This is a genomic window from Actinokineospora sp. PR83, from assembly GCF_021056305.1.
GTDB classification, from domain to species: Bacteria; Actinomycetota; Actinomycetes; order Mycobacteriales; family Pseudonocardiaceae; genus Actinokineospora; species Actinokineospora spheciospongiae.
This window is the reverse complement of record NZ_JAJCXD010000102.1, coordinates 1-40,510: the sequence shown is the minus strand read 5'-3', so window position 1 is coordinate 40,510 and position 40,510 is coordinate 1. Positions and strand designations below refer to the sequence as shown.

Here is a 40,510-nt window from a genome sequence, read left to right as displayed (position 1 = left end):
GGCGCGGCGGCCGGGGGGGCGGCGGGGGCGGCGGTCGTCGTCGGCGCGGCGGCGGGCGGCGGGGCCGCGGTGGGGGTGGCCCTGCTCAGGTCGGCCAGGACGTCCTTGCTCTTGGCCGCGGCGGCCCGGACGTCCGACAGCGACCGCGGCGCCGCGGCCGCGCCCGCGAACGGGATGCCCTCGACCTGGGTGGGCCCGCTCACCGACAGCGCGCCGATCAGGACGATCAGCACGCCCGCCCCACCCGCGGCAGCGGGTGGGGCGAACCGTGGGTTCCGCCGTGCCATGACCGGTCAGTGCCCCCAGTCGCGGCGCATGCTCCGGCTGACGACCCGCTTGCCGCGGGCGGTCTTGAACAGGAAGCCGCCGCCCGCCGCGGCCAGCAGCACCAGGCCGCCGAGCGCGACCAGCAGACCGCTGGAGGGGCCGCTGCCGAGCGCCGCCGCGTTCGCGGGCCTGTCGCCCGCCGGGATCACGTGCGGGACGGTCGGGGTGTTGGGCGTGTTCGTCAGCGCCAGGGCGAGGGTCTTCCCCGGTTCGAGCTTCCCGCAGCTCGCGGGCGGGGCGGCCGGGTTGAACGTCTGCTCGTAGCCGGGTGCCGCCGCGACCTCCACCACGCAGACCTCCTGCGGGGTCTTGAGGTTCGGGACCTCCACCGTGCCGTCGGCGCCGGTCGTGACGACGACCGGCGCGCCGTCGGTGCCCACCAGCGGCTTGTCGTCCTGGCCCACCGCGGGGGCGGTCTTGTCCGGGCCGGTCACCCGCAGCTGCACGCCCGCGATGCCCTTGCCGGTCTTGTCGTCGACCTTGGCGACCTTCACCGCGCCGGGCGCGGTCACCGCAGTGACCTTCTCGGTCGCGGTCAGGGGCTTCTCGCCGCCGGTGCTGACCACCCGCTGGGTGTCGACCTGCACGGCCTGCTGCACCACCGGCCGGTCCGCCGGGCTCAGCAGTGAGATCGCCACCGCCGGGTTCGGGCCGGTCGGGGTGACCGCGAGGTCGATGCCCGAACCGTCCTCCTGGGTCGACAGCGCCACCTCGGCCTTGCCGTCGACGGTCGCGTCGGTGAGCTTGATCGTCACCGGGACCTCCGAGACGCCCTTGCCCGCGGCGTTGCGGACCTCCACGGTCCACTTGTCCGGGGTGCCGATGACCTGCGCCGCGCTCGGCTTGGTGATCTTCGTGGTCCACGGGCCGTGGTTGGCGGTGGCGTCGGCCTTGAGCCTGTCGACGGTGGTCTGCGCGCTCGCGGGCAGCTTCGACAGGTGGAACGCCGGGTCGTAGGCGACGGTGCGGAAGGTCGCCTTCGGGTCGAGCTGGTCCGGGCTCTGCGGGGCCGCCGTCCAGCTGTGCAGCAGGTGCGCCAGCGCGGCGGACTCGTCGGCGCTCGTGGTGTTGGCGTAGCGCAGCAGCAGGTAGGAGATGTCCGCCGCGACGTCGGGGGCCAGCTCCGTGCCCCACTTGGTCTTGAGCGCCTCACCGGGCTGGTACTGCTCGTCGGTGTCCGGCTCCAGGTACGCGTACTGCACGCACCAGACCTGCTTGCCGTTGACGATGTAGGAGCCGAGCCAGTCGGCGGCGTCGGGGTTGCCCGCGTACGGCTGCGCGGGTGCGGTCTCGTGGCCCAGGCCCTTCTGGATGGCGGCACCGGCGGTGGGGGCGCCCGCGACGAGGGCGGTCCCGACGAGCAGTGCCACGCCGGACACCCCCGCGGTCAACCGGGCGGCGAGTGTGGTTCGCGCCATGGGTGGATCGGCTCCTTGCCGCGCCTTCGGCAGCGCACGCCTCGGCGCTCGACGTCAGGGACGAGCAGGCGCGCGGAACAAGCCGGCGACGGGGAGTGGCCGGGTGGACACAGGGAGCGCACCACGGGTAACCCTGGTGCCTGCGGCCACCGCGCACAATCCACCGACCGTGCGAACTCCGTCACTGGCCCGGGTGGAACTTTCCGGAAAAGCACTCGTCGCGTGGCGGTGTCCGCCCCCGGATGGCGGATCGCCAGGCCGGGAAGCGCCAGGTCCGGTCACCCGGTGCGCCCGGATCGGGAATGCCGGGTTCGCGCTGGTCGTTGCGCCGGATGTGGGTAAAGTGGGTTTTACCCACGGGAACCGGTCGGCCGGGTCGATCGTTGACTCCCTGAAGGCGCCAGCAAGGCCCTATGGAGGATCAGGTGCGTTCTACCAGCAACCCCGCGTTCCGCAACCTGCCGGTCGGCAGCGGCGGCTACGCGGGATTCCAGCAGCAGGCCCAGGGCTACCCGCAGGCGGCGCCCGGCTACGGCGGCTACCAGCAGCCGGTGTCCGACGACCGCCCGATGACCGTGGACGACGTGGTCACCAAGACCGCGATGACCCTCGGCCTGGCCCTCGTCGTCGGCATCATCACCGCCGTCGCGGTGCTCGGCGAGGTGATCAGCCCCTACCCGCCGATGATCATCGGTCTGATCGTCGGCCTGGTGCTCTCACTCGTCATCATCTTCAAGAAGCTCCCGAGCCCCGCCCTGGTGCTGGGCTACTCCGCGGCCGAGGGCCTGTTCCTCGGCGCGATCACCGGGGTCTTCGAGTACCTCGTCCCGGGCGTGGCGCTGCAGGCCATCCTGGGCACGGCGCTGGTGTTCGGCGCCATGCTGGTCGTCTACAAGACCGGCGCGGTCAAGGTCACCCCCCGCCTCACCAAGTGGATCATCGGCGCCACCGCCGCGGCGGCGGGCCTGATCCTGATCAACCTGGTGCTCTCGCTCTTCGGTGTCGACATGGGCATCCGCGGCGACACGGCCACCCCGCTGACGGTCGGCATCAGCCTGCTGTTCATCGGCATCGCCGCGTTCAACTTCCTGCTCGACTTCGACATGGCGGACCAGATGATCCGCACGGGCACGCCGTCCAAGTTCGCGTGGTACGTGGCCTTCGGCCTGATGACCACCCTGGTCTGGCTGTACCTGGAAATGCTCCGACTGCTGTACATGCTGCAGAGCAGCGACTGACAGCGGTCGTTCCCAGGGGCAGGGCGTTCGGCATCGGCCGGGCGCCCTGTTTCGCTTTCCGAGCGGCCCCGGCACTTCCCGGGTGGTCCCGAGAACGCAGAACGGCCCCACCCGTCGAGGGTGGGGCCGTTCTGCGTGCCCGGACTAGCTGAGGCGCTCGAGGACCATGGCCATGCCTTGGCCGCCGCCGACGCACATCGTCTCCAGGCCGAACTGCTTGTCGTGCCACTGGAGGCTGTTGATCAGGGTGGTGGCGATGCGGGCGCCGGTCATGCCGAAGGGGTGGCCGACGGCGATGGCGCCGCCGTTGACGTTGAGCTTGTCCTCCGGGATGCCGAGGTCGCGGGCCGAGGGGAGGACCTGGGCGGCGAACGCCTCGTTGATCTCGAACAGGTCGATGTCGCCGACCGACAGGCCCGCCTTGGCGAGGGCCTTCTTCGACGCCTCGACCGGGCCGAGGCCCATGATCTCCGGGGACAGGCCGGAGACGCCGGTGGAGACGATGCGGGCGAGCGGGGTCAGGCCCAGCTCCTTCGCCTTGGTGTCGGACATGATCACCAGGGCCGCCGCGCCGTCGTTGAGCGGGCAGCAGTTGCCCGCGGTGACGCGGCCGTCGGGGCGGAAGACCGGCTTGAGGGTGGCGGTCTTCTCGTAGGTGATGCCAGGGCGGGGGCCGTCGTCGGTGTCGACCACGGTGCCGTCGGGGAGGGTGACCGGGACGATCTCGCGCGCCCAGAAGCCGGACTTGATGGCTTCCTCGGCGAGGTTCTGCGACCGCACGCCGAAGTGGTCCATGTCCTCGCGGGTGACGCCCTTGAGCAGCGCCAGGTTCTCCGCGGTCTGGCCCATGGCGATGTAGGCGTCGGGCAGCAGGCCGTCCTGGCGCGGGTCGTGCCACTCCGCCGCGCCCTTCTCAGCGACGGCGGCGGTGCGGTCGGTGGCCTCGGCGAACAGCGGGTTGTGCGTGTCCGGCCACGAGTCGGAGCTGCCCTTGGCGAAGCGGGACACCGTCTCCACGCCCGCGGAGATGAAGACGTCGCCCTCGCCCGCCTTGATCGCGTGCAGCGCCATCCGGGTGGTCTGCAGCGAGGACGCGCAGTAGCGGGTGACGGTGCACCCGGGCAGGTGGTCGTAGCCGGCGAGCACGGCGACGATCCGGCCCAGGTTGAAGCCCTGCTCGCCGCCGGGCAGGCCGCAGCCGAGCATCAGGTCGTCGATGTCGCGGGGGTCCAGGGCGGGCACCTTGTCCAGCGCGGCCTTGACCATCTGCGCGGCCAGGTCGTCGGGTCGGATGTCGACCAGCGAACCCTTCCCCGCCCGGCCGATCGGGGACCGGGCGGCGGAGACGATGACAGCCTCTGGCATGGGGGCACTCCTTCAGCGGGGCAGCACGACGACAGCGATGTTACTCGCAGGTAACCAATCGGCAAGTGCGGTGTTGTCCGGGCCGAACCGGTCAGCGGGCCCTCCGGACACCCGCCGCGGCGCACAGGGGAGCGAGCACGACCTCGGCCGCCAGGGCGTAGCCCGCGCCGTTGGGGTGGAAGCGGTCGCCGCTGAACAGGTCCTGCGGGCGGGCCAGGAAGTGCGGGGAGAGCAGGGCCGCCAGCGGGACCGAGGTGGCCCCGGTGCTCGACAGCTCCCGGGCCTGCGCCCTGGCCAGCGCCAGGCTCCACCGGCGGGCGACCGCGCGCAGCGGCTGCGGGATGGGGACGATCGCGCCCAGGTCGGGGCAGGTGCCGACGACGACCGCGGTGCCCGCCGCGATCAGGCGGCGCACCTCGGCGGCCAGCAGGGCCGCCGAGGCGTTCGGGCCGAGCCGGGCGGTGACGTCGTTGCCCCCGACGATGATGACCACCACGTCCGGGGGGTGCCGCAGGGCCTCGTCGACCTGCGGGGGGAGGCCGGTGGTGCGGGAGCCGCCGACGGCGTGGGTGGTGAGGCGGACCGGGCGGCCGGACTCCGCGGCCAGACCCCTGGCCAGCAGGACGCCGGGCAGCAGGTCCGGGCTCTCCGAACCCAGGCCCGCCGCGGTGGAGTCGCCCAGGACGGCGAAGGTGATCAGGTGCCGGGCGTCGGCCACGGGCAGGGGGCCGGTGCCGTCGGGCAGGTAGCAGCCGTCGGCGTCGAGGGGCAGGTCGACCGGGGGGCCGATCACCGAGCGCGCCTGGCGGGACTGGCTGGTGAGCAGCGAGTAGGCCGCGCCGGACAGCCCGCCCACCGAGCCCGCGGCCAGCGCCAGCACCCGGAGTCCCCGTGCTCCGACCATGGGTGGCCTCCATCCGCCGGGGGCGGTCGCTCCGGACGCGTCGCTCGAACCAGGGGTTCCTCGTCGTCGAAGACAGTAACTCGGGGCCCCGACCCTAGTGGGCGGTTAGGGTGAGCGGCAGGTCCGAACGGTGTGATCAACCCGCAGAAGGAGCGCCCGGTGGAGTACGTCGAGCACATCATCGATCTCGTCGGCGACACGCCGCTGGTGAAGCTGAACACCATGGCCGCGGGGCTCAAGCCCACCGTGCTGGCCAAGGTCGAGTACTTCAACCCCGGCGGCAGCGTCAAGGACCGGATCGCCGTGCGCATGGTGGAGGCGGCGGAGAAGTCCGGGGCGCTGCGGCCCGGCGGGACGATCGTGGAGCCCACCTCCGGCAACACCGGGGTGGGGCTGGCCCTGATCGCCCAGCGCAAGGGCTACAAGTGCGTCTTCGTCTGCCCGGACAAGGTCAGCGAGGACAAGCGCAACGTCCTCAAGGCCTACGGCGCCGAGGTCGTGGTCTGCCCGACCTCGGTGGCGCCCGAGCACCCCGACTCCTACTACAACGTCTCCGACCGGCTGGTCCGCGAGATCGAGGGCGCCTGGAAGCCCAACCAGTACGCCAACCAGGAGAACCCGGCCAGCCACTACCACTCCACCGGCCCCGAGCTGTGGAAGCAGACCGACGGGCGGATCACGCACTTCGTCGCGGGCGTCGGCACCGGCGGGACGATCTCCGGCACCGGCCGCTACCTCAAGGAGGTCTCCGACGGCCGGGTCCGGGTCATCGGCGCCGACCCGGAGGGCTCGGTGTACTCCGGCGGGTCCGGGCGGCCGTACCTGGTCGAGGGCGTCGGCGAGGACTTCTGGCCGACCACCTACGACCGCGACGTCGCCGACGAGATCATCGCGGTGAGCGACCGCGAGTCCTTCGAGGTGACCCGGCGCCTGGCCAGGGAGGAGGGCCTGCTGGTCGGCGGCTCCTGCGGGATGGCCGCCGCGGCGGCGCTGCGGCTGGCCGAGCGGCTCGGCCCGGACGACGTGGTGGTCGTGCTGCTGCCCGACGGCGGCCGCGGCTACCTGTCGAAGGTCTTCAACGACTCGTGGATGAGCCAGTACGGCTTCCTGCCGCCCGAGCACACCGGCGCCACCGTCGGCGACGTGCTGCGCCGCAAGGCCGGGACGAGCAGCGCGCTGCCCGACTTCATCCACGGCCACCCCACCGAGACCGTGGCCGACGCGGTGGCGATCCTGCGCGAGTACGGGGTCAGCCAGATGCCCGTGGTCAACGCCGAGCCCCCGGTCATGGCGGCCGAGATCGTCGGCGCGGTCAACGAGAAGGACCTGCTCGACGCGCTGTTCACCGGCAAGGCCGAACTGGCCGACACCCTCGACCGGCACATGGGGGCCCCGCTGCCCACGATCGGCGCCGGGGAGCAGGTCAAGTCCGCCATGGAGGCGCTGGCCGAGGCCGACGCGGCGCTGGTCCTGCTGGACGGCAAGCCCGCGGGCGTGGTGACCCGGCAGGACCTGCTGGGCTTCCTGGCCCGCCGGTGACGGCGCGCGCGGGCGCGGGACCCACCGCGCCCGCGCGCATTCCACACCGCACCCGCGCAAACTCCGTACCGCGCCCGCACGCACTCTGCGTTGCTGTCGAGGTACTACCGGCACTCGGATGGCGTATCCGATAGCGTTACCGCCCAGACAAGCTGACATTCCAGGTCAAAAGGGGTGGAGAACCCGATGAGCGCTCCCCAGCCGCCCAACCCGCCGTGGCAGGGCGGGCAGCCCCAGCAGGAGCCGGGGCAGTCCGGACCCGAGTACACCGCACCTCCGGGTGACACGGCAGGCGCCGACGGCGTGGAGCGCACCCAGGCGATCCGCCCCGGTCAGCCCGTTCCCGGCCAGGACGAGTCCGACCGCACCCAGGTGGTGCAGCCGGGCCAGACCGGTGCCCAGCCCGCGCAGGGCGGTGGCGACGCGACCCAGATGGTGCCCCCGGGCTCGGTCCCGCAGTCGCCGCCGTACGCCCCGCCGCCCAGCGCCGCGGACCCGTCCTCGCCCCCCGGCGGCTTCGGCCAGCCGCCGAACCCGTACGGGCAGCAGCAGGGCCAGTTCGGCCAGCAGCCGCCGCCGGGGCAGTACGGGCAGCCCCAGCAGCACAACCCGTACGGCCAGCCCGGTCCGTACGGCCAGCCGCAGGGCGGGTTCGCCCAGCAGGGCGGCCTCGGCTACCCGCCGCCGATGGGCGGGCAGGGCGCGAACACCGGCGTGATCGCCACGGTCATCCAGGGCGCGGTCGCGCTGCTGGGCCTGATCAGCCTGATCCTGTCGATCGTGTCGCTGTCGGCCGTGATCAAGTCGGCCTCCTACGACCCGGCCGACGGCTGCGACGCGCTCAGCGACCCCGACATGCGCGCCTCCTGCGTCTCCGCGGCGAACCGGTACGCCGGTGACGTCGGCGGTGCGAACGCGCTGAGCGTCATCATCGCCATCATCCTGCTGCTGGCCTCGGCCGCGGCGCTCGCGGGCGCGGTGCTGCTGTTCCTGAAGAAGACCAACTTCGCGCACCTGCTGGTGCTCGGCGGTGGCGCGGCCCTGCTGATCCTGTCGATCGTGCTGGGCGCGTCGTACATCTTCGCGGGCAACATCATCACGCTCCTGGTGTTCGGCCTGCTGATCACGGCCGCGGGTGCGTTGTGGTTCTTCCCGCAGACCAAGCCGTTCCTGGTGTCGAACCAGCCGCTCGGCGGCCTCGGCGGCGGCCCCAAGCCGCCCACCGGCCCCGGTGGTGGCTACGGCCAGCCCCAGCAGCAGCACAACCCGTACGGCCCGCCCCCCGGGCAGCAGCAGCACAACCCGTACGGGCAGCCGCAGCAGCAGCAGAACCCCTACGGCCCGCCCCCTGGGCAGCAGCAGCACAACCCGTACGGGCAGCCGCCCGGTGGCCAGCCGCAGCAGCCGCCGCAGCAGTGGTGATCCACTAGTCCTCCCGATGGGCCCCGACCGACCGGTCGGGGCCCATCGGCGTACTAGCCCCTTTTGGGCTTTCATTCCCCACAGTGGGAAACCTCCCGAATGGTGGGCGGTATCCGGTGAACCCGTAACCTGGTCACATGGCTGAAGACACGTCGCGTTGGGGCTTCGAGACCCGGGCTATCCACGCGGGTCAGGACCCGGATCCGCGCACCGGAGCGGTCATCGTCCCGATCTACGCCACCTCCACCTTCGCCCAGGACGGCGTGGGCGGCGTGCGCGACGGCGGCTACGAGTACTCCCGCACCGCGAACCCGACGCGCAGCGCGCTGGAGCAGGCGCTGGCCTCTTTGGAGGGTGGGCGGCACGGGCTGGCCTTCGCCTCCGGCATGGCCGCCGCCGACATCGCGCTGCGGTCGATGACCCGGCCCGGTGACCACGTGGTGCTCGGCAGCGACGCCTACGGCGGCACGTTCCGGCTGCTGGACAAGGTCCTGTCGCTGTGGGGCGTGGAGTACACGCCGGTCGAGCTGTCCGACATCGACGCCACCAGGGCCGCGATCCGGCCGAACACCAAGGTGGTCTGGTCGGAGACACCGACGAACCCGCTGCTGGGCATCGCCGACATCGCCGCGCTGGCCGCGGTGTCCGCCGAGGCGGGCGCCAAGCTGGTCATCGACAACACCTTCGCCACCCCGTACCTGCAGTCCCCGCTGGGCCTGGGCGCGGACGTGGTGCTGCACTCCACCACCAAGTACCTCGGCGGGCACTCCGACGTGGTCGGCGGCGCGCTGATCACCTCCGACGACGAACTGCACGAGAAGTTCGCGTTCCTGCGCAACGCCGCGGGCGCGGTGCCCAGCCCGTTCGACTCCTGGCTGGTGCTGCGCGGGGCGAAGACGCTGGCGCTGCGGATGGAGCGGCACAGCGACAACGCCGAGCGCGTGGTCGAGGCGCTGCTCAGCCACGACAAGGTCACCAAGGTCTACTACCCGGGCCTGGTCGACCACCCCGGGCACGAGATCGCCGCGAAGCAGATGCGCCGCTTCGGCGGCATGGTGTCCTTCGCGGTGCAGGGCGGCGAGCAGGCCGCGCTGGACATCGCGGCGCGGACGAAGCTGTTCATCCTGGGCGAGTCGCTCGGCGGCATCGAGTCGCTGATCGAGCACCCGGGCAAGATGACCCACGCCAGCACGGCCGGGTCGCCGTTGCAGGTGGCCGGGGACATCCTGCGCATCTCGGTCGGCATCGAGGACAGCACCGACCTGGTCGGCGACCTGCTCTACGCCCTCGACTGAGGTCCCCCGCACGTGAAGAGGCCCCCGTCCTGGTGGACGGGGGCCTCTTCTTCACGTGTCTAGGGGCTGACCTGGCGGAGCCGGTCGATGCCCGCGCCCGGGTCGGCGCCGGGCTCGTGGCCGGTCGGCTCCGGGGCCCGGGGCAGGTCGTCGGGGTCGAGGCAGCCGCCGACCAGCTCGACCTGGGAGCCGCGCTGGACGTACTCACCGGCGTTGGCGCAGCCCGCGCTGCTCACCGTGAACACCGCCACGCCCGCCAGGGTGAGCGCCGCCGCGGCGGCGGAGGCCAGGGCCACCGCTCCCGTCGATCGTGTGCCGCGCGCCATGCCACTCGCTCCCGGTTCCGGACTTCTTCACCGGGAGCCTACTCCCCGGTCGGTTCAGGCACCTGAGGAGTGGCTGAGACGGCCCCCGTCAGAGGTTGCCGCGCCGGTCCTGCTCGCGCTCGATGGCCTCGAACAGGGCCTTGAAGTTGCCCTTGCCGAAGCCAAGCGAACCGTGCCGCTCGATCATCTCGTAGAACACCGTGGGCCGGTCGCCGATCGGCTTGGTGAAGATCTGCAGCAGGTAGCCGTCCTCGTCGCGGTCGACCAGGATGGCGTTGGCCTTGAGCACCTCGATCGGCACCCGGACCTCGCCGATGCGGGCGCGCAGCTCGGGGTCCTCGTAGTAGGAGTCCGGCACGTCGAGGAACTCCACGCCCGCCGCGCGCATGGCGGCGACGGTGCCGATGATGTCGTTGGTGGCCAGCGCGATGTGCTGGCAGCCGGGGCCGCCGTAGAACTCCAGGTACTCGTCGATCTGCGACTTCTTCTGCGCGATCGCCGGCTCGTTCAGCGGGAACTTGACCCGGTGGTTGCCGTTGGAGACGACCTTGCTCATCAGCGCCGAGTACTCGGTGGCGATGTCGTCGCCGACGAACTCCGCCATGTTCACGAAGCCCATGACGCGGTTGTACCAGTCCACCCAGTAGTCCATCCTGCCCAGCTCCACGTTGCCGACGCAGTGGTCGATGGCCTGGAAGATGCGCTTGGGGGCGTCGGCGGGCCGGGTCAGCGTGCCCTGCTTGGCGACGTAGCCGGGCAGGTACGGGCCCTGGTAGCGGGACCGGTCGACCAGGGTGTGCCGGGTCTTGCCGTAGGTGGCGATGGCGGCGACGCGCACGGTGCCGTGCTCGTCGGACACGTCGTGCGGCTCCTGCAGCACGGTCGCCCCCTCGCGCCGGGCGTGCTCGACGCACTTGTCGACGTCGACGACCTCCAGGGCCAGGTCGGTGACCCCGTCGCCGTGCTCGCGCTGGTGGTCGAGCAGCGGGCTCTTCGGGTCCACCCCGCCCTTGATGACGAACCGCGCGGAACCGGACTTGAGCACGTAGGACTTGTGGTCCCGGTTGCCGGTCTCGGGTCCGGAGTAGGCGACCAGGGTCATCCCGAAGGCGGCCTGGTAGAACAGCGACGTCTGGGTCGCGTTGCCGACCACGAACACCACCGCGTCCATCGCCTTCACCGGGAACGGGTCGCGGCTCTCGTCGTAGTCGACCAAGCCGACGAGCTGGCGGAGCTGGTCGTAGCTCACCTCGTCCATCGCACGGGTCACGGCGGTGTCCTCCTTCTCGGGTCTGCGGTACCTCCGAGCATCCGGTGACCGGTCAGGGTGTGCAAGAGCCGTCGATTTCACTGGGCAGGTTGCCTGGTGTTCACCGGTCACCTTGCGGCAAAGTGGACAGCCTGACCAGGGAGGAACCGGCAATGGACGCTTTGGACGCACGCCTGCTGCTGCTGTTGACCGACGAACCCCGGCTGGGCGTGCTGGAGTGCTCCCGCAGGCTCGGGGTGGCGCGCGGCACGGTGCAGGCCCGGATGGACCGCCTGGAGGCGCGCGGGGTCCTCGGCGGCTTCCCGCCCGCCCTGGACCTGGCGGCGATGGGCTACGGCCTCACGGCGTTCGCGGTGCTGGAGATCGCCCAGGGCAAGCGCGCCTCGGTCGCGGGTCGCCTGCGCGACATCCCGGAGGTCTGCGAGGTCCACGCCACCACCGGCGAGGGCGACCTCCTGGTCCGCATGGTCGCCAAGGACAACGACGACCTGCAACGGGTGATCGACCAGGTCGTGGACGTCGAGTGGGTCCGCCGCACCTCCACCTCGATCGCCCTGTCGACCCCGGTCCCGCCCCGCGTGCGCCCGCTGCTGGAGCGGATGGTGCGGTAGGCCCAGACAAGCACCGAGGCCCCCGCCGGGTTCGGCGGGGGCCTCGGTCAAGCTCACGACTCAGCCCTCGTACGGCACGGCCTTGTTCAGGGCCACCTTCTGGATCTTGCCGTTGGGGAGCGCGTACTCGCGGGTCTCGCCCTCCTTGGCGCCCAGCAGCGCACGGCCGAGGGGCGACTCGGGGGAGTAGACCTCGATCGAGCCCTCGCCGCCCTCCTCGCGGGTGGCGAGGAGGAAGGTCTCGTCCTCGTCGTCGCCCTCGTAGCGCACGGTCAGCACCATGCCGGGGCCCGCGATGCCGTTGGCGGGGGGCGTCTCGCCGACCTTGGCCCCGCGCAGGAGCTCCTGGAGGTGGCGGATGCGGGCCTCCTGCTGGCCCTGCTCCTCGCGGGCGGCGTGGTACCCGCCGTTCTCCTTGAGGTCGCCTTCCTCGCGGCTGGTGTTGATCTTCTGCGCGATGACCGGGCGGTTCTCAATCAGCTCGTCGAGCTCCTGCTTGAGCCGGTTGTAGGCCTCCTGGGTAAGCCAGGTCACCTGGGTGTCGCTCACGGTCACCAACTCCTCGTCGTACCAGGCAGTCCCGGGTTTCGTGGTACACCCGGGATGTGAAAAACACGGCCCGCCTAGGGGCCGTGCAGATGAATCAGAATACCATGCCTGCGCGTGCTAAATAGCCCGAAATGTCCGTTTCGGGCCTGCTCGGCGCGGAGTTCACCCCGTTGGCGGCTGACCTGTGGACAGGTAGGCGGGCACCTGGTAGGAGCAGCCGAACACATCGGCCGTGACCGGCTCGGACGTGCTGCGGATGACCGTCGACACCCGCGACACCTCCGGCCCGGCGGGCACCAGCACCTCCTTGCGGCCGCCCTCGTTGCCGTCGATGCCCCGGGTGCGCACCACGCACACGGCGGGCTGCTCGGGGGTCGCGCGGGTCACCTCGAAGGTCAGCCGCATCCGGTTGTCCGGGAGGTTCTCGAACGCGGCCCGCTCGGTCTCGATCGGCGCGGACCCCAGGTTGGTGTAGGCCAGCCACGCCACGACCGCGCCGAGCGCCAGCCCGCACGCGGTGAGCACCACGACGGTCCGCCGCGACCGGGGCGCCTTCGCCTTGCCGTAGCGGCCCTCGGGGAGGCCACGGGTCGCCGTGCTCATCGTCCGGTCACCGACATACTGGGAGCCTCCTGCGGCCGCGGTCCCACCGGCGGGAACAATGGGGCCCGCGCGGAGCGTTGCGAATCGAGTATCCGCTGCGCGCGGGATCACAGAGCAACAGGGGGCTGGAGAGGTCATGGCGGAGAAGCTTCGGTTGATGGCGGTGCACGCCCACCCCGACGACGAGTCGAGCAAGGGCGCGGCGACCATGGCGCGGTACGTGTCCGAGGGGCACGAGGTGATGGTGGTGACCTGCACGGGGGGCGAGCGGGGCGACATCCTCAACCCGGCGATGGACCGCCCGGAGATCACCGCCGACATCCACGCGGTGCGGCAGCAGGAGATGGCCAAGGCCGCCGAGATCCTCGGCGTGCAGCACCGCTGGCTGGGCTTCGTCGACTCGGGCCTGCCCGAGGGCGACCCGCTGCCGCCGCTGCCGGAGGGCTGCTTCGCGCTGGTGCCGCTGGAGGAGTCCGTGCCGCCGCTGGTGCGCGAGATCCGCGAGTTCCGCCCGCACGTCGTGATCACCTACGACGAGAACGGCGGCTACCCGCACCCGGACCACATCCGCTGCCACGAGGTGTCCGTCGCCGCCTTCGACGCCGCGGGCGACCCGGAGCTGCACCCGGAGGCGGGCGAGCCGTGGCAGCCGCTGAAGCTGTACTACTCGCACGGGTTCTCCCGGGCCCGGATCGTGGCCATGCACGAGGCGCTGCTGGCCGCGGGCCTGGAGTCGCCGTACCAGGAGTGGCTGGACAACTGGACCACCGACCGCGGTGACATCGCCGACCGGGTCACCAGCCGGGTCGAGTGCGCCGACTTCTTCGAGGTCCGCGACGCCGCGCTGCTCGCGCACGCCACCCAGATCGACCCGAACAGCCGCTGGTTCGCCGTGCCGATGGAGATCCAGCGCCAGGTGTGGCCGTTCGAGGAGTACGAGCTGGTCCGGTCGCTGGTCGACAGCACGCTGCCCGAGGACGACCTGTTCTCGGGGCTGCGGGAGAAGGCCGCCTTGTGACGTTTACCGTGGACACCGTGATCGCCGCCCCGGACGCCTCGCTGTACGTCGCCCAGACCACGCCCGCCCCGCCCGCCGGTCCGGCCGACCCCGGCGGGCAGGGGGAGGACTTCGGCAAGTCCTCCCCGCTGGGCTTCCTCATCCTGGTGCTGTTCTTCGTGGCGGTCGCGTTCCTGATCCGCTCGATGACCAAGCACCTCAAGCGGCTCCCGGCCAGCTTCGACGAGCCCGCGGACAAGCCGGTCGCGGACGGGGCGGCGGGCACCGACGAGGCGGCGGGCTCGGGGACCGGCCCCAAGCCCGCCTGACCCTCACAGCCGCGGGTCCACCGGTTCGGACTCCATGGCCAGGACCGCGAACACGCACTCGTGCACCCGCCACAGCGGCTCACCCGCGGCGACGCGGTCCAGGGCCGCCAGGCCCAGGGCGTACTCGCGCAGCGCCAGCGACCGCTTGTGCGCGACGTTGCGCTTGCGCAGCCGGTCCAGGTGGTCGGGGTAGTCCGGCCCGTAGATGATCCGCAGGTACTCCGCCCCGCGGACCTTCACCCCCGGCTGCACCAGGTCGCGGCCCGCGCCGACGAGGTTCGCCGCGGGCTTGACCACCATGCCCTCACCGCCCGCCGCCGTCAGCGCTTCCCACCACGCGGTGCCCTCGGCCACCGACTCCGGCGAACCGGTGTCGACGGCGATCCGCCGGGTCTCGGCGAACAGCGGGTCGACCGCGCGCAGCCGGTCGGCGACGCCCAGGTGCCACAGGTGCGGGTGCCGGTGGTAGGTCGCCCCCTCCGACGCCAGCACCTGGAACGGCGCCAGCCGCACGCCGTCGAGACCGGTCGTGGGCGCGCAGTAGCGGCGGTAGGCGTCGCGGAAGCCGACCGCGTTGTCCGCGCGGCGGGAGGTGCGGGCGAGCAGGTCCGCCACGTCCACGCCCCGCCCGGCCGCGGCAGCCAGCGCCGACACCGCGGGCGGCAGCACCGCCGTGGCCGCCGCGCCGACGGCCGCGTACTGGTCGGTGATCAGCTCGCGGGCCTTGGCGTTCCACGGCATCAGCTCCGCGTCGAGCAGCAGCCAGTCCGTGCCCAGTTCCTCCCACAGCCCCGCCGCGGTCACCGCCGAGCGCACCCGCGCCAGCAGTTCGGCGGTCAGCGGCGCGTCGAAGAACGACCGGCCGGTCCGCGTGTGAACGGCGCCGTCGCCCTCGATGTCGAAGCGGCGCGGGGCCACCGACGCGTCCCGGGTGACCAGGACGACCGCGCGGGAGCCCATGTGCTTCTCCTCGCACAGCACCTCCCGCACCCCGCGGGCGTGGAAGCCCGCGAACGCCTCCGCCGGGTGCTCCAGCAGGTCCCCGTCCCCGTGCGCCTCCGTGGGCGCCATCGTCGGCGGCAGGTAGAGCAGCCAGCGCGGGTCGACGGCGAAGCGGCTCATCACCTCCAGCGCCGCCGCGGCCTGGTCGCCGCGCACGGTCACCTTGCCCTGCACCGCCGTTTCCACGACCCGCTTGCCCAGCACGTCGTCCAGGGCGAGCTGCCGCGGCGGGCGGGTCGGGGTCAGCGGGCGGGTCGGCTCGTACCAGGTCTCGTGCGCCTTGACCGACACGACCTCGCGCTCCGGGTAGCGCAGCGCGGTCAGCTCGCCGCCGAACACGCACCCGGTGTCCAGGCACATGGTCCCGTTGACCCACTCGACCTCCGGCGTCGGCGTGTGTCCGTAGAGGACCATCGCGGCGCCGCGGTAGTCCTCGGCCCACGGGTAGCGCACGGGCAGGCCGTACTCGTCGGTCTCGCCGGTGGTGTCGCCGTAGAGGGCGAAGCTGCGCACCTTGCCCGACGCGCGGCCGTGGTAGTGCTCGGGAAGCCCGGCGTGGGCGACGACCAACTTGCCGCCGTCGAGGACGTAGTGCGCGATCAGGGTGTCGCAGAACTTCCGCGCCGCCGCGACGAAGTCCGGGTCCTCGGCCTCCAACTGCGCGAGCGATTCGGCCAGGCCGTGCGTGACCTTGACGTTGCGGCCGTCCAGGGCGCGCACCAGCTTCTGCTCGTGGTTGCCGCACACCGCGAACGCGTCGCCGTCGCCGACCATGCCCATCGCCAGCCGCAGCACGCCCGGGGTGTCCGGGCCCCGGTCGACGAGGTCGCCGACGAACACCGCGCGCCTGCCGCCGGGGTGCGTGGCCCCGACCGGGCGGCCCCGGTCGTCGCGGCGCAGCCGGTAGCCCAGCTCGCCGAGCAGGTCCTCCAGCTCGGCGCGGCAGCCGTGCACGTCACCGATGACGTCGAACGGGCCGGTCTCGTGCCGCAGGTCGTTGCGCAGCCGCTCGGTGCTGAACACGGCCGCGTCGACCTGCTCCTGCCCGCGCAGGTGGTGCACGCGGCGGAACCCCTCGCGGTGCAGGCCGGGCAGCGAGCGCCGGAGCTGGGCGACGTGCCGCTTGACCACGTGCGGGCCGAAGTCGCGGTCCGGGCGGTCGGCGTTGCGCTCCTGGCAGACCCGCTCGGGCAGGTCCAGCACCACCGCGACCGGCATGACGTGGTTGTCGCGGGCGAGCTTCACCAGTTCCGCGCGCCCCTCGCGCTGCACGTTGGTCGCGTCCACCACGGTGACCAGCCCCCGCCGCAAGCGCTTGCCCGCCACGTGGTGCAGGGCGTCGAACGCGTCGGCCGAGGCGGCCTGGTCGTTCTCGTCGTCGCTGACCAGGCCGCGGAAGAAGTCGCTGGAGAGCACCTGCGTCGCGGCGAAGTGCTTGCGGGCGAAGGTCGACTTGCCGGACCCGGAGGCGCCGATGAGCACCACCAGCGCCATGTCGGGGATCAGCAGCTCCATCAGTCCACCTCCGGTCGGGAGAACACGGCCATCTGGGTCGGCGGGCCGTGCTCGGGGTCCTCCGGCCCGACGGGCAGGTACCGGACGGTGTAGCCGGTGCGCCCGGCGGTGGCGTCGCCCCACTCCCGGAACTGCGCCCTGGTCCACTCGAAACGGTGGTCGCGGTGGCGCGGCTGTCCCGCCGGGAGGGTCGGGAAGAGCACGTTGTACTCGACGTTCGGCGTGGTCACCACCACGTGCCCTGGCCGGGCGGTGCCGAACACCGACTGCTCCAGCGCCCGGTGCCTGCTCGGGTCGACGTGCTCGACGACCTCCATCAGCACCGCCGCGTCGTACCCCACCAGCGACGGGTCACCGTAGGTCAGCGACGACTGGCGCACCTCGACCCGCTCGCGCACCCGGTCCGGCAGCTTCTCCAGCCTGCGCTCGGCCACCCGCAGCGCACCGGCCGACACGTCCGTGCCCAGGATCTCGATGAACGACGGGTCCGCCAGCAGGTCGCGGATCAGCGCCCCGCCACCGCAGCCCAGGTCCAGCACCCGCCGCGCCCCCACCTCGCGCAACGCCGCCACCACGGCCCGGCGCCGGGTGACCGCCAGCGGCTCCGGCGCCTCGGGGGCGGCGTCGACCACCGGTTCGGCGAGCGCGTCGTCCAGGGTCTCCTCCGCCGCCCCGTCCAGTTCGGCGAGCTGCGCCAGCGCGGTCGTGACGTAACCGCGGCGGTGCGCCAGGTACCGGTTGCTGATCAGCTCGCGCTCCGGGTGCGTGGCGAGCCAACCCTCACCCGCACGCAGCAGCTTGTCCACCTCGGCCTCACCGACGTAGTAGTGCTTCGACCCGTCCATCACCGGCAGCAGCACGTATAGCTGCCGCAGCGCGTCGGCGAGCCGCAGGTCCCCGGTGAGCACCAGGTCCAGGTACGGCGAGTCACCCCACTCCGGGAACCGCGGGTCCAGCGGGACCGCGGTCGCCGCCACCGCCCACCCGAGCGGCTCGAACAGCCGCGCGGCCAGGTCGACACCACCGCGGCAGGCCACCGCGGGCAGGCCGACGCGCAGCGGGATCGGGTTGTCCGCCACCTCCTGGCGGGCGTCGCAGCGGCCGGTCATCGCGGTCCGGAACACGCTCGATAGCGCCACCGCCAGCATCGAACCGGCGGCGTAGGGGCGGTCGTTGACGTAGCTGCCCAGGGTCGCCACCCGCTTGCGGTCGCCCTTGCCGCGCACCAGGGCCACGGGGTCCACCTCGACCAGCAGCGCCGCCGTGCACTCCTCGGGGTCCGCGCGCGGGTAGAACACGTGCGCGGTCCCGGCGGCGGTCGGGAACGACTGCGCCTTGTCGGGATGTTTGAACAGCAGGAAACCGAGGTCGGTAGCCGGGTCTCTGGTCGTGGTCAGGGTCAGCAGCACCACCACATTCTGTCCCACCGCCGTGCCTGCGGACATCGGGTTTCGGCGAATCGCCCGCGGCCGCAGCTGGCTGTCCGCTGTGGACTCGGAGGGTGCCGCCAGCGGGTCGGTCAGCCGCGTCGCCGGTGCGCGGCAGTTCCAGGCCCGCGGCGAGGGCGGCGTGGAGGTCCTCGTGGATCACGGCCGAGGACACCGGCCGGGTGCGCCGTTCACCTACCAGTGAAATTCGCTCCCGCAAGCGCCGAGAGCGCGTAACTTCGGTAGAAACGTAATCATGTAATCAAGGAGCTGGACATGCGCAAGCACTGGAGTCCCGGACCCCGTGGCGGCTGGCAGCAGTCCGAGGTCCCACCCGCGGACGACGCGGCCGCCTGGTTCACCGGCAGGCTGCCCGAGGGCTGGTTCACCGACACGGACGTGGTCGTCGACCGCGAGGAGATCATCGTCGTCGGCACCCTCCCCGCCCTCGACGGCGACTTCGCCGACGACGCCGCCCGCGCCGCCGCCGAGTCCGGCCGCATCGCCCGCTACCGCGAGGAGACCCGCGAGGAGCGGATCGAGATCGCCCGGCAGGCCGAGCACCGCTACGGCCGCAAGGTCGCCTGGGGCGTGCGCCAGGGCGACACCGAGGAACTGTTCACCCACCTGTCCGTCCCGGTCATGACCCGGCTGCGCCAGCCGGAGCGCCAGGTCCTCGACACCCTGGTCGACGCCGGGGTGGCCCGGTCCCGCTCGGACGCCCTCGCCTGGGCGGTCCGCCTGGTCGGCAAGCACTCCGAGGAGTGGCTGGGCGAACTGCGCGCGGCCATGGCCAAGGTCGACGACCTGCGCGCCAAGGGCCCCGACAAGGCCGAGGACGTCGACCGGAACGGCTGAGCACCGGACGGCGCCCGCCCGTAAACGGGTTGCCGACCCCTCTCGTCCCCGGCCAGGGTGTCGGGGACGAGAGGGGTTCCGCCATGCTGGTGGGGGATCGGGTCCGGTTGCGCGCGGTGGAGCCGGAGGACGCCGAATCGCTGTGGCGCTGGGACAACGACCCCGAGGTCATGCGCTGGATGGCGGGCACCCACCCGACCACGCTGCACGAAACCCGCGCCCGCGTCGCCGAGTGGCCGCGCAACAGCCACACCCGCCTGGCCCTGGGCATCGAGACCCGCGCGGACGCCCGCCTGGTCGGTGGCGTTGTCCTCGCCGGCGCCGAACCCGAGTACGGCCGCGGCACCATCGACCTCTACCTCGGCGAACGCGACACCTGGGGCTGCGGCTACGCCACCGAGGCCCTGCGGCTGATCTGCGCCTACGGCTTCGACGAGATGCGCCTGCACTCGATCGACCTCAGCGTGGTGGACGAGAACGCGGCGGCCCGCCGGGTCTACGCCAAGGTCGGCTTCCAGGAGATCGGCCGCGCCCGCCACGCCTTCCGCCGCGCGGGCCACTGGCACGACCTGGTCCTCATGGACCTCCTCGAACCCGACCTCGTTCGCGCCTGACCGAAACCGATCAGGCGTACATGACCAGCCAGATCGCGATGTAGTGGCTCAGGGCGGCGAGGACGGTCGCGGCGTGGAAGAACTCGTGGTGGCCGAAGGCGGGCCAGGGGTTGGGCCACTTGGTCGCGTAGAAGACCGCGCCCACCGTGTAGAACAGGCCGCCGACCAGGAGCAGGACCAGGGCGGCGACGCCGCCGATGGCGAGCAGGTCGGGCAGGACGAAGACCGCGACCCAACCCAGGGCGATGTAGATCGGGGTGCCCAACCAGCGGGGCGCGTGCGGCCACAGCAACTTGAGGGCCACGCCGAGCACGGCGCCGCTCCAGACGATGGCCAGGACGACGTAGCCGGTGGGCTTGGCCATCGACAGCAGGCAGAACGGGGTGTAGGTGCCCGCGATGAACAGGAAGATCATCGAGTGGTCGAGGCGCTTCATCCAGACGCGCGCGCGCTCGGTCACCCACCAGCGGCGGTGGTAGAGGGCGCTGACGCCGAACAGGCCCAGGATGGTCACCGAGTACACCGAGGTGGCCAGCACCGCGACACCGGAGATGGTGGCGGCGAGGGAGACGAGGGCTGCGCCCGCTCCGATGGACACCATGAAGGACCAGAAGTGGATGACCCCGCGCATCTTGGGTTTCACGAACCCCGGCGGCGGGCCGGGCGTGGTCACTGACGTCACCTCCGCAAGATTACGGGACCGTAGGTTTGTCAACCATTTGCTGTGACCCCGGACACAGGTCCCGGTGGGTCAGGACCAGCCGACGACCTCGCGGTGCTCCACCGCCAGGCAGCGGTCGACCACCACGTCCAGGCCCGCTTCGGCGGCGAGGCGGGCGGCGGGCTCGTTGACGACCCCCAGTTGCAGCCACAGCGCGCCCGCGCCGACGGCCACCGCGTCCCGGGCGACCTCCTCGACGAACTCGGGCTGGCGGAACACGTCCACGACGTCGATGTGCTCCGGGACCTCCGCCAGCGACGCGTACGCGGGCAGCCCCTCCCACGTCCGCAGCGACGGGTTGACCGGGAACACCGTCAGCCCGCTGTCGACGAGGTAGCGCGCCACCCCGTGGCTCGGCCGGTCGGGGCGGGCGCTCAGGCCCACCACCGCCACCGTGCGCGATTCCCTGACCAGGCGTTCGATGACGCCGAGGTCCTGCCATACCGGATCGATGCCGTTGCGCTGCACCTGACCAGTGTGCCCCGGTCGGCCCAGCGGCGGCGTACGCTGATCGGCCGTGAGTCTGCGTAGGCGCGTTGCCGACATCGTTTATGGCCTCTACGAGAAGCGGCTCTACCAGCAGGCGGGTGGGCGCATCCCCCGGCACGTCGGGGTGATGCTCGACGGGAACCGGCGGTGGGCGCGCGAGGCCGGGTTCACCGACGTCAACGACGGGCACCGGGTGGGCGCGCAGCGCATCGCCGACTTCCTGGGCTGGTGCGCGGAGGCCGGGGTCGAGGTGGCGACCCTGTGGCTGCTCTCCACCGACAACCTGACCAGGGCGGAGTCGGAGCTGGCCCCGCTGCTGGAGATCATCGGTGACGTGGTCGACGAACTGGCCGAGCCCGCCCAGCCGTGGCGGCTGCGGATCATCGGCGCCCTGGACATCCTGCCCGCGGAGACCGCGCAGCGGCTGTCGGCGGCGGCGACCAGGACCGCGGGGCGCACCGGCATGGAGGTCAACATCGCCGTCGGCTACGGCGGCCGCCGGGAGATCGCCGACGCGGTGCGCAAGCTGTTGCAGCAGCACGCGGAGGCGGGGACCTCGATCGAGGAGCTGGCCGAGGTCCTCGACGTGGACCACATCGCCGAGCACCTCTACACCTCCGGGCAGCCCGACCCGGACCTGGTGATCCGCACGTCGGGGGAGCAGCGGCTGTCGGGGTTCCTGCTCTGGCAGTCGGCGCACTCGGAGTTCCACTTCTGCGAGGCCTACTGGCCCGACTTCCGCCGCACCGACTTCCTGCGCGCGCTGCGCGCCTACGGAATCCGGCACCGGCGATTCGGCAGTTGATGCGGGCTCGGTGAATTCCGGGTGCGTCGGCCGTCCGATTCCCGCGTCCGGAAAACCGCCGGTGGACGCCGAAGAATGTTCACCACCGGTGATCACTCAGGGTGATGGTCAGGTGTCGCTCCGGCATCGGCCGTGTTGTGCACGAACGGCGGAACCGCTGGTCACGTTGCGTGGTATGTGGACTGACCTCGACGAACGTCCGCTCACGTGGCGTGCGCGTGTCGAGGTGATGACAAAATCGAAAATCACCTGGGTGGCAGCCTGGCAGTGGGTCGGTCCGCGCCGGTAGCTTTCGAAGTGTCGGATCGTGTCCACAGCGGTCCGGCCCGGGAGGCCCTGGTCGTGAGCGAGTCGAGCGCGAGGGGGCCGGCACCCGGCCCTCGTGGGAGGTGGGTGACGGCGGCCCGGCCGCTGTCGCGCCACTGACCGACCAGGGTCTTGTGCCCGGCCCACCGAGGTGCGGATGCGGTGCCGCGTCCGCGGGGAGTTGCCGTGACCGCTATGCGTTCCAGCGTTTCCTCAGGTTCGAACACCGGCTCGTCAGACACCCGCTCCGGATCGGAGAGCGACCCAGCCAGGCGCACCTACGTCCTCGACACCTCCGTGCTGCTCTCGGACCCATGGGCCGCGACCCGCTTCGCCGAGCACTCGGTGGTCATCCCGCTGGTCGTGATCAGCGAGCTGGAGGCCAAGCGCCACCACCCCGAACTGGGCTGGTTCGCCCGCGAGACCCTGCGGATGCTCGACGACCTCCGCCTCAGCCACGGCAGGCTCGACGTGCCGCTCCCCATCGGCGACGCGGGCGGCAGCCTGCACGTCGAACTCAACCACTCCGACCCGTCGGTGCTGCCGCAGGGCTTCCGCACCGACGGCAACGACGCGCGCATCCTGGCCTGCGCGCTCAACCTCGCCGCCGAGCTGCCCGGCGTCACCCTGGTCACCAAGGACATCCCGCTGCGGGTCAAGGCGGGTGCGGTCGGCCTGGACGCCGAGGAGTACCGGGCGGGCGAGGTCGCCCCGTCCGGCTGGACCGGCATCGCCGACCTGGAGGTCCCCCAGGACGCCATCGACGCCCTGTTCAGCGACGACAACTCCATCGACCTCGCCGACTACGACGTGCCCACCGAGCACCCGTGCAACACCGGTCTGCGCCTGTTCGCGGGCACCAGCCACGCGCTGGGCCGGGTCACCCCGGACAAGCGCATCCGGCTGGTGCGCGGCGACCGGGAGGCCTTCGGCCTGCACGGCCGCTCCGCCGAGCAGCGCATCGCCCTGGAGCTGCTGCTCGACCCGGAGGTCGGGATCGTGTCGCTGGGCGGCCGGGCGGGCACCGGCAAGTCGGCGCTGGCGCTGTGCGCCGGGTTGGAGGCGGTGCTGGAGCGCGGCCTGCACAAGAAGGTCGTCGTCTTCCGCCCGATGTACGCCGTCGGCGGCCAGGACCTCGGGTACCTGCCGGGGTCCGAGAGCGAGAAGATGCAGCCGTGGGCGCAGGCGGTGTTCGACACCCTCGGCGCGCTGGCGGGCAAGACGGTCATCGACGAGGTGCTCAGCCGCGGGATGCTGGAGGTCCTGCCGCTGACCCACATCCGCGGCCGCTCGCTACACGACGCGTTCGTCATCGTCGACGAGGCGCAGTCGCTGGAGCGCAACGTCCTGCTGACCGTGCTGTCGCGGCTGGGCACCGGCTCGCGGGTCGTGCTGACCCACGACGTCGCCCAGCGCGACAACCTGCGCGTCGGCAGGCACGACGGCGTGGCCGCGGTCATCGAGAAGCTCAAGGGCCACCCGCTGTTCGCGCACGTGACCCTGACCCGCTCGGAGCGCTCGCCGATCGCCGCCCTGGTGACGGAGATGTTGGAGGAGCACACCCCCTGAGTCCCACTTCGCCCGGGCGCCCCCTGGTCGGGGGTGCCCGGGCGTTGACAGGCGGACGTGGGGTGGGACACGCTGCGACGGCGTTACCTACTTCCGAGTAGTTGCCGAAGCCGCCAACGCCCGAGGGAAGCCATGTCCCGACGCCTGCTCGTCACCGCCGCCGCCGCCATGATCGCCGCGGCGGGCACCTTCGCCGTCACCACGTCCGCGAACGCCGCCGACCCGATCAACTACGTCGCCCTCGGGGACTCCTACAGCGCGGCCTCCGGCGTGTCACCGTCCGCCCCGGGCGCCCCCGCCCAGTGCCTGCGCTCCGCGCTCAACTACCCCACCCTGATCGCCCGGGCGACCGGCGCGAACGTGGTCGACGTGACCTGCGGCGCCGCCCAGACCAGCCACTTCACCACCAGCCAGTACCCGGGCCTGGCCCCGCAGGTCGACGCGCTGAGCGCCGACACCGACGTGGTCACCATGACCATCGGCGGCAACGACAGCGGCATCTTCATCCGCGCCGCGGCCACCTGCGCCCTCGCGGGCTTCTTCACCGGCGGCAAGGGCAGCCCCTGCAAGGACGGCAACGGTTCCAGCTTCGAGGACACCGTCCGCAACACCACCTACCCGGACCTGGTCAAGGCCCTGACGGCGGTCCGCGAGAAGGCCCCGAACGCCAAGGTCGGCATCATCGGCTACCCGTGGATCGTCCCTGCCACCGGCGGCTGCTTCGACAAGATCCCGGTCGCCACCGGCGACATCCCCTACATGCGCTCCCTCCAGGCCACCCTCAACGACGCCATCGGCCGAGCCGCCGCCGCGACCGGCGTGACCTACGTCGACATCAACCAGCTCGCCGACGGCCACGACGTGTGCGCCGCCCCGGGCGTCCGCTGGATCGAACCGCCCATCAACGCCCAGAACTCCATCTTCGCCCACCCCAACGCCCTCGGCGAGCGCGAGATGGCCGCCGCGGCAATGGCGGCCCTGAACCTCAACTGACCCCAGGACAACGGAACGCCCGGCCGGGAGAACACTCCCGGCCGGGCGTTCCGCATTCCACAGGTCTGACCACCAACCACCCGAACCCTTTCGCCGCAGCCGTCACCCCCCAAACCGCCGGCCCGGCCGCCGCCCACCCGAGGAGGCGCAGCGACCGACCACCCCCAACCGCACGCCGGGCGGCCAGCCGCCCGAAACCCCACCGGGCGCAGCGAAAACCAGCCACCCCCGCAACCGCAGGCCCGGCTACGCAAAGGCCCGGGTGGGTGGATCTGCTTGGGTGGGGGTAGCGATCATGTGCAAGCCTGCTTGGGCTGTGGGGCATCTCTTCAGCCCCACTCGGTCACACTGGGCGCATGATCGCTGTAGGGGCCCCGCCCAAGCGGATCCACCCACCCGGGCACCACCAACAAAATCCCGGCGCTTGAGCCGAAGCACACGCAGCGACCCCGGCGAAGCCACCCGACCAAGCCACCCCCGCAACTCCGCAGGAAGACCTCAGTCGAGCGCCCGCTTGAGGAACCCCCTGATCCCGATGGCCCCGAACAGGGCACAAGCCCCGACCATCACCAGCAGGTTGATCCACATCGGAATGTGCGGCACCTGGGGAACCAGCTCCGCCCGCATCGCCTCGCTCACGTACGTCAGCGGGTTGAGCGCGCAGACGACCTGGAACCAGCGCAGCTGCTCCAGCCCCATCCACGGGAACTGCGTGCTGCCGGTGAACATCAGCGGCATCATGATCACCGCGAACATGATGTTGATCCGGCGCGGTGGGACGGAGGTGCCGATGACCATGCCGATGGCACCGCCCGCCAGCGAGCCCAGCACGATGATCAGGAAGATCGGCAGGTACGAGCTCGCGGGCCAGCTCACGTCGTCGAGGATCAGGAAGCCGATCGGCACCATCACCGCGGCGGCGACGATCCCGCGCAGCGCCCCGAACAGGATCTTCTCCACCGCCACCCAGGAGATGGGCATCGGGGCCAGCAACCGGTCCTCGATCTCCCGCGTCCAGGAGAAGTCCATGATCAGCGGCATGGTGGTGTTCTGGAGCGCGCCGAGGAACCCGTTGAGCGCCACGATCCCCGGCAGCAGGATCGCCGCGTAGTCCCCGCCGACGTACCCGAGGCTGGTGAGCACCTTGCCGAAGATGAACAGGGTGAAGAACGGCTGCACCACCACCTGGGCGAGGAACGGCAGCAGCTCGCGGCCGGTGACGACGACGTCGCGCCACAGCACCGACCAGAAGGTGCGCAGGGACGTGCCGAGGCCGACGGGCGAGGACGCCGTGGTCTCGGTGCCGGTGGTCTCGGTGGTGGTCATCGGAGCTCCCGCCCGGTCAGGTGGATGAACACGTCTTCCAGGCTCGGTGTCCCGATGGACAGGTCGGACACCTCGCACGACTCGTCGCCGAGCACCCGCAGGACGGCGGGCAGCACCACGGCCGCGTCGTGCCCGGTGTAGAGGCGGTACTGGGCGGTGCCCGCGGCGGCGGCCGGGGCGGCGGGTGCTCCGCCGGGCAGGCCCGGCATCCCCGCTGGCAGGCCGGGCGGCATCCCCGCCGGGGATGCCGCGCCTGCCCTGATCGACTCCACCCGCTCGACCCCGTCGATGCTCCCGAGCGCGGCTTCGACCCTGACCGCCTCGGTGTCGCCGAGCCGCACGGTGACGCTGACCGTGGTGCTGCCCGGCAGCCCCTTGGTCAGCCCGGCGGGCGTGTCGAGCGCGAGCAGCTTCCCGTGGTCGACGATCCCGATGCGGTCGCAGAGCTTCTCCGCCTCGTCCATGTCGTGCGTGGTCAGCACGACGGTGACCCCCTCACCGCGCAACTCGGCGACCCGGTCGTGCACGAACAACCGCGCCTGCGGGTCCAGCCCGGTCGACGGCTCGTCGAGGAACATGACCTTCGGCCGGTGCATCAGCGCCCGGGCGATCATGATCCGCTGCGCCTGCCCGCCGGAGACCAGGTCCACCTTGTCGCCCGCCCGGTCGGCGAGCCCCATCCGGTCGAGGATCTCGTCCGCCCGCTTGTTCCGCTCCGCCCGACCCACCCCGTGGTAGGCGGCGTGGAACAGCAGGTTCCCCCGGATGTCCAGCGACCGGTCCAGGTTGTTGCGCTGCGGCACGACGGCCAGCAACTGCCGCGCCCGGGTGGCCTCGGCGACGACGTCGACGCCGAGGATCCTCGCCTTGCCGCCGGTGGGCATGACCCGGGTGGTCAGCACCCCCACCGTGGTCGTCTTGCCCGCTCCGTTGGGCCCCAGGAGTCCGAAGACCTCACCGGGTTCGACGGTGAAGCTGAGACCGTCGACGGCGGGTTTGGGACTCTTCTTGTACTGCTTGACCAATTCGATGACCTCGACCGCGCTCACGCGGGTCAGGGTAGCGGGGTGGCGGTGGTCGGCCGCGTGGTTTTCGGCTGCTGTCCGGTTTGGGGGACCTCCTGAGGTTTTGTTGCTGTTGGGCCGATCCTGCGGTGCTGGGGCATTCGGGCGCCCGGTTCGTCGCGGCCTCTTCGGTTCCGCGTCCCGGGCGGGGTCACCAGCCGGTGGGGAGGGGGCGGCCTTCGGCGAAGCCCGCGGCGGACTGGACGCCCACCACCGCTTTCCGGTGGAACTCCGCGAGTGTGGTGGCGCCCGCGTAGGTGCAGGCGCTGCGGACGCCGGAGCAGATGGCGTCCAGGAGGTCTTCGACGCCGGGGGCGTTGGGGTCCAAGCGCATCCGGGAGGCGGAGATCCCCTCCTCGAAGAGGGCCTTGCGGGCCCGGTCGAAGCCGCTGTCGGTGCGCGTGCGGGCGGAGACTGCGCGCTTGGAGGCCATGCCGAAGGATTCCTTGTAGGCGCGGCCCTGCTCGTCGCGCAGGAGGTCGCCGGGGGACTCGTAGGTGCCCGCGAACCAGGAGCCGACCATGACCGAGGCCGCGCCCGCCGCCAGGGCGAGGGCCACGTCCCGGGGGTGGCGGACGCCGCCGTCGGCCCAGACGTGCTTGCCGAGGGCGTGGGCGGCCTCGGCGCACTCCTGGACCGCGGAGAACTGGGGGCGGCCCACGCCGGTCATCATCCGGGTGGTGCACATGGCGCCGGGGCCCACGCCGACCTTGACCACGTCGGCGCCCGCCTCGACGAGGTCGCGCACGCCGTCGGGGGTCACGACGTTGCCCGCGACCACGGGGACGGACGGGTCCACGGCGCGGACCGCGCGCAGGGCGGTGAGCATCTTCTCCTGGTGGCCGTGCGCGGTGTCCACCACGAGGGTGTCCACGCCCGCCTCCAGGAGGGCTCCCGCCTTGGCCGCCACGTCGCCGTTGACGCCCACGGCCGCCGCCACCCTGAGCCGGGACTCGCTGTCGAGGGCCGGGGTGTAGATGTCGGCGCGCAGCGCCCCCTTGACGGTGAGGACGCCCGCGAGGCGGCCGGAGGGGTCGACGGCCACGGCGATCCTGGTGGTGCGGCCGTCCAGGGCGTGGAAGACCTCGCGGGGGGCGGTGGAGACGGGGAGCGTGAGCACCGCCGGGTCGGCCACCTCGCGCAGGCGGGTGAAGCGGTCGACGCCCAGGCACGCGGCCTCGTCCACGGTGCCGATGGGCCTGCCGTCGTCGTCGACCACCACCACGGCGCCGTGGGCCCGCTTGGGCAGCAGGTTGAGGGCGTCGGCGACCGCGTCACCCGGGCCCAGGACCAGCGGGGTGTCCCAGACCGGGTGCCGGGCCTTGACCCAGGCGGTGATGTCGGCCACCGCGCCGGGGTCGACGTCCTGCGGGAGCACGACCAGGCCGCCGCGCCTGGCGACCGTCTCGGCCATCCGCCTGCCCGCGACGGCGGTCATGTTGGCCACCACGATGGGGATGGTGGCGCCCGTCCCGTCCGAAGTGGACATGTCGACGTCGAAGCGGCTCTCCACCGGGGACCGGGCGGGCACCAGGAAGACGTCGTCGTAGGTGAGGTCGTGCTGCGGTGTGGCGTGGTAGAAGCGCATGGGGGGAACGTTACGGCGTTCGGGCCCGGCGCGCGAAAAGTTGTCCACAGGGTGCGTTTCGGCTGTTGGGACGCCTGTTCAGGGGTGTCCACTAAGGATTGACCGGTGCGCCCGGCAGGAGGGCGCGCACCGCGTCGATCGTGTCGGCCTCGGCGGCGGACTTGTCCGGGCGGTAGCGGACGACCCGGGCGAAGCGCAGCGCCACACCGCCCGGGTAGCGGGTGCTGACCTGCACGCCGTCGAGGGCGATCTCCACGACGACCGACGGCCGCAGGTACACCGCCCAGTCGTCGCGGTGGGACTCGTGGGCGGGGAACTCGTCGGTCTGCCGGCGCAGGAGTTCGTCGGTGAGGCCCTTGAAGGTCTTGCCGACCATGACCGGAGGACCGCCGTCGGGGTCGCGGGCACCGAGGTGGAGGTTGGACAGGAGGCCGGTGCGGCGGCCGTGGCCCCACTCGGCGCCGAGGACGACCAGGTCGAGGGTGTGCACCGGCTTGACCTTCTGCCACGCCTTGCCGCGCCTGCCCGCCGCGTAGACCGAGTCCAGGGACTTGACCACGACGCCCTCGTGGCCCGCGGCGAGGGCGGCCTCGGTCAGGTCGTCGGCCTGCTCCGGGGTGGGTTCGAGGACGCCGGGGATGACGTGCTCGCCGACGGCCCGCTTGAGCGCCCGGTTGCGCTCGCGCAGCGGGGCGTCGAGCAGGTCGGTGCCGTCGAGGTGCAGGCAGTCGAAGAACCACGGGCGCAGGAGGAGGGCCTTGACCTGCTCGTCGACGGTGCTGCCGAAGCGGGACATGGTCTCCTGGAAGGGGCGGGGGCGGCCGTCGTCGTGGAGCGCGAGCGTCTCACCGTCCAGGACGGCGCTGTGGCAGGGGAGGCCGCGGACGAGGTCCACGAGTTCGGGGACGCTCGCGGTGATGTCGCGCAGCGTGCGGGTGTGGACGGAGACGGTGTCGCCGTCCTTGTGGACCTGGATGCGGGCGCCGTCGAGCTTGAACTCGACCAGGCAGGGGGAGAGTTCGGCGAGCGCGTCGTGCAGGGTGGCGCCGGGGGAGGCGAGCATCGGGCGGACCGGGCGGCCGAGTTCGAGCGCAAACGCCTGCAGCGCCGCCGAGCCGCCATCGAGCGCGGCGCGGGCGGTGGCGGGGAGGTGCCCGGAGAGCATGAAGGCGCGGCGGACGTCGGCGCCGGGCACGTCGGCGGCGCGGGCCACGGCGTCGAGCATCACACCTTCGAGGGCGCCCTGGCGCAGCTCGCCGGTGAGCAGGGCGCGGAGGAAGTCCTGCTCGGCCCGGGTGGCCCGGTCGAGCAGGCCCTTGAGCAGTTCGGCGCGGGCGGCGGTGGAACCCTTGCCGCTGGTCGCGGCCACCGCGGTGAAGGTGGTGTCGACGTCGGTGACGGTCAGGGTGGAGGTCTCGGCGGGTCGGTCGAGCAGGGCGTGCAGGGTCCGCCAACCCGCCCCGATCCGGCCCTGCCGGGGCGCCCCGGCGAGGAACGCCACGACGACCTCGACCTCGTCCGGGCCGTCGGCGCGCACCAGCAACCCGGCCAGCGCGTCGACCTTGGCCAGCCGGGACCGCGTCCGGCCGACCTCGGCGGACACCGCCACGACCTCGCCGAATGTCAGCATGGCCCCATGGTGCCCCGGGGGACCGACATCCGCGACGCAACCGCGGGCAGGTGGTGGCACCGGGTCGCCGAACTCGCCCGGGGGCAGCCGAATCCACCGGCGGGCGGGCGGCCCGGCCCGGGAAACGGCAGGCGCCGCACCCCGCGCCACCCGTACAGTGCCGACTCCGTGGACACCCCTCAGGTGCTGGTGACCGGGTCCTCCGGTGTGGTGGGCGCGGCGATCGCCCGTGAGCTGCACTCGGCCGGGTGGGCGGTTCGCGGGTGGGACGCCCGGCCGGGGCGGTGGACCACCCACCGGGGCGACCTGCGCGACGCCGCGGTGCGCGCCCGAGCCGTCGCGGGCGTGGGAGCGGTCGTGCACACGGCCGCGCTGCACGCCCCGCACGTCGGGAGCGTGCCCGACGGCGAGTTCCGCTCGGTCAACGTCGACGCCACGGCCGCCCTGCTGGAGCAGGCGGCCCGGTGCGGTGTGCGGCGGGTGGTCTACACCAGCAGCACCTCGGTGTACGGGCACGCCATGGTGCCCGGCGACCGCGCCGTGTGGGTGGACGAGGAGCTCGTCCCGCGGCCCCGCGACGTCTACGACGAGACCAAGCTCGAAGCCGAGGCGCTCGTCGGCGTCCACCGCGACGAGCGGTTGTCGACGGTGGTGCTGCGCATCGCCCGCTGCTTCGCCGAGGCCCCGGAGGTCCGGGCCGCGCACCGGCTGTACCGCGGGGTCGCCCTGTCGGACGTGGCCCGCGCGCACCGCCTGGCACTCGAGCGCCAGGGCGTGACCGGTGTGTTCACCATCGCAGGCCCGCTGGTGTTCAGGCCGACGGACACCAGGCGGCTGTGGCTCGACGCCCCGGCCGTCATCGCGCTACGCGCACCGCAGGTGGCGGCGTTGTTCCGGCGACGGGGCTGGGCCCTGCCCGCGAAGATCGACAGGGTGTACGACTCGCGGGAGGCGTCCAGGCGACTGGATTACCACCCCGAGCACGGCCCCGCTTCGCCCACCGAGGTGGGACCCGGGTGACGGCAGGCGTTCCGGCGGCCTCCGGCACGCCGTCGTGCCGGGGTACCCGCCCGGCGAGGGCGCGGCCCACGGCTGCACGGTGGTCTCGGCGCCGGGGTCGGGCCCACCCGGGCCCGACCCCGGGTGGCTACCTGCCGCCGCGCGCCATCCGCAGGACGTCCAGGGCCTCGTCGAGCTGGGCCTCGGTGAGCTTGCCGGAGTCCACGTGGCCGCGTTCGAGGACCACCTCGCGGATGGTCCGTCGCTCCTTGAGCGACTGCTTGGCGATCGACGCCGCCTCCTCGTAGCCGAGGTACCTGTTCAGCGGGGTCACGATCGACGGGGACGACTCCGCCAGCTCGCGCAGGTGCTCCACGTTCGGCGTGATGCCCCCGACGACCTTCGACGCCAGCAGGCGGGCGACCGCGGCGAGGAGGCGGGCGCTCTCCAGGACGTTGCGGGCGATCACCGGCAGCATCACGTTGAGCTGGAAGTTGCCATGGGTGCCCGCGAACGCGACCGCCGCGTCGTTGCCGATGACCTGGGCGACGACCATCATCGTCGCCTCCGGGAGGACCGGGTTGACCTTGCCGGGCATGATCGACGAGCCCGGTTGCAGGTCCGGCAGGGCGATCTCGCCCAGGCCGGTGCGCGGGCCGGAGCCGAGCCAGCGCAGGTCGTTGGCGATCTTGAACAGCGACACCGCGACCGTGCGCAGGGCGCCGGAGGCCTCCACCACCGAGTCCTGGGTGGCCTGGGCCTCGAAGTGGTCGCGGGCCTCGGTCAGCGGGAGGTCGGTGAGCTGGGCCAGCTCCGCGGCGACCGCCATGCCGAAGCCGTCGGGGGCGTTGAGGCCGCTGCCGACGGCCGTGCCGCCGATGGGCAGCTCCGCCAGCCTGGGCAGGACCGCGTGCAGGCGCTCGACGCCGAAGCGGAGCTGGGCGGCCCAGGCGCCCGCCTCCTGGCCCAGGGTGATCGGGACGGCGTCCATGAGGTGGGTGCGGCCGGACTTGACCACGTCCGCCCAGTCCTCGGCGCGGTCCTCGACGGCCTCGGCGAGGGTTTCCAGGGCCGGGACGACGTCGGTGGCCAGGGCCTCGGTGGCGGCGACGCGCAGGGTGGTGGGGAAGGTGTCGTTGGACGACTGGGAGGCGTTGACGTGGTCGTTGGGGTGGACCTCCCGGCCCAGGGCCCGCGTGGCGAGGGTGGCGATGACCTCGTTGGCGTTCATGTTCGACGAGGTGCCGGAGCCGGTCTGGAAGACGTCGATCGGGAACTGGTCGTCGTGGGCGCCCTCGGCGACCTCGGTCGCGGCCGCGGCGATGGCCTCGGCCACGTCGTCGTCGAGGACGCCGAAGCGGGCGTTCACCCGGGCCGCGGCGGCCTTGAGTAGGCCGAGGGCGCGGATCTGCGCCCGCTCCAGGCCGCGGCCGGAGATCGGGAAGTTCTCGACCGCCCGCTGGGTCTGCGCGCGCCACAGCGCGTCCGCCGGAACCCTGACCTCGCCCATGGTGTCGTGCTCGATGCGGTAGTCGGTCATGACCCCAGTGTCGTCCGGTTCGGGGGTCTTCGCGGGGTGCGCAACGTCGTCTTCGCCACATAGGGTGGCTCGCACCACCACTTCCCTGGAGAGCGGGGACGCATGACCTCTCCCATCGACGTCGACCTGCTGATCGTCGGCGCGGGCCCGACCGGGCTCTACGGCGCCTACTACGCCGGGTTCCGCGAGCTGTCCACCGCGGTGGTGGACTCGCTGCCGGAGGCGGGCGGGCAGGTGACCGCCATGTACCCGGAGAAGATGATCTACGACGTGGCCGGTTTCCCCGCCGTGCGCGGGCGCGACCTGGTGCGGGCGCTGGTCGACCAGGCCGACCAGTGGAAGCCGACCTACCTGCTGGGGCGGCGGGCGCACGAATTGTCCGAAGAGGACGGTCGGTTCGCCGTCGGGCTCGACGGCGGGGTCTCGGTGCGGGCCAGGTCCGTGCTGATCACCGCGGGGATCGGCGAGTTCACGCCCCGGCCGCTGCCCGCCGGGACCGGCTGGCTCGGGCGGGGCATGGTGCACTTCGTGCCAGCCCTGGACGCGCACCGGGGGCAGGACGTGGTGGTCGTCGGCGGCGGGGACTCGGCGTTCGACTGGGCGCTCGCGCTGCACCCGATCGCGGCGAGCGTGACCATCGTGCACCGGCGGGCCCGGTTCCGGGCGATGCCCTCGACCGTGCGGCAGGTGCAGGGGCTGGGCGTGCGGGTCGTCACCGACGCGGAGGTCGTGTCGTTCAACGGCGAGCGGGAGCTGCGCTCGGTGTCGATCGCGGTGAAGGGGGTCGATGGCGAGGAGGAACTGCCCGCCCAGGCCGTCGTCGCCGCGCTCGGGTTCACCGCCGACCTGGGGCCGATCGAGTCGTGGGGGCTGGAGGTCGCGCACCGGTCCATCCCGGTGGACTCGACCATGCGGACCGGTCGGGAACTGGTGTACGCGGCGGGGGACGTCGCGGCCTACCCGGGCAAGGTGAAGCTGATCGCCACCGGGTTCGGGGAGGCGGCCACGGCGGTGAACAACATCGCGGTCGCACTGGACCCGGCGGCCCACCTGTTCCCCGGGCACTCCAGCGGCGGGGAGTGACCTCGTCGGCACGCGGGAGCGGCGCCCGGAGACCCGGGTGCCGCTCCCGCGTTCGAGCTGGGGACTACTTGACCACCTGGACGACGTCGCCGACCTTGAGGCCGTTGTAGAAGGTCTTGGCGGCGGCGTTCGACAGGTGGATGCAGCCGTGCGACTTCACCTTGAGGCTGCCCTGGTGGAACGCGATGCCGCTGTTGAAGAACACCGAGTAGGGCATCGGGGCGTCGTTGAACTCGCTGCTCTTGTGGTCGATGTCCTTCCACTGCACCTTGAAGGTGCCGGGCGGGGTCAGGTATCCGGGGCGGCCGCTGGTGATCGGCACCGGGCCGTAGACCACCTTCCCGTCCTCGAGCAGCCACGACTGGTTCGCGCTCAGGTCGATGCAGGCGTCGGCGTCGGTCGTGCACGGCGTGCCCGGCGACGGGGCGGGCTTGGGCTTGGTCGTCGTGGGCTTGGGCTTGGTCGTGCTGGGCTTGGTGGTGGTGGTCGGCTTGGGTTTCGTGGTGGTGGTGGTCGGCGCGACCGTGGTGGTGGTCGTCGGCGCCACGGTGGTGCTGGTGGCTGTGGTGGTCGTCGGCGGTGCGGTGCTCAAGACCGCGGGCACCTGCGCGGCGGTGTCCCCGCCGCCCGTGCCGCACGCCGACAACAGGCCCACCGCGACCGCCGCGACCCCCAGGATGACCTTGCGCATGTACCGGCTCCTCGCCACCCCCGGTCGGCCGTCCGGCCGACACGTCCTGTGAGGCAGACCCTCGTGCATGGAGACGCTCCGGTGCGAGGGCGGGTTGTCGACTGCGACCAACTCGTGACCCGCCCACGACCGGGCGACCGAAATGCTCACGGACGGTGTCATTTCCGGGGCCGGGCCCGGGAAGGACAAAGGCCCCGCTCCCGGACCGGGAGGGGGCCTTCGCGGGGGCCGCTACGGCAGCGGCGGGATGGAGTCCTCGGCCGTGCCCTCGGAGACGCGGTCGAAGTCCACCGAGCTGTACTCGCGCAGCTTCGTCAGGCGGTGGAAGCCGTCGATCATCCGCAGGGTGCCGGACTTGGAGCGCATGACGATCGACTGGGTGGTGCAGCCGCCGGAGCGGTAGTGCACGCCGCGCAGCAGGTCGCCGTCGGTCACCCCGGTGGCGCAGAAGAAGACGTTGTCGCCGCGGACGAGGTCGTCGGTGAGCAGGACCCGGTCCAGGTCGTGGCCCGCGGCGACGGCCTTGGCCCGCTCCTCGTCGTCCTTGGGCCACAGCTTGCCCTGGATGGCGCCGCCCATGCACTTGAGCGCCGCCGCGGCGATGATGCCCTCGGGGGTGCCGCCGATGCCGATCAGCATGTCGATGCCGGTGGACGGGCGGGCCGCGGAGATGGCCCCGGCCACGTCGCCGTCGGAGATGAAGTGGATGCGGGCGCCCGCCTCGCGCACCTCCTTGACGATGCCCTCGTGCCGGGGGCGGTCCAGGATGCACACCGTCACGTCGGAGACGTCGGTGTCCTTCGCCTTGGCCACGCGGCGGATGTTCTCCGCGACCGGGGCGGTGATGTCGACGACGTCGGCCGCCTCCGGGCCCACCGCCAGCTTCTCCATGTAGAACACCGCGGACGGGTCGAACATCGCCCCGCGCTCGGCCACGGCGAGCACGGCCAGCGCGTTCGGCATCCCCTTCGCCATCAGGGTGGTGCCGTCGACCGGGTCCACCGCGACGTCGCAGTCGGGGCCGTCGCCGTTGCCGACCTCCTCGCCGTTGTAGAGCATGGGCGCCTCGTCCTTCTCGCCCTCGCCGATGACGACCACACCGCGCATGGACACGGTGCCGACCAGCTTGCGCATGGCGTCCACCGCGGCGCCGTCGCCGCCGTTCTTGTCACCGCGCCCCACCCAGCGGCCCGCCGCCATGGCCGCCGCCTCGGTGACCCGCACCAGCTCCATCGCCAGGTTGCGGTCCGGTGCCTCGCGGCGGCGGGTGCCGGTGGTGGACGGGGTCGGGGTACTCATGGTTGCCTCCCGGCAAAGACGTGGTCGGGGGAACTGGACCATTTCGCATCCTCCCAGATCAGCGCGGGTCCACGCGCTGTCACCGAGCCGTGCCGCTCGTCACCCTGCGTCGCCTGCGACGATGGGGGGCGTGGCCACACCAGGAGAACCGGCCGGTCCGCCGCCGAAGAACCGTCTGAACCAGGGACTGCGGGACATGGTCCTGTCCCTGATCGCGCTGCTGGTGATCATCGCCGCATTGCTCCTGTTCAACAAGAGCTGCTCGTTCAACCCGGGTGGGCCCGCCGCGGACACGTCGTCGTTGCCCACTGTGGACGTGGAGCAGCAGTTCGCGCAGGTGGCGGGGACCCTCGACTTCCCGTTGCGGCTGCCGTCGGTGCCCGGGGGGTGGCGGGCGAACTCCAGCTCCACCGGCCCGGCCGCGCCCGCCTCGGTGGTGGTGCGCGTCGGGTGGCTGACGCCCGAGCGGTACGTGCAGCTCAGCCAGTCCGGCGCCGACCCGGCCGACCTGGTGCGAGCCGAGACGGAGAACGAGTCGCCGCCGACCGGGTCGGTCGACGTCGACGGGACACAGTGGACGGTCCACCCGGGCAGGCGGGCGGAGCGGGCGTGGACCGTCGACCTCGGCGACACCACCGCGCTGATCACCGGCACCGGCACCGAGGACGAGTTCCGCACGCTCGCGCGGGCCGTGCAGACCGGGCGGCCGGTCGAGAGGGGCTAGGCCGCGTTTCGAAAGCCCGTGTTCGCGATAGCCGCGCCGGATGCGGCCCCTGGCGGCACGGGAGGAGGACACCGATACAACCCCGGTATCGGCGCCCTCCTCCCGCACCACCAGGAACCACCCCGATCACGACTCTCATCGAACGAGACTTCCGAAACACGGCCTAGTCCTCGGCTTCGGCGGCGGCCAAGGCGGTCTCCACGCGTTCGCGGGCGCCCGCCAGGTGCTTGTCGCAGATCTTGGCCAGGGTTTCGCCGCGTTCCCAGAGGGTCAGGGACTCCTCCAGGGAGAGGCCGCCCGCCTCCAGCTTGGCGACGACCGCCACCAGTTCGTCGCGGGCCTGTTCGTAGCCGGGGGTGGTCACCTTGCTGGGCTCTCCAGACGGGTCAGGGCTCGGGCGAGGACGGTGGCCACCGCCTGGTCGAAGCCGACGAACGCCTCGGCGAAGTCGGCGCCGTCGCGGTCGGTCACGGCCTCGGTGATGCGGGCGCCCGCGCGGTTGATCCGGCTCTGGTTGGCCGGGGCGGCGGGGCCCGCGTACAGGCCCGCCGCCGTGCACAGTTCGCGCAGGCGCCGGGGGAGCTGGTGGCGGCCGGTGTTGGCGCAGCCCGCCAGGAGGGTGGCCCACGCCTCGGCGGCGGCGGCGTCCGCGCGGATCGCCGACCAGTGGACCTCGCGGGCGGAGCGGGGGGAGTCGGGGTCGCGGGAGATGGTGCACGCCGTGGAGAGGGTGAGCGGCAGGAAGGTGGGTTCGTTGCTGGTCGTGGCCACCGCTACCTCCCCTCGTGCGCCGGGTCCCGGTCGCCGGTGACGACCGCGTGCAGGGCGCCGTCGGCCAGCCTGATCCGCAGGGTCGCGCCCTCGGCGGCGTCGTCGGTCGAGCGCAGCACGCGGGGGATCCCTCCGGCATCGGTCCGCTGGACGACCGCATACCCACGGGCAAGCGTGGCGGCTGGCCCCAGGGTCGTCAAGCGGGCCCGGGTCGCGGCCAGCCCGGCGGACTCCTCGGCCAGCCTGCCCAGCAGCGCCCGCCTGCCCCGCTCGGTCAGCGCGCGCACCTCGTCGGCCCGCCTGAGCAGCGGGGACACCGGGTCGGCCAGCACCGGCCTGCTGCGGAGCTGGGTCAGCAGCCGCAGTTCGCGGTCCACCCACCCGTGCAGCGCCCGGCGGGCCCGGTCGCGGGCCTGGCGCACCCGCGCGGACTCCTCGGCCACGTCCGGCACCACTCGCTTGCCCGCGTCGGTGGGGGTGGAGCAGCGCAGGTCGGCCACGTGGTCGAGCAGCGGGGTGTCCGGTTCGTGCCCGATCGCGCTGAGCACCGGCGTGCGGCACTCCGACACCGCCCGGCACAGCGCCTCGTCGGAGAACGGCAGCAGGTCCTCCACGCTGCCGCCGCCGCGGGCGATCACGATGACCTCCACCTCCGGGTCGCGGTCGAGCACCCGCAGCGCGTCGAGGATCTGCGGCACCGCCGTCGCGCCCTGCACGGCCACGTTCTCCACTCGGAACGCCACCGCGGGCCAGCGCGCGGTGGCGTTGACCAGCACGTCGTGCTCGGCGGCCGAGGCGCGGCCGGTGATCAGGCCGACCTTGCGCGGCAGGAACGGCGGCCTGCGCTTGCGCCGCGCGTCGAACAGGCCCTCGGCGGCGAGCAGCCTGCGCAGCCGCTCGATCCTGGCCAGCAGCTCGCCGACGCCCACGGCCCGGATCTCGTCGGCGCGCAGGCTCAGCGTGCCGCGGTTGAGGAAGAACGTCGGCTTCGCGCGCACGACGACCCGGGTGCCGTCGGTCAGCGGCGGCTCGTGCTGCCGCAGCACCGCGGTGGCGCAGGTGACCGTCATCGACACGTCCGCCGCCGGGTCGCGCAGGGTGAGGAACGCGGTACCGGTGCCGGGGCGGGCGGAGATCTGCGTGAGCTGGCCCTCGACCCACACGGTGCCGAGCCGGTTGATCCAGTCGGCGATCTTGCGGGCCACGGTGCGGACCGGCCACGGCTCCTCCGGGGTGGAGCCGGGTTTGGCGGTGGTGCTGTTCTCAGTCACGGTGGCTTTCGGTCGGGCTCGGTCGGGTCACTGCTGGTCGCGCACCGTCTCGATGCGCCGGGTGAGCATCCCGACGAACGAGGCGCGGTTCTCCCCGGAGCGCTCGTAGGACAGCAGCTCCTCCAGGTCGGCGACGGAGAACGTGCGCAGCCGGGCGCGCAGTTGCGGCAGCGACAGCTCGTCGTAGTTGGGGACCGCGGCGGGGGCGTTGGCGATCGCCTTCTGCTCCTGCTCCCACGGGTCGGCACCGGTGGCCTCGGCCTCCAGCGCGGCCTCCTCAGCAGCCTCCTCCGCGGCGGCCTCGGCCGCCGGGTCGTCGGCCACGTCGACCTCGGCGTCCCCGTCGACGGCCACCCCGGCCGTGGGGTCCGCGGTGGACGTGGCGACCGCGGTGTCCACCGCGGACCCGTCCTCGTCGGACTCGTCGTCCAGGTCGTCCAGGTCGAACCCGTCGTCGAACCCGGCGTCCAGTTCGTCCTCGAGGTCGTCCAGGTCGTCCAGGTCGTCGTCGGTGACCCGGTCGAAGGCGGGGCGGCGCGGGTCGGCGGCGGCGGGCGGGGCGATCGGGTCGACGTCCTCGTCGAAGGTCGCCCACTCCGGTGATTCCTCGACCGGGCGCAGCAGGGCCAGCGCCTCGTCGCCCTTGACGGCCAGCTCGGTGACCTGCTGCTGCACCCGCATGGACGCCTGCAGCGCCTGGCTGGCGATGGTGACCGGGAGACCGATGATCCGGCGGGGCAGGTCCCGGGCGCGCTCGACCGCCGTGGCCGCGAGCCCGGCCGCGAGGCGCACCGGCAGGGGGAGGGGCTTCATGGGCACCAGCCTGCCGGAATCCACCGGTTCTGCACAGCGGGCCACGGCGCCCTCTTCGCGAGACCCGGGCCACACGTACCCTGGGTGGTATGAGTGCTCCGACCAAGCGCGTGTTGCTGGCCAAGCCGCGCGGCTACTGCGCCGGTGTCGACCGGGCCGTCATCACGGTGGAAAAGGCCCTGGAAACCTACGGTGCGCCCGTCTACGTCCGCAAGGAGATCGTGCACAACAAGCACGTCGTGGAGACGCTGCGCGAGCGCGGCGCGATCTTCGTCGACGAGGCCGACGAGGTGCCCGAGGGCGCCATGGTCGTGTTCTCCGCGCACGGCGTCTCGCCCGCGGTCCACGAGCAGGCGGCCGAGCGCAACCTGCGCACGATCGACGCCACCTGCCCGCTGGTGACCAAGGTGCACTACGAGGCCAAGCGGTTCGCCAAGGACGACTACGACATCCTGCTGATCGGCCACGAGGGCCACGAGGAGGTCGAGGGGACCGCAGGCGAGGCGCCCGAGCACGTGCAGCTCGTCGACACCGCCGAGGACGTCGACAAGGTCGTGGTCCGCGACCCGTCGAAGGTCATCTGGCTGTCGCAGACCACGCTCTCGGTCGACGAGACCATGGTGCGGGTCAACCAGCTCAAGAACCGCTTCCCGGACCTGCAGGACCCGCCGAGCGACGACATCTGCTACGCCACCTCGAACCGCCAGTTCGCGGTGAAGGCGCTGGCGCCGGAGTGCGAGCTGGTGCTGGTCGTCGGGTCGGTGAACTCCTCGAACTCCAAGCGGCTGGTCGAGGTCGCGGTGCAGGCCGGGGCGAACGCCTCGTACCTGGTGGACTACGCGCACGAGGTGGACGAGGCCTGGCTCGACGGCGTGACCACGGTCGGCGTCACCAGCGGCGCCTCGGTGCCGGACAACCTGGTGATGGACCTGCTGGCGTGGCTGGCCGAGCGCGGCTACGGCCAGGTCGACGAGGTCACCACGGCCAACGAGAAGATCACCTTCGCGCTGCCGCCGGAGCTGCGCAAGGACCTCAAGCCCGCCTGAGCGCCGAACACGGCCGAGAGCCGAGACCCCCGTACCGGGTCTCGGCTCTCGTGCTGTCCGGGTCTACTCCGGGCGGGGCTTGCGCGCGGCGGGCTTGCGGCCGGGGTCGCGCGGCGCGCGGCCGGGGCGCGGCTCGCGCTTGGCCTCCTCGCGCGCCGGGCGGGGGCGGCGCT

Annotated in this window: 40 protein-coding genes; 17 read left to right on the top strand and 23 right to left on the bottom strand. The window is 72.4% G+C overall.

Annotated elements, in window-relative coordinates; translation table 11 throughout:
* Together L6E12_RS29955 and L6E12_RS29950 are read right to left on the bottom strand one after the other, a co-directional pair.
* Positions 1 to 233 (bottom strand): hypothetical protein (locus L6E12_RS29955; RefSeq protein ID WP_374201967.1); only part of this gene is annotated, 233 nt, incomplete at its 3' end.
* Positions 234 to 293: 60 nt separating this feature from the next.
* Entirely contained in the window at positions 294 to 1,745 is a 1,452-nt protein-coding gene (locus L6E12_RS29950) for a SpaA isopeptide-forming pilin-related protein (protein ID WP_236231281.1), read from the bottom strand.
* A 425-nt stretch (positions 1,746 to 2,170) separates the two neighbouring features.
* Here L6E12_RS29950 and L6E12_RS29945 point away from each other — a divergent pair, with 425 nt between their 5' ends.
* Positions 2,171 to 2,983, top strand: coding sequence for a Bax inhibitor-1/YccA family protein (locus L6E12_RS29945; protein WP_236231280.1), 813 nt, complete (start codon positions 2,171 to 2,173; stop codon positions 2,981 to 2,983).
* A gap of 144 nt (positions 2,984 to 3,127) precedes the next feature.
* Here the strand turns inward: L6E12_RS29945 and L6E12_RS29940 are convergent, their stop codons facing one another.
* The gene (locus L6E12_RS29940; RefSeq protein WP_236231279.1) at positions 3,128 to 4,348 is read right to left on the bottom strand and encodes an acetyl-CoA C-acetyltransferase; all 1,221 of its coding nucleotides are present in this window, start codon (positions 4,346 to 4,348) and stop codon (positions 3,128 to 3,130) included.
* A 91-nt stretch (positions 4,349 to 4,439) separates the two neighbouring features.
* Positions 4,440 to 5,252 carry an SGNH/GDSL hydrolase family protein gene (locus L6E12_RS29935; RefSeq protein WP_236231278.1) on the bottom strand — a complete coding sequence of 271 codons (813 nt, stop codon included), beginning with the start codon at positions 5,250 to 5,252 and terminating at the stop codon, positions 4,440 to 4,442.
* A gap of 159 nt (positions 5,253 to 5,411) precedes the next feature.
* Between L6E12_RS29935 and L6E12_RS29930 the strand changes: the two genes are divergently transcribed.
* The 3 genes from L6E12_RS29930 to L6E12_RS29920 all read left to right on the top strand — a co-directional run bounded on the left by L6E12_RS29930 (position 5,412) and on the right by L6E12_RS29920 (position 9,508).
* Positions 5,412 to 6,791, top strand: a complete 1,380-nt coding sequence (locus L6E12_RS29930) for a cystathionine beta-synthase (RefSeq protein WP_236231287.1) — start codon at positions 5,412 to 5,414, stop codon at positions 6,789 to 6,791.
* Positions 6,792 to 6,977: 186 nt separating this feature from the next.
* Positions 6,978 to 8,213 (top strand): hypothetical protein, encoded by a 1,236-nt coding sequence (locus L6E12_RS29925; protein ID WP_236231277.1) that lies wholly within the window; start codon positions 6,978 to 6,980, stop codon positions 8,211 to 8,213.
* Between the two features lie 137 nt (positions 8,214 to 8,350).
* A complete protein-coding gene (locus L6E12_RS29920) occupies positions 8,351 to 9,508 on the top strand; it encodes a cystathionine gamma-synthase (RefSeq protein WP_236231276.1) in 1,158 nt (385 codons plus the stop codon).
* 59 nt (positions 9,509 to 9,567) lie between these two features.
* Here the strand turns inward: L6E12_RS29920 and L6E12_RS29915 are convergent, their stop codons facing one another.
* Complete coding sequence (locus L6E12_RS29915) at positions 9,568 to 9,834, bottom strand: hypothetical protein (protein ID WP_236231275.1); 267 nt, start codon at positions 9,832 to 9,834, stop codon at positions 9,568 to 9,570.
* An 88-nt stretch (positions 9,835 to 9,922) separates the two neighbouring features.
* Positions 9,923 to 11,092, bottom strand: coding sequence for a 4-hydroxyphenylpyruvate dioxygenase (hppD, locus tag L6E12_RS29910; RefSeq protein ID WP_236231286.1), 1,170 nt, complete (start codon positions 11,090 to 11,092; stop codon positions 9,923 to 9,925).
* Between the two features lie 164 nt (positions 11,093 to 11,256).
* On the opposite strand from hppD, the gene L6E12_RS29905 reads away from it, so the two are divergent.
* Positions 11,257 to 11,715 (top strand): Lrp/AsnC family transcriptional regulator, encoded by a 459-nt coding sequence (locus L6E12_RS29905; protein WP_236231274.1) that lies wholly within the window; start codon positions 11,257 to 11,259, stop codon positions 11,713 to 11,715.
* A 60-nt stretch (positions 11,716 to 11,775) separates the two neighbouring features.
* Here L6E12_RS29905 and greA read toward each other — a convergent pair whose 3' ends face one another.
* Both greA and L6E12_RS29895 read right to left on the bottom strand, forming a co-directional pair.
* On the bottom strand, positions 11,776 to 12,270 hold the full coding sequence (gene greA, locus L6E12_RS29900; RefSeq protein ID WP_035288042.1) for a transcription elongation factor GreA: 495 nt from the start codon (positions 12,268 to 12,270) through the stop codon (positions 11,776 to 11,778).
* Positions 12,271 to 12,426: 156 nt separating this feature from the next.
* Positions 12,427 to 12,867, bottom strand: a complete 441-nt coding sequence (locus L6E12_RS29895; protein WP_236231273.1) for a DUF4307 domain-containing protein — start codon at positions 12,865 to 12,867, stop codon at positions 12,427 to 12,429.
* A gap of 136 nt (positions 12,868 to 13,003) precedes the next feature.
* Between L6E12_RS29895 and mca the strand changes: the two genes are divergently transcribed.
* Positions 13,004 to 13,885: a mycothiol conjugate amidase Mca gene (gene mca, locus L6E12_RS29890; RefSeq protein WP_236231272.1), complete on the top strand. Its 882-nt coding sequence runs from the start codon at positions 13,004 to 13,006 to the stop codon at positions 13,883 to 13,885.
* 17 nt (positions 13,886 to 13,902) lie between these two features.
* Positions 13,903 to 14,193: a hypothetical protein gene (locus L6E12_RS29885; protein ID WP_374201966.1), complete on the top strand. Its 291-nt coding sequence runs from the start codon at positions 13,903 to 13,905 to the stop codon at positions 14,191 to 14,193.
* Between the two features lie 3 nt (positions 14,194 to 14,196).
* Here the strand turns inward: L6E12_RS29885 and L6E12_RS29880 are convergent, their stop codons facing one another.
* Together L6E12_RS29880 and L6E12_RS29875 are read right to left on the bottom strand one after the other, a co-directional pair.
* The gene (locus L6E12_RS29880; RefSeq protein WP_236231271.1) at positions 14,197 to 16,710 is read right to left on the bottom strand and encodes a polynucleotide kinase-phosphatase; all 2,514 of its coding nucleotides are present in this window, start codon (positions 16,708 to 16,710) and stop codon (positions 14,197 to 14,199) included.
* Complete coding sequence (locus tag L6E12_RS29875; RefSeq protein WP_236231270.1) at positions 16,710 to 18,119, bottom strand: 3' terminal RNA ribose 2'-O-methyltransferase Hen1; 1,410 nt, start codon at positions 18,117 to 18,119, stop codon at positions 16,710 to 16,712. The genes L6E12_RS29880 and L6E12_RS29875 overlap by 1 nt, the downstream gene beginning before the upstream one ends.
* 79 nt (positions 18,120 to 18,198) lie before the next feature.
* Here L6E12_RS29875 and L6E12_RS29870 point away from each other — a divergent pair, with 79 nt between their 5' ends.
* The 3 genes from L6E12_RS29870 to L6E12_RS29860 all read left to right on the top strand — a co-directional run bounded on the left by L6E12_RS29870 (position 18,199) and on the right by L6E12_RS29860 (position 19,609).
* Positions 18,199 to 18,342, top strand: a complete 144-nt coding sequence (locus L6E12_RS29870) for a hypothetical protein (RefSeq protein ID WP_236231269.1) — start codon at positions 18,199 to 18,201, stop codon at positions 18,340 to 18,342.
* Positions 18,343 to 18,413: 71 nt separating this feature from the next.
* Positions 18,414 to 18,995: a hypothetical protein gene (locus tag L6E12_RS29865; protein WP_236231268.1), complete on the top strand. Its 582-nt coding sequence runs from the start codon at positions 18,414 to 18,416 to the stop codon at positions 18,993 to 18,995.
* A gap of 83 nt (positions 18,996 to 19,078) precedes the next feature.
* Positions 19,079 to 19,609, top strand: coding sequence for a GNAT family N-acetyltransferase (locus L6E12_RS29860; protein WP_236231267.1), 531 nt, complete (start codon positions 19,079 to 19,081; stop codon positions 19,607 to 19,609).
* 10 nt (positions 19,610 to 19,619) lie between these two features.
* Here the strand turns inward: L6E12_RS29860 and L6E12_RS29855 are convergent, their stop codons facing one another.
* Entirely contained in the window at positions 19,620 to 20,240 is a 621-nt protein-coding gene (locus tag L6E12_RS29855; RefSeq protein WP_236231284.1) for a hemolysin III family protein, read from the bottom strand.
* 120 nt (positions 20,241 to 20,360) lie between these two features.
* On the bottom strand, positions 20,361 to 20,798 hold the full coding sequence (locus tag L6E12_RS29850; protein WP_236231266.1) for a CoA-binding protein: 438 nt from the start codon (positions 20,796 to 20,798) through the stop codon (positions 20,361 to 20,363).
* 49 nt (positions 20,799 to 20,847) lie between these two features.
* Here L6E12_RS29850 and L6E12_RS29845 point away from each other — a divergent pair, with 49 nt between their 5' ends.
* The 3 genes from L6E12_RS29845 to L6E12_RS29835 all read left to right on the top strand — a co-directional run bounded on the left by L6E12_RS29845 (position 20,848) and on the right by L6E12_RS29835 (position 24,492).
* On the top strand, positions 20,848 to 21,624 hold the full coding sequence (locus L6E12_RS29845) for an isoprenyl transferase (RefSeq protein WP_236231265.1): 777 nt from the start codon (positions 20,848 to 20,850) through the stop codon (positions 21,622 to 21,624).
* Positions 21,625 to 22,125: 501 nt separating this feature from the next.
* Positions 22,126 to 23,499 (top strand): PhoH family protein, encoded by a 1,374-nt coding sequence (locus tag L6E12_RS29840; protein WP_236231283.1) that lies wholly within the window; start codon positions 22,126 to 22,128, stop codon positions 23,497 to 23,499.
* Between the two features lie 132 nt (positions 23,500 to 23,631).
* Positions 23,632 to 24,492, top strand: coding sequence for an SGNH/GDSL hydrolase family protein (locus L6E12_RS29835; RefSeq protein WP_236231264.1), 861 nt, complete (start codon positions 23,632 to 23,634; stop codon positions 24,490 to 24,492).
* Between the two features lie 498 nt (positions 24,493 to 24,990).
* On the opposite strand, the gene L6E12_RS29830 is transcribed toward L6E12_RS29835, so the two are convergent.
* The 4 genes from L6E12_RS29830 to L6E12_RS29815 all read right to left on the bottom strand — a co-directional run bounded on the left by L6E12_RS29830 (position 24,991) and on the right by L6E12_RS29815 (position 30,100).
* Positions 24,991 to 25,818, bottom strand: a complete 828-nt coding sequence (locus tag L6E12_RS29830) for an ABC transporter permease (RefSeq protein ID WP_236231263.1) — start codon at positions 25,816 to 25,818, stop codon at positions 24,991 to 24,993.
* Positions 25,815 to 26,876 carry an ABC transporter ATP-binding protein gene (locus L6E12_RS29825; protein WP_236231282.1) on the bottom strand — a complete coding sequence of 354 codons (1,062 nt, stop codon included), beginning with the start codon at positions 26,874 to 26,876 and terminating at the stop codon, positions 25,815 to 25,817. The genes L6E12_RS29830 and L6E12_RS29825 overlap by 4 nt, the downstream gene beginning before the upstream one ends.
* A gap of 157 nt (positions 26,877 to 27,033) precedes the next feature.
* Positions 27,034 to 28,470, bottom strand: a complete 1,437-nt coding sequence (locus L6E12_RS29820; RefSeq protein ID WP_236231262.1) for a GuaB1 family IMP dehydrogenase-related protein — start codon at positions 28,468 to 28,470, stop codon at positions 27,034 to 27,036.
* A 91-nt stretch (positions 28,471 to 28,561) separates the two neighbouring features.
* The gene (locus tag L6E12_RS29815) at positions 28,562 to 30,100 is read right to left on the bottom strand and encodes an ATP-dependent DNA ligase (protein WP_236231261.1); all 1,539 of its coding nucleotides are present in this window, start codon (positions 30,098 to 30,100) and stop codon (positions 28,562 to 28,564) included.
* Positions 30,101 to 30,268: 168 nt separating this feature from the next.
* Between L6E12_RS29815 and L6E12_RS29810 the strand changes: the two genes are divergently transcribed.
* Positions 30,269 to 31,120, top strand: a complete 852-nt coding sequence (locus L6E12_RS29810) for an NAD(P)-dependent oxidoreductase (protein WP_236231260.1) — start codon at positions 30,269 to 30,271, stop codon at positions 31,118 to 31,120.
* 127 nt (positions 31,121 to 31,247) lie between these two features.
* On the opposite strand, the gene L6E12_RS29805 is transcribed toward L6E12_RS29810, so the two are convergent.
* Positions 31,248 to 32,639 (bottom strand): class II fumarate hydratase, encoded by a 1,392-nt coding sequence (locus L6E12_RS29805; RefSeq protein WP_236231259.1) that lies wholly within the window; start codon positions 32,637 to 32,639, stop codon positions 31,248 to 31,250.
* 102 nt (positions 32,640 to 32,741) lie between these two features.
* Between L6E12_RS29805 and L6E12_RS29800 the strand changes: the two genes are divergently transcribed.
* Entirely contained in the window at positions 32,742 to 33,722 is a 981-nt protein-coding gene (locus tag L6E12_RS29800; RefSeq protein ID WP_236231258.1) for an NAD(P)/FAD-dependent oxidoreductase, read from the top strand.
* A gap of 64 nt (positions 33,723 to 33,786) precedes the next feature.
* Here L6E12_RS29800 and L6E12_RS29795 read toward each other — a convergent pair whose 3' ends face one another.
* Together L6E12_RS29795 and glpX are read right to left on the bottom strand one after the other, a co-directional pair.
* Entirely contained in the window at positions 33,787 to 34,413 is a 627-nt protein-coding gene (locus tag L6E12_RS29795) for a L,D-transpeptidase (RefSeq protein WP_236231257.1), read from the bottom strand.
* Between the two features lie 231 nt (positions 34,414 to 34,644).
* Entirely contained in the window at positions 34,645 to 35,712 is a 1,068-nt protein-coding gene (gene glpX / locus L6E12_RS29790) for a class II fructose-bisphosphatase (protein WP_236231256.1), read from the bottom strand.
* Between glpX and L6E12_RS29785 the strand changes: the two genes are divergently transcribed.
* Positions 35,612 to 36,436 (top strand): DUF4245 domain-containing protein, encoded by an 825-nt coding sequence (locus L6E12_RS29785; RefSeq protein WP_308075347.1) that lies wholly within the window; start codon positions 35,612 to 35,614, stop codon positions 36,434 to 36,436. The genes glpX and L6E12_RS29785 overlap by 101 nt on opposite strands.
* A 163-nt stretch (positions 36,437 to 36,599) precedes the next feature.
* Here the strand turns inward: L6E12_RS29785 and L6E12_RS29780 are convergent, their stop codons facing one another.
* Genes L6E12_RS29780 through L6E12_RS29765 form a run of 4 tightly spaced genes read right to left on the bottom strand, consistent with a single transcriptional unit; the run spans position 36,600 to position 39,291 of the window.
* Complete coding sequence (locus L6E12_RS29780) at positions 36,600 to 36,800, bottom strand: exodeoxyribonuclease VII small subunit (protein ID WP_236231254.1); 201 nt, start codon at positions 36,798 to 36,800, stop codon at positions 36,600 to 36,602.
* Complete coding sequence (locus L6E12_RS29775) at positions 36,797 to 37,207, bottom strand: sugar ABC transporter substrate-binding protein (RefSeq protein ID WP_236231253.1); 411 nt, start codon at positions 37,205 to 37,207, stop codon at positions 36,797 to 36,799. The genes L6E12_RS29780 and L6E12_RS29775 overlap by 4 nt, the downstream gene beginning before the upstream one ends.
* Before the next feature lie 2 nt (positions 37,208 to 37,209).
* The gene (xseA, locus tag L6E12_RS29770; RefSeq protein WP_236231252.1) at positions 37,210 to 38,478 is read right to left on the bottom strand and encodes an exodeoxyribonuclease VII large subunit; all 1,269 of its coding nucleotides are present in this window, start codon (positions 38,476 to 38,478) and stop codon (positions 37,210 to 37,212) included.
* Between the two features lie 27 nt (positions 38,479 to 38,505).
* Positions 38,506 to 39,291 (bottom strand): lipid droplet-associated protein, encoded by a 786-nt coding sequence (locus L6E12_RS29765; RefSeq protein ID WP_236231251.1) that lies wholly within the window; start codon positions 39,289 to 39,291, stop codon positions 38,506 to 38,508.
* Between the two features lie 89 nt (positions 39,292 to 39,380).
* On the opposite strand from L6E12_RS29765, the gene L6E12_RS29760 reads away from it, so the two are divergent.
* Entirely contained in the window at positions 39,381 to 40,337 is a 957-nt protein-coding gene (locus L6E12_RS29760; RefSeq protein WP_236231250.1) for a 4-hydroxy-3-methylbut-2-enyl diphosphate reductase, read from the top strand.
* The last annotated feature ends 173 nt before the right edge of the window (positions 40,338 to 40,510 follow it).

What these genes read in the sequence shown, in the direction of transcription:
- L6E12_RS29950 (WP_236231281.1), bottom strand. Translation starts at nt 1,745, where the DNA reads ATGGCGCGAACCACACTCGCCGCCCGGTTGACCGCGGGGGTGTCCGGC.
- mca (WP_236231272.1), top strand. Translation starts at nt 13,004, where the DNA reads ATGGCGGAGAAGCTTCGGTTGATGGCGGTGCACGCCCACCCCGACGAC.
- L6E12_RS29785 (WP_308075347.1), top strand. Translation starts at nt 35,612, where the DNA reads ATGGCCGCCGCCTCGGTGACCCGCACCAGCTCCATCGCCAGGTTGCGG.
- L6E12_RS29800 (WP_236231258.1), top strand. Translation starts at nt 32,742, where the DNA reads ATGACCTCTCCCATCGACGTCGACCTGCTGATCGTCGGCGCGGGCCCG.
- glpX (WP_236231256.1), bottom strand. Translation starts at nt 35,712, where the DNA reads ATGAGTACCCCGACCCCGTCCACCACCGGCACCCGCCGCCGCGAGGCA.
- L6E12_RS29860 (WP_236231267.1), top strand. Translation starts at nt 19,079, where the DNA reads ATGCTGGTGGGGGATCGGGTCCGGTTGCGCGCGGTGGAGCCGGAGGAC.
- L6E12_RS29915 (WP_236231275.1), bottom strand. Translation starts at nt 9,834, where the DNA reads ATGGCGCGCGGCACACGATCGACGGGAGCGGTGGCCCTGGCCTCCGCC.
- L6E12_RS29895 (WP_236231273.1), bottom strand. Translation starts at nt 12,867, where the DNA reads ATGAGCACGGCGACCCGTGGCCTCCCCGAGGGCCGCTACGGCAAGGCG.
- L6E12_RS29760 (WP_236231250.1), top strand. Translation starts at nt 39,381, where the DNA reads ATGAGTGCTCCGACCAAGCGCGTGTTGCTGGCCAAGCCGCGCGGCTAC.
- L6E12_RS29815 (WP_236231261.1), bottom strand. Translation starts at nt 30,100, where the DNA reads ATGCTGACATTCGGCGAGGTCGTGGCGGTGTCCGCCGAGGTCGGCCGG.
- L6E12_RS29855 (WP_236231284.1), bottom strand. Translation starts at nt 20,240, where the DNA reads ATGCGCGGGGTCATCCACTTCTGGTCCTTCATGGTGTCCATCGGAGCG.
- hppD (WP_236231286.1), bottom strand. Translation starts at nt 11,092, where the DNA reads ATGGACGAGGTGAGCTACGACCAGCTCCGCCAGCTCGTCGGCTTGGTC.
- L6E12_RS29795 (WP_236231257.1), bottom strand. Translation starts at nt 34,413, where the DNA reads ATGCGCAAGGTCATCCTGGGGGTCGCGGCGGTCGCGGTGGGCCTGTTG.
- L6E12_RS29865 (WP_236231268.1), top strand. Translation starts at nt 18,414, where the DNA reads ATGCGCAAGCACTGGAGTCCCGGACCCCGTGGCGGCTGGCAGCAGTCC.
- L6E12_RS29920 (WP_236231276.1), top strand. Translation starts at nt 8,351, where the DNA reads ATGGCTGAAGACACGTCGCGTTGGGGCTTCGAGACCCGGGCTATCCAC.
- L6E12_RS29820 (WP_236231262.1), bottom strand. Translation starts at nt 28,470, where the DNA reads ATGCGCTTCTACCACGCCACACCGCAGCACGACCTCACCTACGACGAC.
- L6E12_RS29765 (WP_236231251.1), bottom strand. Translation starts at nt 39,291, where the DNA reads ATGAAGCCCCTCCCCCTGCCGGTGCGCCTCGCGGCCGGGCTCGCGGCC.
- L6E12_RS29925 (WP_236231277.1), top strand. Translation starts at nt 6,978, where the DNA reads ATGAGCGCTCCCCAGCCGCCCAACCCGCCGTGGCAGGGCGGGCAGCCC.
- L6E12_RS29805 (WP_236231259.1), bottom strand. Translation starts at nt 32,639, where the DNA reads ATGACCGACTACCGCATCGAGCACGACACCATGGGCGAGGTCAGGGTT.
- L6E12_RS29880 (WP_236231271.1), bottom strand. Translation starts at nt 16,710, where the DNA reads ATGGAGCTGCTGATCCCCGACATGGCGCTGGTGGTGCTCATCGGCGCC.
- L6E12_RS29830 (WP_236231263.1), bottom strand. Translation starts at nt 25,818, where the DNA reads ATGACCACCACCGAGACCACCGGCACCGAGACCACGGCGTCCTCGCCC.
- L6E12_RS29835 (WP_236231264.1), top strand. Translation starts at nt 23,632, where the DNA reads ATGTCCCGACGCCTGCTCGTCACCGCCGCCGCCGCCATGATCGCCGCG.
- L6E12_RS29940 (WP_236231279.1), bottom strand. Translation starts at nt 4,348, where the DNA reads ATGCCAGAGGCTGTCATCGTCTCCGCCGCCCGGTCCCCGATCGGCCGG.
- L6E12_RS29905 (WP_236231274.1), top strand. Translation starts at nt 11,257, where the DNA reads ATGGACGCTTTGGACGCACGCCTGCTGCTGCTGTTGACCGACGAACCC.
- L6E12_RS29840 (WP_236231283.1), top strand. Translation starts at nt 22,126, where the DNA reads ATGCGTTCCAGCGTTTCCTCAGGTTCGAACACCGGCTCGTCAGACACC.
- L6E12_RS29935 (WP_236231278.1), bottom strand. Translation starts at nt 5,252, where the DNA reads ATGGTCGGAGCACGGGGACTCCGGGTGCTGGCGCTGGCCGCGGGCTCG.